The sequence below is a fragment of the Streptomyces sp. SID5469 genome (genome assembly GCF_009862865.1).
In the GTDB taxonomy this organism is placed as follows: domain Bacteria; phylum Actinomycetota; class Actinomycetes; order Streptomycetales; family Streptomycetaceae; genus Streptomyces; species Streptomyces avermitilis.
Map to the genome: position 1 here is coordinate 8,970,788 of NZ_WWIN01000001.1, position 54,821 is coordinate 9,025,608.

The following is a 54,821-nucleotide window of genomic DNA, read 5'->3' on the forward strand; positions in this document are numbered from 1 at the left end:
GGCTGTCCGGCTCCCCTGGACCGCGCACAGGCCGGCCCTCGCATGAAGCGGAGGGCCGGCCTGTGCGGGTCAGGCAACCGACAGAGGTGGCGGTGTCAGTTGAGGCAGGGTCAGCGCCGTTGCTGGCGCTGACCGTTGAGGTAGGCGTCCTGGAGCCGGGTGAACGACTCGTACAGGCGCTGTCCCGTGGGGCAGCGGCTCGTGTCCGTACAGGCGGTGCAGGTACGGGCGTGCTGCCGGTGCGTGGTGTGCGCGTCCTGGTAGCGCCGGTAGAGGTCGTCAGGCATGCGCGGCACCTAGCGCTTGGCGGCGCAGGCGGCGCACGTACCACCGGGCCAGTTGTCGAACCAGCCACTGCACTGATCGCACTGTCCCGCGTTGCGGCACACGTGCAGGCACCGGCGTAACCGGGCGAGCTGGCGCCTCACCGGGTGACCGCCTCACGGACCAGGTGGTCCGAGGCAGTCCACACACTGCCGATCGCGAACGGCTCGCCGTCCGGCCGCAGCACGTCACGGACGATCAGCGCCCACTGCGCGCAGCGGCGGTGGAGGAGACCGCGGGCCCGCTCGGGGTCACGGATGACGGCGAGAACCTCGAACGCCCCGTCCGTGTTCTGGTAGATCGCTCCCGCGCGGCGAGGGCCGATCTGGTCGTCGACCACGCGCCGCAGTGCTTCGACGATCACCGGGTCGCCGGTGGTCTGTGCGGTCCGCGGGTGCGGCCGGCCACCGGACGGGGTGGGCCGGTCCGGTGTCCGCTCGTGCGGGATCGGCCGCCGCGGCAACGGGGGCCGGGAGGTGCTCTCGGCAGGAGTGATCAGAGCTGTCATGCTGGGCATGCAGGTCAGTCCTTTCGCGAGGGACCTGCGACAAAGAACCCCCAGGGGTGCCTCCCTGGGGGTTCGTCGCATTTTGGCCCCGCCGGTAGGGCGGGGAGTGCGTCCTGCGCACTCCGCCGTACGCCGCTCCTGCCGCGAGGGCGGAGCGGTGTGCGACGCGCAGCGCAGGCTGTATCTCAGCTGCTCTGGTCGGTGAGGGTTGTCGTACGAGTAGCCACGGCCCCGGCCTCCCCTCTGTGAGATGGCCGGGGCCGTGGTCGTTCGTCCGGGGCGGTTCAGCGCTTGGGGTGGAGCGTGGTCAGCGGGACCGCGGGGCACTCCGTAGGGGCGTCGCCGGCGGGCGTCGCCCAGCGGTTCTTATCGGTGGCTGCCACGCGGGGCAACACCGCGTCCCAGTCGGCCACGCGCCCGGCCAGTGTGCGCTCCGCACGAGCCCGCAGGGTCCGATCGGTCTGCGGACTGAATGCTTTGGGCAGCACCGTAGTGCTCTGGCGGCTGGAGGCTTCCGTAACGGCGTCGGCCAAGGCCTGGCGCCATTCAGGGATCGTCATGTCCCACTCGATGCGGCGGTTGCTGCTGCGGCAGCGGATCGCATCGGCTTCCTCCGCCTTACCGATGTGGTGCGGGACCAGCTTCTGAACCTTGCTCTGCATGCCGGTGACGGGCACCCAGGTCTTGCAGTCCTCGCAGACGAGAACCGCCTTCAGCGGCTCGCGCAGGTCGATGTGCGAGGGCAGGAGCTGGGAGAGCTTGAGGGCAGGGCGGCTACTGGCCCGCTTCGTACGGGTCCGGCGGGGTCGTTCCTTGGCGGTGGGCATCGCGGACGTGATGGTCATGCGGGATCTCCTTGCGTGCGGAGGGGTTTGGGCTGCGTCGCGGTGCTCTCTCCGCCCGCCAGGCGCACGGGAAGCCCGGCGGCCTGGAGGACGGACAGCGCATCAGCGCTGCGACGTGCACGCAGATCAGTCGAGACACCCGGGGGATTTGGTGGAGCCATCAACCCCGGCCCCCTCTTGCGAGGCGGACGACTTCCTGCGGTCTTGCGGTGGTGCTGGTGCATTTGTTGGTCGCCCAAAACCTTGAGGTGCGGGGCCAACACACTGAACGGTAGTAGCACTACAAGTGCGAGTCAACAGTCTAAGTGCTACCTAGCACTAGGGCTTTGGATGTGAGAATGTGTCCATGACTACGCGACATGAAGATGGAGGGGCCCTGTGTCCACCGGATTTGCACTGACAGTGCGGTTCTCCTTGCGAGACACCGAGGCTGCCCAGCAGTTCGACGCCCTGGTGGCCAGGACCGCGGAAGGGATCCGTACGGAACCCGGCACCCTCGTCTACGTGGCGCACACGCCCGTAGACGAGCCACTCGTGCGCGTCTTCTACGAGCTCTACGCCGATCGTGATGCCTTCCAGGCCCATGAGGAGCAGGCCCACACGCGACACTTCCTTGAGACGCGCGAGCAGTTCCTGACCAGCACCGACGTGGTGTTCCTGAACGAGCTGGAGGAGCTCAGCAAGCGCCCTGGAACGGAGGGGCCATGAAGCCAACGGGCAAGGACGTCGATCCACAAGATCGAGTCTTTGGCCAGCGCGTCCAGAAGCTCCGCAAGGAACAACGGCGCACCCAGGCCGAGTTCGCGGCTGCTCTCGGAAAGACGAGCAGCTGGATGTCTCAAGTCGAGCGGGGTATCCAGCCCGTCCAGCGCATGGACCTGCTGCAACAGATCGCCGATGAACTGGGTGTGTCTGTACAGCAGTTGCGCCCGAGCGTCGCCGACGGAAGCGGACCATCACAGCACCCCGCCCCGCTGTCGCTGTCCAACGACTTGGACGAGACGCGGAGACTGATCTCCGGTCACCCGGCACTTCGCGCCTTGCTGGCCAGCCCCGGCACCGAGGGCGCAAGATCCGTCGAGGCGCTGCGCAAAGACGTTGACGACCTCTGGGAGCTGACACACGCGGCACGAATGGCGCAGGTCAGCGTCCTGGCTGTAGAGCTGCTCCCTGAGCTTGAACGGACCGCCCGCATGGCGCCGGACGAGACTCGATCGGAGCTGTTCCTGCTGCTCTCCCGGACGTACCAGGCCCTTTCGGCGGCGTTCGTTCGGCAGGATGAAGCAGACGCTGCATGGGTTGCCGCCGATCGTGCGATCTTCGCCGCCGAACGGTCCGGCGACCCGCTGCACGTCTGCGCTGGCGTTTTCCGGATGACGCAGGCGTTTGTACGGTTGCGCAGCCTCGGCCAGGCCGAACACGCGGCTCGGACCGCTATCGACGCCTTGGAAGAGCAGGGGGGCAGGTCGCCGCAGGCTCTGTCCGTCCTCGGTTCGCTCCATCTGGCCCTCGCGCTCGTTCACGCGCGAGCCAGCGCTCGGGCCGAAGCCAAGGAGGAGATCGCCAAGGCCCGCGCTATCGCGGCGCAGCTTGGCGAGAACCGGAACGACTTCAACCTGGAGTTCGGGCCGGTCAACGTAGAGATCCAGGCCGTCAGCACTGCTGTTGACCTCGGCGACGCAGGTGAGGCCCTCGATATCGGCCTCGCCATCGACGCTGAGGGTCTGTCGCCCGAACGGCAGGGACGGTTGCTGATGGACCTGGGGCGAGCTCACGCGCAGAGGCGGCACGGAGGCGAAGCCCTCGACTGCCTGCTGCGCGCTGAGGCCGTCGCGCCGGAAACTATCCAGACGCACCAGGCTGCTCGGGCAGCCATCCGCGAGCTGGTGCTGGTCGCCGGCGCGAACGCATCGCGTGATCTGCTGGAGCTCGCCGAACGGGCTGATGCACTTGACTAACCCGACGCTGCACCGACCTGCGCCCTGACGATCGATATCCACTGATCTGCCTCCCACCCGTTTCCTCGTGTGGGGGCCATCACACCGGCCGTAACAGCGGCACAGAATCACAGCGGCTTGTCGAAGCCTGTACACGGGCTCGTTCACACGTTTTCAACATCCGCGTACACATGGGATTTCGGGCTTCGGCCATAGGGTCCGGGATCATGGCGACTACGGAGGCAAGCGGCGTGGGGAAGCACCTGGGGTGGAGGCCCGAGCGGCTGCGGGAGCAGCGGGAGGCTCACGGGCTGACGCTTGAGCAGGCCGGCGAGCAGCTACGAGCTCTCGCGGAGCAGGCCAAGCTCAAGGGCATCCCGGCGGCGAATCCACAGACGCTGTGGCAGCACGAGCAGGGTGAGGTCTACCCGGGACCGCACTACCGCCGGGCGTACTGCCTGCTGTACCGGGCGACCGACCCCGAGCTGGGATTCCGCAACGCCCTGCCGGGCGAGGACACCCAGTTCAAGCTGACGCCGATGGACGACCAGCGCAACGGCTCGCACGTCTTGGCCGTGGAGCGCGCGCTGTTGCAGATAGGGGGCACCGCTGAGGCGGATCCTCTGAGGCTGCAGCAGCGGATCCTGGATGCCTGGAAGCGTCGCCACACCGGCGGTGACCCGCACCGCCCCTCGGTGGTGCTGGTCGGCGGGTTCGCCGGCAGTGGGAAAACCGAGTTCGCGAGGTTCCTTACCCAGCTCACCGGGTGGCCACTGCTGGACAAGGATCCGCTGACCCGGCCTCTCGTGGAGCAGCTGCTGGTCGCGCTCGGAGGCGATGCGAACGACCGGCATACCGATCTGTACCGCGAGCGCGTGCGGCCGGTGGAGTACGACTGCCTGATGCAGGCCGCCTACGCCAACATCAACTGCGGGATCAGCACGGTGCTGACTGCGCCGTTCATAGGGGAGATGACTTCCGAGGCGTGGATGAACCGGCTGATCAACAAGTGCAACGCCCTGGGCGTGGACGTGTCGCCGGTCTGGGTGCAGTGCGACGCGGAGTCCATGCGGGAGTACATCGGCTTCCGATCGGCCGCGCGCGATGCGTGGAAGCTCCAGCGCTGGGATGAGTACATGGCGACCGTCAACCTGGAGCTGCGCCCGGTCGTGCCACACCTGGTCGTCGACAACAGGCTGGGCACAGCGATTTCGCTGGCCGACCAGGCTCGGCACGCCCTCAGGGCGGTGCACGGATGAGCAGTAAGAAGCTGGGCGTCATCCTGTACGGGCCGCCGGCCTCAGGTAAGGACACCGTCGCGCAGGCCCTAAGCGAACTCGATGCAAGGTACGGCCAGTTCGCGCGTCTCAAGGTCGGCTCGGGCCGGACCACCAGGTACCGAATGGGCACGGCGGAGCAGCTGCACGACCTAGAGGCCGCAGGCGCCGCCATCTACACGAACAGCCGGTACGGCAACACGTACGTCATCGACCGACCGGGGATGGACTCCGCGTTCGAGGCCGGGGTGCCAGTGGTGCACCTGGGCCAGATCGACGGCATCCGCGCCCTGGTCGACGGCTACACGGCCGACTGGGCGGTGGTGCTGCTGTGGTGCTCGCAGGAGGTGACCGCGCAGCGGTCCGCTGGTCGCGGCGACAGTGACACCACGGCCCGGCTCGCAGCGTGGCAGGCGACCCGCGAAGACCTTGACGCGCACCCGGACATGCGATGGGACCTCACAGTGGACACCGAGGCCACGGCAGCGGAGGAGTCGGCACGGCTCATCGACCAGCTGCTGCACGCGCGGGCGGGAGTGACGACGGCATGACCTACGGCTGGGCGAGGCGGTTGAGGGCGTCCGTGAGCGTGAGCTCGCCGTCGTCCTTTGCGTCGTCCCACCGGGCCAGCGTGGCCGCGGCCGCGCGCAGCATCTCCGGAGGGAGGCCCGCGGCCTCGAGCATGTCGGCCGCTTCTTCCAGCTCTGGCCCCCACCGCCAGGCGCGTGCCGCCGTCTTGGCGATGTACTCAGTCTCAGCGAGGTATGAGTCGCTGCGCTGCGAGGCGATGGTGATGAGTTCCTGGTCGACTCCGTGCTGGCGGGCCAACCCGGTCGCGAGGGCCACGAGCACCCTCGACGTCTTCTGGAACGACGCGTACGCGAGTTTTAGCGCGGATGCCTGCCCGATCTCGCTGCCCAGCGTCTTCGTACGTACGGCCGTGCCGGTGAAGAGTGCTTCGACGCGCTCAATCGCGGCGGCCGGCCCCGACAGGTACAGCGTGGGCGACTTGCCGCCGACCGGCGGTGAGCCGACCACGCCGCCGTCGATGACGGCTTTGGCGGATGGGGTGAGCAGGGCCTTAATGCGCAGCATGCGTTCGGGGTTGATGGCGTTGGCGTCGACGTACCAGCCGCCGAAGCCGTGCGAGGCGACTTCCGCGGCGAGGTCTTCGGCGGCCGCGGGCGGGCAGAGGCTGATCACGGTGTCGGCCTGGTCCAGGAGCTCCGGCAGTGTGGCGACCGGCTGCAGCCCGTGCCGCTCTGCGCGGACGATGCTCGCCGGGCTCCGGCCTGCTGGGCACCACAGCACCGTCGCCGCGTTGGTCGCGGCGCACGCGGCGACGGCTGCGCCCATGCTGCCGGGGTGGAGGATGCCGACGGTGGGCTGGTCCACAGAGCTACTCCGGTGGGTGGGTGAGCAGGTAGTCGATTGCGTCGGTGACGTCGTCCACGCTGTGGTGAGGTACGGAGAGACTCTCGGGCCAGGGGCGGCCTCGTACCCAGACGGTCATCAGTCCGGCCTTGTGTCCGCCGACGATGTCGTTCTCCGGGTTGTCTCCAATCATCCAGTCGCCCCGCGATATCTGAGTCCCGCAGCGGGCGGCCGCGAGCTCGAAAAGCCGCGGATCGGGCTTGCGGACGTCGATGTCGCCCGAGGCTGCGATCCCGTCGATCAGGTCAGCAAGACCCGTCGCGCGGATCTTTGCGCGCTGGATGTCGGATGCGCCGTTCGTGGCGACGCCGATGCTCCAGGACGCCGCTTTGAGTCGGGCCAGGCTACCGAGGACGGCGGGCCGGCACGTGACCGCAGCGGCCATCCGGTCGACGTAGGCGCGCCAGAGCTCTCCGGCGGATTCATCGATGTTGAAGATCTCGCGCACACGGGCGAAGTCCTCGGCACTCGCGCGGTCGGCGAGTTCAGTGAGCAGCCAGTGCTCAACATCGGGTCCGAGGCCGTGGCTTCGGCTCAGGGCGGCTACGGCATCGCCGAACGCGGAGTGGCGGTCGACCAAGGTGCCGTCGAGGTCGAAGAGAGCCAGGCGCATGCCGGTGACCCTATCTCTCCTGGTCGGGATGGCATCTCCTGCGTGGACGGCTCCAAGCGGCGTGGAATCTGCGCTGTGATCGGGCGTCAGACTTATGTCCGACACGTCATCAGCGCTCGGCACTGCACAGCGCGTCGGCGGAGTAGGGTGTCGTCCGACTCGATCTATACAGAAAAAAGCCCCCAGGACCTTAGGCAAGTCCATAGGGGCTCTCGACCGGAGAAACTCCGGTCCGGCGAACCACCTTTGAGCAAGAAAGGCGGACGCGTTATGCAGGGTACCCGTACCCGCACGCAGACACACAGCACCCCGCCGTGGTGCCAGCAGCGCGTGAGCGCCCGCTGGCCCTTCGGCGGGGTGTTCGTGCTCTCTGCCGCGGCCCGCACCTCTGATGTTGAGGGGGCCGCGATGACGTAGGCCGTCAGGGGCGGCGCCTGCCAATGCAGGACTTCTAGCCGCCCTGGGCGCCTGACTCCGAGGTGATGCCAGTCGCCTCGATCAGCGCCCCACCTGCTCTCCGTTGGCCTGCCAGGGCTTGCCGGAGGAGCTGCCCGCCCCGGTTCCAGCCGGCTGCGAGCGGTTCGAACTTGGTTCTCCCAGAACCCGAAGCACCCCAAGGGGACTTCGTTGTGCCCACCTTCAGAGAAGGAGGTCGTCGCTATTCTGCACGACGTCTTGGGCTTTCGCCAGCCCACTTATGCCTGTTTCATGCACATTTGCGGACCTGTGATGTCCCGTCTCACGCAATCTCACAGCCCGATTCATTCGGTATGCCCCACTGTTCGGGGCGCTCTCCAGGCACTCCGTGTCATGTTGTGGCCACTGGATCCTGGAGTGGTCCGCGACGGCAGCATGCTGCCTCGGGTTCCGTGCCGGGTGATCCGGTGAGCGGGGTGGCGGCGGCCGCCGTGGTGATGCCTCGGGTGCCGGGGCCGCGGCATCGTGTGCTGCGGTCGGTGCCGGAGCAACCGGGTTTGGTGCCGGTGCGTGGTCCGGGTCGTCCGCTGGCTCTTGGCCGTGATGCCCGGGGCCGGCTGGGTGGTGCGGTGCGCGCGCTGCTGGAGGCGCCGGGGCTGGAGGGTGCGAAGGACCCGGTACGGCTAGCGGTGATCGTGCTGGCGGCGCGGACGCCGTCGGCGACGGGCGTGGTGGAGATCCGTACGGGTGAGCTGGGCCGGTGGCTCGGGCTGTCAACTTCCCACGTCGCCTCCGAGGTGCTCCCGGCGCTGCGCCAGTCCGGCGTGGTCTCCATCGACACGGCGGAGGGCGAGTACGGTCAGGACGACGGGCTGACCTGCCGTGTGCTGCCGATGTGGGATGCCCAGAACAAGGTTGGGCACCCGCTGTCATTGAAGAAGCCGGAGCTTGCCACCTTGCTGCGGCTGATGGAGGCCCTGATGGCGCCGGGCTGGGTGCACAGGGATGGACGGGTGACCCCGGCCGGACTGCTGGGTGCACGTGCGAGGCATGGTGCGGCGACGGACCGGTTGGCTCTGCTACTGCTAGTGCTGGAGGCGGCGGAGACCGGTCGGGTGCGGCTGTGCGGTGGCCGGGTCGAGAAGCGCTATGGGCGGCCGGTGGCGACTCTGGCACGGTTGCTGCGGTGCTCGCTGTCGCGGTCGGAGCGGGTGCTGGCGCGACTGGAGGGTTTTGGGCTGGTGGAGCGCCCGCGGCGGCAGACCGTGTCCGGGTTGCGGCAGGTGTCGCGGCTGGTAGTGCCTGCCGTGGCGGCCGCGCACGCTGAAGGACGCGCTGCATCCGGGAGCGGCGGCCGCCAGGGAAGCACTGATGCTACTAGTGCCGATGTTGCAGACCCCGCAGGTACGGCATGGCGTGGTAAGGACTCCCTGCTGCCGGAAAAGCAGCAAGTCAAGGGCTCACTCGAGTGCTGCGGCGCCGATGGGGGAGACCTCGCGCCTACGGCATCCCTTCACACTGATCACTCTTCTGTGTTTACTCCCGGTGGTTCTGCTGAGCTCTCTGGTGGGTTTTCCGGCGAAGGCCGTGGTGAGGACCCTGGTCGGCCGGATCACGTCTGCGCGCACGAGGACCGGGCCCCGGAAGCTGTCGTCGCTGATCAGCTGCAGCTGATCGACGGCAAAGGCGGCCCGCTGCACGGGGAAAAGCAGTCCAAGTCCCCGGATGGTGCAGGGTGGTCGGCGGCTCGCACTGCTGGCCCTTCTCGGCTGACGGTTGTGGACGATGGCCGCGGGCTGCAGCAGGGGCGGGGGGTAGCTGACCTCCCGGATCTTGGTCTGCGGGCCGGGCTGGCCCCGATCGCGGATCTGTGGGCCCGGCTTAGCCGCGGGCAGCAGGCCGTCACCCGCCGGGCTGCCCTGCAGTCGCTGGAGGCGTTGTCCGGGATCGTCGACGAACAGGTAGCGCCGCAGCTGCTGGCCGGCCGTCTCGCCGACCGGCTGGCGGAAGTCGGCGGCGAGGCCCTGGTGCGCGAGCCCATGGGCTGGCTGCTCGGCCGGGGCCTGGTCCAGCGCCCTGCCTGCCCGGACCTGAGGTGCGACGACGGCATCCGCCTGGACACCGGCGCTGACTGCCCGACCTGCGAGAATATCGTCCATATCCGGCGCACGCTGCGGACCCGAGTCTCGGCCCGGGTGGAGGCCGAGATGCCGCACAGCGACTCCGCCACGCGCCGGGCCGAGCTTGAGCGCCGCCTGCGCGAGGAGACCGCCATAGAGGAGCAGCGGGCGCAGATCCGTCGGGCCCGGGCCTCGCGTGAGGCCGAGCAGCGTCAGCAGGCGATCGAGCGGCGCCGCGCTCTCGAGGAGGAGGCGGATCTGGCTCGCAGGCAGGCCTCGTGCGCGGACTGCGGTCTGCCCGAGTGCGCAGGCCTGTGCCCGGCGTGCTCCTACCGGCGGCGTACCGAGGAACTGGTGCGGGAGGCCGTCGACCTGGCCGTCGCCGTGCGGGCCGATCTGTCGGACGCGGCCGCGGTCGCCGAGCTCACCCAGCGGTGCGAAACGGACACCCGCGCCCTGTTGGCGTCGGCGTGCGAGCGGGCCTGCGGTCCGGACGCCGATCCGGCTCTGGTCGCGTTCTACGCGCCGCAGGTGGCGCAACAGATCCGGGACGAACGGCGCGCGGCGGCGCTGCGCCGGCTGCTGGGGGCGGAGGATGTGGTGGTCGAGGCCGACGCCGCGTATGAGGCGTGCCTGCGGCACCGCGGCCGCGGTGCGGAAGAGGCTGCAGACGCGGCGGGCCGCCGTACCGTCGAGTTCCTCCTTCGCTGGCGCTTGGGCGAACTGCACGCTGTCCGCCTGCGGCCGGCCGCAGGCGGGGTGTCGGTTGACGCGGCGTAAGCGAGGTCGCTACGTCGATGTCCGACGCCACTAGAGGCATCAACTGCCTTGCAACTTGGGCAGATGAGCGCATGACCTTCGAGTGGAGGACACCGCCAGGCAGCGGCATGAGGACTGCCAGCCCGGCCGATGGCGTCCCTGGCGGAGCTGCCCCTGTGGGCGCGGGGACGACTTGCCGCGGATCTCTTCGGCGCCCTTGGCCATCGAACTACCCCCGCTCGCGCGGAGAGCACGCCCGCTTCCCGCCCTCGCTGATCGGGAAGCACGACCAACTTCCGCTTGCGCGGAGAGCACGGCCGGCCGAACGAAGAAGCCACGGCGCGGCGCGATCCACCTCCGCTCGCGCGGAGAGCACACCCTGAGTTCGGTGTCGACTGGCACGCACTACGACCCACCTCTGCTCGCGCGGAGAGCACGCGGCTCAGGGCGGGGCCTGGAGGCGGGACTACGACCCACCTCCGCTCGCGCGGAGAGCACGAAGTGAGCTTCCGGTTCGTGGTGGTGACGGCCGACCCACCTCCGCTCGCGCGGAGAGCACCATGGCGAAGTCGGCGCCTTCGGCTTCCTCGGCGACCCACCTCCGCTCGCGCGGAGAGAACAACGGGTCGCGCCGCAACTGCTGGCCGACCGTCGACCCACCTCCGCTCGCGCGGAGAGAACTGGACCTCACCGCGCTGGATCCAGGGGAACGGCGACCCACCTCCGCTCGCGCGGAGAGAACCTCATCCTCGGCATCGACGAGAGCATCACCCACGACCCACCTCCGCTCGCGCGGAGAGAACTTCGTCGCTGTCAGCTCTGCCCGCAGCTCCGTCGACCCACCTCCGCTCGCGCGGAGAGAACCTTCTCGTCTTGCAGGAACGCCAGCGCGCCGGCGACCCACCTCCGCTCGCGCGGAGAGAACTGCGGCACCGAGACCTCGAAGCCGTCGGCGAGCGACCCACCTCCGCTCGCGCGGAGAGAACTGGCCGTTGTCGTCCCTGGAGACGGAGCCCCACGACCCACCTCCGCTCGCGCGGAGAGAACGACCGCTTCCTCGTCGAGCAAGCCGTCCTGCACGACCCACCTCCGCTCGCGCGGAGAGAACGGGGTGTCCGGCCGCACGAGAAGCTGGTGCGTCGACCCACCTCCGCTCGCGCGGAGAGAACTACTGGCACCAGAGCCTCGGCCGGAACCCGAACGACCCACCTCCGCTCGCGCGGAGAGAACCCCTGGCACCTCCAGCGCATGGCCGCCCTCGACGACCCACCTCCGCTCGCGCGGAGAGAACTCCCGTTTCGGGCCCCGCCGTGTAGCTGCGAGCGACCCACCTCCGCTCGCGCGGAGAGAACACGAAGACCTCCGCACCGAAGCCGCCCGCCAACGACCCACCTCCGCTCGCGCGGAGAGAACAGCCAGTCCATGCCGAAGCCTCGCGGGTCGACCGACCCACCTCCGCTCGCGCGGAGAGAACATGGGCCGCTGCTCCGTCGAGGGCTCGCAGATCGACCCACCTCCGCTCGCGCGGAGAGAACGACAGTGAGGGCTGGCTAGACAAGAACGGGGACGACCCACCTCCGCTCGCGCGGAGAGAACAGCCAGTCCATGCCGAAGCCTCGCGGGTCGACCGACCCACCTCCGCTCGCGCGGAGAGAACGTCTCGGTAACGGGCGGAACCAATTTCATCGACGACCCACCTCCGCTCGCGCGGAGAGAACGCCAGCCGCCACGCAAAGAAGGTCCGTGACGACGACCCACCTCCGCTCGCGCGGAGAGAACCCCGCTTCAGCTCGCGAGGGGCTCGGACAGTGCGACCCACCTCCGCTCGCGCGGAGAGAACACCGACAGTGTGGTCTGGCCGAGACCTGAAGCCGACCCACCTCCGCTCGCGCGGAGAGAACGGTCGACAGGCGGTAGGTGTCGACGCCGAAGCCGACCCACCTCCGCTCGCGCGGAGAGAACGCCAAGCTGGCCAGCGCCAAGGGCTTCGGTGGCGACCCACCTCCGCTCGCGCGGAGAGAACCCGACGACGGCCGAGCTCAACGCGGGCAGCGACGACCCACCTCCGCTCGCGCGGAGAGAACCATCCATCCCGTGCACGGTCCTGCCGGTGGACCGACCCACCTCCGCTCGCGCGGAGAGAACCTGTACCGGACCTAGAGCAGCAGATCGCCCAGCGACCCACCTCCGCTCGCGCGGAGAGAACTCGATCTGCGACTGCCAGTTGGAGATGTTCAGCGACCCACCTCCGCTCGCGCGGAGAGAACGAGACGGTGACCCAGATCAGGGTGATGGCCGTCGACCCACCTCCGCTCGCGCGGAGAGAACGTTCGCGATGCCGTGGACGTTGGTGGTGTCCGCGACCCACCTCCGCTCGCGCGGAGAGAACAGGTGCTAAAGCGGTAGCATTCACGGGAGCTCCGACCCACCTCCGCTCGCGCGGAGAGAACCGATGCCCGCATTCCAGCCTGCGTAGTACAGGCGACCCACCTCCGCTCGCGCGGAGAGAACCACCGAGCAACGCTTCTGCCAGTTACGGACCGCGACCCACCTCCGCTCGCGCGGAGAGAACGCTCACGGCCCGCTCGGCTGCTGCTGCCGCCGCGACCCACCTCCGCTCGCGCGGAGAGAACCCTTCCTGACCTGCGTTTCTACAGGGGGTTTGCCTTTTCTTTATCTTCTCGATTGAAGGCGATCAGGGTGAGGCCGTCGAATTCGACGGGGTGGCGGCGGCGGGATCCTGCAGTGCGGAGCTCGAAGCCTTGCTCGTTGTCGCTGGGGTAGGCAAGGACCGACATGCCGTCACCAGTGCATGCGGCGACCGCAGTCCATAATTCGTCGCGGACACGGGCGGACACGGTTCCGATGTACAGCTCTGGGGTGGCTTCCAACAACCAGCGTGTGAGTGCTCCGCGGAGGTGGTCGGGGACGGCGGTGGCGGAGAGCACGATCATTGAGGCCACTGAGTGTGTTCCCTCTTCTGTGTGGTCATGTATCCGTCCCGTGGTTCATGCCACCGGGGACTGGTCCGGAAATGGGGTCCCATAGATCGACGAGCTGTTCTTCCGGATCGGGGATGTCGTAGGCGGAGCCGAGGCCGAGGAGCTCCTGGATGTCGCCGACGATGCGCGGGAGGAGTTTGAACAGACGTAGTCCGTCGCGAAAGGAGCGCCGGGCTTCGGCTTCGGGGTTCGTGGAGGCGTGGAGGGAAAACGCGAGGGGGATTGTCAGGTCGGCCTTGTACAGGTCGGCGATGTCGTAGACAAAAGCCTGTTGGTTGCCGTTGTGGACGAAGCCAAGGGCGGCGGAGCAGCCGAGGGCAAGGATGGCGGCGTGCACGATGCCGTAGAGGCATGTGTTGGCGGCGGAGAGGGCGAGATTGACTGGGTCTTGGGTGTCCCAGGAGGCCGGGTCGTAGGCGCGACGGAAGCGGCCGATCTTGTACTGCTGCGCGAGCACGCGGTAATGCGCTTTGACGTGTTGGCCTTCGAACCCGCGCAGTTGGGCGAGTGTAGTGCCGGGCGGGACGGTGGCCTCGCCGAAGCGTTTCTCGTACATGGCGGTGGCGACGGCGAGTCGTCGGGTGTCGTCTGCCCAGGCACGGGTTTGGCGTTCGAGCCACGTCGTGGTGAGGGAGTCGGGAAGGGCGGCTGCGTAGCAGCGGACTCCGCCGGCACCGGTGATCAGGACGGTCGTGCCGTGGCGGGCGAAGGTGGCCAGGGCGCGGGCGGTGATGGATGTACCCGGGCCGAGCAGGACGCAGCCGAGCGCGGCGGTGGGCACATAGACCTTCTCAGTGCCCCGGCGCTCGCTGGTTACTTCCGCGCAGACTCCGGTGTCGTCCTGGTGGATACGGACGATGTCCAGGTAGAGGAAGGACAGCGAATCGGCGATGCGCGGCAGCATGGCGACGGTAGGGGAGGCGAGTTTGCGCCGGGCGCGGGTGGGGTTGGGCTGTGCTCCTGGTGTGGCTGCAGTGTTCACTGGGCCTCGCGTGTGGGGGCGATGCTGAGGAGACCGCAGCCGTAGGCCTTTCCGCGGCCGATGCCTTCGGTGATCTTCTGGCGGAGCAGGTCGGGGTCGGTGATGGTGGCGGAGCCGTCGAAGCGGATGCGGTTGTGGCGGATGCGCTGTTTGTCGCCGTTGCCGGCTCGTACGCCTTGGGCGGCGTCGAGGGGGTGGGGGTGGAGGGCGAGGGGTTTGAGTCCGGCGGCGTCGGCTTGGCGGGTCCACCATTCGTCGGCGGCGGCGCCGTTGAGGGGGACGACGGCGGGGAGGTTGTAGAGGGCGCGGGTGTTGGCGCCGGGTTTGCGGACGGGGCTTGCGGTGCAGCGGTAGCGGATGGTCAGGCCGGGTTTGAGGGCGTCCAGGAGGGGGTCCAGGGGGCGGGTGATGGCTTGGCCGTAGCCGTCGGGGAGGCGGGTGAGGTCGGGTTCGTGGGCGCTCTGCAGCAGGATGTGCGCCCCGGCTGGGGTGTCCTCGATGCGGAAGAGCACGCCGAAGCGGGCGCGCGGGTCGGGTCCGGCGTCGCAGGGGTAGAGCGACATGAGGCGGCGGTGCAGTCCCATGGCTGAGTCGTTGCCGCCGAGGTCACGTCGGGCGTCTCGGGAGCGCGGGTCGGGGACGATGCGGGTCAGCCAGACGCTCAACGGTGGCTCCCTTCTGGGTGGTTGAGATGCTCGTGCAGGTAGGTGGCGAGGCTGGTGAGGTGGTCTGTGCCCAGCCCGGTGAACTGGTCGGCGGGCAGGTGGAGGGTGCGTCGGTACAGCGGGCGGGCTCGGTAGGCGCGCTGGCGTGGGTGGAAGTTCAGGGGCTGGTCGTTGACCTCGCCGGAGGGGTGGCTGCCGGTCTCCGCGTCCGGTGGGCAGGTGTCCTCTGGCGTGGGCAGGTGGTCCAGGGGGTGGTCGGAGAGGAACTCGATGCCGTGTGGGCCGTGTTGGGGCGGTGGTGCGGCGATCGGCAGGTGGACGAGGTGGTGGAGGGCGTCGTCGAAGCGGCCGAGCAGGAGGGGGCCTTCGGGTGGGCAGGAGCGTCGGCCCAGGTAGGGCGGCCACTGCGGAGAGCTGAGGGCTGTGGCGGTGCGGGTGAGCAGGCCGGTGTTGTCGGGGATGGCGGTGAGGGCGATGGTGAAGACGGCGTCGGCGAGGTAGGTGCGGTGGGTGAGGAGGGTGGTGGTGTCGCCGCTGCGTTTCTTGCCCTCGGCGGTGGTGACGGTGGCTTTTGGGGGCAGGCCGCCGCCGACGGTGTGCAGGTCGCGCAGGAGCACGCCGGGACGGTCGGCGCGGACGGTGAGTGACAGCCGGGCCAGGTCGTCGATGTTCTCCCCGCGGCGGCGCCCGAGCGCGGCGGCGAGCAGGCCGATGACGCCGGAACGGGTGGGGAAGCGGGCGGTGTCGCGTTCGTTGAAGTGGCTGCGCTCGCCCCAGGACTGCAGTGGCCCGCTCAGCCGCAGCAGCAGTCCGGCCTTGGTGGTGTCGCTCACGCGTTCGCCTCGGCGGTGTGGGTGAGGGCGGTGTCCAGGGCGGTGGTGATCAGGTCGTCGAAGGAGTCGCGGCGCTCGCCGAGTCCGGTGAGGTCCTTGGTCTCCAGGCTGGCCCAGCCGGAGGTGAGGATGCCGGTTGTGCCCAGGAGCGTGTTGGCGGCCTGGGCGTAGGCGGCGAGCTGGGTGCGGGAGACGTCGGCGAAGCCGCCCTGGGGGCTGGCCTGGACGGGCTTTTCGAAGGCGGCTGCGTAGGAGAGGGGCCGGTCGGTGCGGACGGAAAGGTGGACCAGGTCGGGGATGGTGTGCGGGGCGGTGGAGTTCTTCTTGGCCTGGGGGAGCGAGGTGATGAAGGAGGCCAGGAATACGGTGGTCAGCTCCCGTGCGGCCTGCGGGTCGTCGCCGATGTTGGCGACCAGGTTGCGCAGGTCGAGGGTGGCGTAGCGGTAGAAGGTGCCGGCGCTGAACTCGGCGTGGCCCATGTGGCCGCTGCCGGTGGCGTCGTTCCAGACGGCGGTGACGTCGTCCACGGCGGAGAAGTAGTCGAGTTCGACGTCGGTCTCGTGAGTGGTCAGGGCGTGTGCGACCTGGACGGCGCCGTCCACGCCCGCGTCGTTGATTTCGGCGAGCATCCGCCCGAAGAGGTTGATGACGCCGTTGCGGGAGCGCAGCACGGCCTCCACCGTGCTGACAGGGAGGATGCTCTTGTCCGCGGGCTTCTTGATGTCCTTGGCCTGCTGAAGTTCTTCACGGTGCTGTTCGGCGAGGTCGGCCAGCTCGGCGACTGCGGCCTCCGGCACGTACACCATGGCGTTGGTGAGCACCTTGTTGGGGACGGTCTGCTTGGCGTCGCCGGAGGATTTGGCGAGTTCGAACTTGATGCCGCTGGCCGCCGCGGTGTGGCCGCCGGCGCGCTGGGCTAGCTCGGCGGGCCAGCCGCGCTGTTCCAGTTCGCGGGTGACGCGTTCGCCGATGCGGCGGGTTCGCAGCGCGGCCTGTCCGATGCGGTCTTCGAAGACGGATCGGATGGCACGTTTCCAGGACTGGCTGCTGACACGGGTGCGCAGGGTGTTGCCGTACTGGACGGTCTTCACGGAGTTGGTGTCGTCCCGGTTGAGGTTGGCGAAGGGGACGGACTGCAGGACGTGGATGTCGATGAAGCGGGCCGGAGTGAGCACAGGGGTGCCTCTTTCCTTTGGTGGGTGGATGTACGGATGCGGGCTGACGTGATCGCCGGGTGCCGTCAGGCGCTGGTGCTGGGGTGTTCGGTCTCGTCCTGGTCGGCGCGGTCGGCCTGCTCGTGGAGGGTCTGGCTGCGCTGGCGGTAGTAGTCCTGCAGCCAGCGCCGGGAGATCCGCCCGGAGTGGAGGGGCCAGGCGATCAGGTCGGCCAGCAGCTGGGCCCAGTCGATGGGAACGCCCAGCTCGCGCAGGTAGCCGACGGCGGCGGGCAGGTGGCGGTGCAGGCCGTTGGCGCTCTGCCGGGTCAGCAGATTCAGCCGGGACTCGGCGGTGGACTCCCGCATCTCCCGCTCCCGGCCGGGGCTTGCGGTCACGGCGAGTGCGAAGGCCAGGCCGAGGCTGGTGCCGTAGGGGGGAGCGGGTGCCGGCTGCGGACTCTGCGAGGCCCCGTCCGCTTCCAGTGCGGCCTCGGGGCTGGTGTGGGTGGTGCGGGGCTGCGCGGCGATCATCGCCGCGACGGCGTAGTAGGCCCGCTGCTCGGACTCAGGTGCCTGCCTGTCATGGGGGAGCCAGGGGGCGACGAAGCGGTGCATGCGGGGCACGTCGTCGAGGGTGCGGCGCAGTCCGCTGCGCAGTGCGGTGCGGGCGCCGGGATCGTCCCGGCAGATCTGCTCGATCCAGCAGGTGTAGGCGACGAGGCGCTGGCGCCGGGCGGTAGTTGGATTCTCGGTGACGCTCTGGGTGGTCATTCATAACCTTCCTCGGACAGGTGGTGGGCGGGTCGGGACGGGTCATGCGGCCGGTGTGCTCGTGGCCTTTTTGCGTACGCCGCCGTACAGGTCGATCCGTGCGTGGGCCACCGCCTTTGCGCCGCGCTGGGTGCGGGTGACGGAGGCGGTGACGGTGTCGTATGCGTCGGTGGCCAGACGCAGGAATGCGGTGCGGGCGGCGGCCGGGTCGAATCCGGCGCCGAGGGTGTGGCCGGTGTTGTCCAGGTGGCGGAAGCGGTCCCAGAACTCGGCCTCGGCGCCAGGCCAGTAGCGGGCGGCGGCCTCGGCCGCCCAGGTGTCGCCGTTCGCCTTCGGGTCGTTCATGTACTCGGCCCAGGCCCGCTTGACCGCGCGTTCCAGGCGGCGCCCGTACATCTCGCCGAGCTGCCGCATTCGCCCCACCGCGGGCGCGGTCGCGGGGGCCTTCTGCTCTGTGAAACCCATGACCGGGGGTGTGTCGGCGTCGACGAACTGGGTGTCCTTGGCCTGGCCTTCCTGCTCGAAACCGAGTGCCCGCACGCGCAGGTCCTCGGAGACCTCGCTCGCGTAGTCGAACACCTTCGGGCGCTGGGGCTGTGCGGTGCCGGGCGGTTCGTGCAGGAGCAGAGCGTCCAGGTCGCGCCACAGCGCGCGCCGGGAGTCGGCCGGGCGCGGGTAGCGGTTGCCCTGCTGGCTGATCTGCCAGATCAGATAGTTGTCGTCGCGGGGGATGCGTCCGGTGCGGTACGCCCAGGTGATGTAGGCATCCCGCACCAGGCCCGGACTGTTTTCGTCGGGGACGAGGAGCAGGGCGTGCTGGGAGCAAGCGGTCAGCCGTGAGCAGGGGCCGCAGGGCAGGGGCGGGGCGGCCTCCGGGTCGGGCAGTTCCTCCCGCTCCCAGGGGCACAGATCGAAGGAGCGTCGTACCGTCACTTCCGGCGGGACCAGGCCTGCCAGGAGCGTCTCGAAGAGGGTGTCACCCTCGGGGTGGTAGGACAGCGCGGTGCGCAGGGGGCCGGCGGTGGCGCTGGCGGTCTTGACCCCGTTGACCTCGCGGGCCGAGCAGCGGCCCGACGGCCCGTAGTAGTGCCACACCAGCAGGCTCAGCACCGCCTCCGCGGCGCTCGGCAGGTCGGGGCGGGCGTCGCTGCCGTGCCGAAACCACGCGTGGGCGTTGCCTGCCGGGCGCGTCACGATCAGTTTGTTCACCCCGGCGGTGTTGCCGCCGTCGCACTGGCCGGTCAGCCGGGCGTCCTGCATCCACGGGCGGCCCCCGTCACGGTCGTAGAGGAAGAACCGCTGCCGGTAGCGGCCGGCGTAGGCGGTGATCCCCTCTGGGGGGAGCTGTCCGGCATCCAGGATGTTCAGGCGCCGCTCCCCCCAGTCGCCGGGCCCCGACTCGTCCAGACCCGTCACCCGGGCGGTGAGCGCGTACAGGATGCGCAGCAGTGCGGAGTGCGCGGGGGGATCGGCAATCGTGAGGGTGGCGATGTCGCCGCTGCGCAGCAGCAGGTCCCGTAGCCCCACCCGTTCGGGATGGGGGAGGGGCGCGGCATGGGTCCAGCGGACGGGGATCCACGGTTCGTCGAACAAGTTGTACGTACTGGCGGGCATCGGACTCCTATCGCCGGGTCGCCGGTCACAATGAGGTGGGGTCTCCGCAGGCGCGGAGGTGAGCCGTGTGTTGCCCGCAGAGCGACGCGAGCCTCTCCCCGTGCCTGCGCAAGCAGGCTGAGCTGGCCCCCACCAGCACCAAGGCCGAACAACTTCCCCTGGAAGACGGCTGATTGAGGACGCTAGCCAAGTGTGTTGCCCGTAGAAGCGGTTCTTCGTGAAGTGACTGGTAATGATCAGCTGGTTTCGAGTCCGACACCGGAGATCCGGATCGTCCGGGTGCCGTGGCGGCAGCTCCAGACCGCTGCTGCGCCATCCTGGCCCGCGGGCTGCATCCGCAGCAGGACCAGATCACGCAGCACCGGATGCTTGCCCCAGCCCGGCGGCGCCGGGTGTCCCTCGGCGCCGCGCAGCCAGGCGCCCGGCACCGGCGCCATGTGTGCCATCACCTGCCGCAACTCGGCATGAAGCAGACCGTTTTGGTTTCCTGTGGGCAAGGGGAGGGTGCCGCCCTCATCAAGGGTGAGGGTGTTGTCCTGCTGCTCGTACAGGCACAGAACGCGCCCGCTGTCAGCCCCCAGCCGAGTGGTCAGCAGTTCCTCGGTGACCCCTGCCTCCCGGCGGCTGAGCCGCTGCAGGTCACCGGCCACGTCGGCGGGCGCGCAGATGGCAACCATGTCGGCCAGGTGCGCCTCGGCCGCCTCGTCCGCCTGCCGCGCGGAGTCCATCCGCGCCAGTTCCCGCTGTACGGCCCCCTCGAGTCGGTCCACGAAGTCCTCCGCGTACACGGCATCGATAAGCTCCTGCACGTCCCCCGGGACCGCGATCCCGGACGCGGCCCGCTCGCGCAGCAGGTGCGCTGTGCGCTGCAGCAGCCCGGCGTCGTACACGCTTCCCCAGGTGCGCGGCACCTGGGTGGCCCCGCTCTCGCCGACCGGTTCCAGGACGACCAGGCGCGGCGCGTCCTCCGGCAGCGCCCAGGGCGGGCGCCCAGAAGCGCCGCGCGCGTGGCGGCGTCCCCGGCCGGCCCGCTGCAGCAGCTGGGCCAGCGGCGCAAGATCCGTGACAATCAGGTCGAAGTCGAGGTCGAGCGACTGCTCCACGACCTGGGTAGCGACCAGGACGGATGCCGGCCGGGGCAGAGCGACATCCTGCGGCGAGCGGGGTTTGCCGTAGGCCCTTTCGCACGCGGACGTGATGTGCTGCCGGGTGTTGGCCGGGTAGCGCGAGTGCAGCAGCCGCAACCCGCCTTCACCGGTGCTGAGTTCCGGGAACGCGGCGCGCAGGTCACGGAAGGTCTGCTGGGCTTCGGCCACCGTGGTGCAGCAAACCAGCGCGGTCCCGCTCTGCGCGACGACGGGCTCAAGTGCCTCGCGCAGGGCCTGGCGGCGACCTCCGGCGCATACGGGACTGCCGGCAGCGGGCGCCGTGTCCCAGACGACAGGCAGCATCCGCACGTCCAGGGTGCGACGGCGCTCACTGTCCGTCTCCCGTGGCACGCAGACTTCGCCGGTCGCGGCGCCGGTGAACATCCAGCCCGGGTAGCACGGTTCGACGGCGGACGGTTCGAGGAATCCGGCCCCGCGGCGGTAGGCATCCACCAAAGACGAGGCTGTGCGGCCGGACAGGGTTGCGGACAGCAGGACCACCGGGGCACCGAACGCGCCGAGCCACTCCAGGAGCCGGGACAGCAGCTGATGCATCCACGGCCCGTAGGCATGCGCCTCGTCGACCACGAGCACCTTGTCGGACAGCCCGAACAGCCGCAGCGCGTTGTGCGTGAGCGGCAGCACGGCGCTCAGCGCCTGATCAATGGTCCCCGCCCCCAACGGGGCCAGCAGCCCACGCCGATGTCCGCGCAGCCACACCCCGGCCTCGGTCACGGTGGCCGGGTCCGCGCTCACGTCGCCCGCTGCCGGCGGCGGGCCGGCGGACTGCCCGGCCCCTGCGTAAGCGGGGCTGAGCCAGGCCATGGAATGCAGCAACGTCAAGGCCCGCTCACCGCTCAGGGCACGCTCCGTGAAGGCGCTCACCCGCGGATACATGGCGTCGGCGGTGGCCATGGTCGGAAGCGCAAAAAACAGCCCCCGAGCCCCAGCCGCATGACCCAACACCGACGCCGCGTACAGGGCCGCCTCGGTCTTTCCGTCACCCGTCGGCGCCGTGACCAGCAGCAGTCCCGGCCCCTTCTCCTCGACCATCCGCGGCAGACGGGCGACAAGGTCGGCCTGGAGAGCGTTGGGTGCGAACGAGAACATCTCCTCGAACCCTTCAGCGTCGAACCGCGCCCGCCCCAGCTGGGCTCCCGCCACCAGCCCCGGAGCCGCCTTCTGCGTACGCTCCCAGTGCATATCGACCTCTTCCGGCGTCGCACGCCACCCCTTCGGCGGCAGCAGCGGGATGATCGCCTCCTCCTGGCTGGCCAGCCAGTCCGCGACGACCACCAGCCCGGCGACGATCACCGCCAGCTCGGCCGGTAGCCCCCGCTCCGGCACCGCCCACCCCCCGGTGACGCGCCGCAACTCCCCGAAATGCGCCCGGCGTTGCACCGCCCAGCCGTCCCCGCCCAGCCCGGGCTGATAGGCACTGGCGTGCGCCACTTCTTTGGCTTTGAGGACCACGCCGAAACATCCGTGATGGCCACCGAGCAATTGCGCCACCTGATGACTCACCGCAGACCGCATCACCCGGCCGCCACCGGGATACCCCGCTTCGCCGAGCAACTGCACCAGCGCCCAGTGGGTGGCCATCTCATGACGAAACGCACGCTCCCGTTCCGCCCCCGGAGCGAACACATAGGCCGGATCGTTCCGTACGGCCGCGAACGCCTCCGGAACCTGGGCCTGAAACGGAGGAGTGATCTTCCCCAGATCGTGCAACCCCGCCCAGAACGCCAGCACCCGCCGAGCCTCGGCCACCGTCAGCCCCAGCGCCCGTGCGACCTTCTCACGCATTTGATCACTCAGCAGCACATCCCACAGGGCACCGAACACTCCCGCGGTGTCCAGCAGATGGCAGAGCACTGGGTACGGGCGCGGAAGACCATGCTCCTTGCCCCAAAACCGGGTGTCGACCGGGACATGTCCCGGCGAGACGGACTCACGCTTCATCATGACAGCCATGCATAACAGCCCCCACTGACAACGCATCCTCACCTGCACGGATACCAGAACAGATCCCAAGCAGGGCCGTAGAATCCAAGCCGTGGAACCTCAGCCGACGCGCGGGCAGACCAATTCAAGGCGAGTCCATTCGGATACCGTAAAGAACTCGCAAAGCACCTGAAGGAGGCCAGGTCAGGAAGGGTGCTCTCCGCGCGAGCGGAGGTGAACCGACACGGCTGTTGAGCCGGACGGCGCCGAGACCGTGCTCTCCGCGCGAGCGGAGGTGAACCGGCCCGATCGAGGGCGGTGTGAGCATGAGTATCGTGCTCTCCGCGCGAGCGGAGGTGAACCGACGTCGTGGGACTGGTTGGCCGCCGCGTTGAAGTGCTCTCCGCGCGAGCGGAGGTGAACCGCAGGTCGCCAGCCGCTGCCCGGTGTCGCAGTCGTGCTCTCCGCGCGAGCGGAGGTGAACCGCCCCATGATGATTTGGCCAGGCACCCGAACCAGTGCTCTCCGCGCGAGCGGAGGTGAACCCCACTAACTCAAGACGCAATGATCACAATCGGAGTGCTCTCCGCGCGAGCGGAGGTGAACCGGCGATGATGCCGGCGTCGACGGCGATGGGGAAGTGCTCTCCGCGCGAGCGGAGGTGAACCGTCGTTGAAGCTCATGCCGGTGCGCTTCTCCAGGTGCTCTCCGCGCGAGCGGAGGTGAACCGCCGCCCGCGCCGCACTCATCCCCGACCAGGCGGTGCTCTCCGCGCGAGCGGAGGTGAACCGCCCGTGAGCAGCCGACGTTCGGTGACCGGGGGGTGCTCTCCGCGCGAGCGGAGGTGAACCGCCGTCGATGAGCGCCTAGCCTTGCTGGAACGAGTGCTCTCCGCGCGAGCGGAGGTGAACCGTCCATGCAGCACCGCGGCGACCGCCACCCCCCGTGCTCTCCGCGCGAGCGGAGGTGAACCGTTGGGGCAGTAGGTCAGCGAGGATGCCGAGCCGTGCTCTCCGCGCGAGCGGAGGTGAACCGGAGAACTACGACGAGATGGCCAAGAAGACCGTGTGCTCTCCGCGCGAGCGGAGGTGAACCGAACGACACGGCCGCCTTCAGCCCGCCCCAGACGTGCTCTCCGCGCGAGCGGAGGTGAACCGCCGCCCGCACCACTGACGTGCGACGAGTGCGGGTGCTCTCCGCGCGAGCGGAGGTGAACCGGCGCGCGGGTCCAACGTCCAGGTCGTCCTCACGTGCTCTCCGCGCGAGCGGAGGTGAACCGTCCACCACGCGCTCCAGGAAGCTGGTCCCCTCGTGCTCTCCGCGCGAGCGGAGGTGAACCTGGGTGTTCGTCGGCATCCCGGTGCTCGTCGTCGTGCTCTCCGCGCGAGCGGAGGTGAACCGCTCGGCAAGTCCGGCGCCGACGCCCTCTACGAGTGCTCTCCGCGCGAGCGGAGGTGAACCGCGCAGCGTCGGGTGCTGCCGCTTCATCAGGACGTGCTCTCCGCGCGAGCGGAGGTGAACCGCAAGCGCGGTGTACACGATGTGGGGGTGGATCGTGCTCTCCGCGCGAGCGGAGGTGAACCGGTCCGCGCGGACCCGGGCGTCGGTGTCGACGCGTGCTCTCCGCGCGAGCGGAGGTGAACCGCAGTTCGGCAGCCTCCTCGGCGACATCTTCGGGTGCTCTCCGCGCGAGCGGAGGTGAACCGTGTGACGCCTGCCCCATCGCCAACGCGACGCCGTGCTCTCCGCGCGAGCGGAGGTGAACCTTCTTCGCCCCGGCCGTCCCCGCCGCCGCCTTCGTGCTCTCCGCGCGAGCGGAGGTGAACCGGCCCGCACCTGCAGACGTACGTCCAGTCCAACGTGCTCTCCGCGCGAGCGGAGGTGAACCGTCCTGGGACGCCCTCAAGGTCCCGAACGTCTGGTGCTCTCCGCGCGAGCGGAGGTGAACCGGTGGGGGAGGCTGCGGAGGCGCAGACCACGTTGTGCTCTCCGCGCGAGCGGAGGTGAACCGTACGCGTGGGGCGGCATCCTGGTGCGCACCTCGTGCTCTCCGCGCGAGCGGAGGTGAACCGGCTGCCATCGAGTCATCCCCTGCGACCCCGGGGTTCTCTCCGCGCGAGCGGAGGTGAACCGGTTTCGTACCCGAGGGCCGGGCCGATGATGGTGTGCTCTCCGCGCGAGCGGAGGTGAACCGGACATGATCGCAGCCCGATTCCTGCGGCAGGAGTGCTCTCCGCGCGAGCGGAGGTGAACCGTCCACGGACGGCAACTGATCCCCGGCATGAACGTGCTCTCCGCGCGAGCGGAGGTGAACCGGTCAACCGCGCGTTCGGCCGCAGCCGGCTGGTGTGCTCTCCGCGCGAGCGGAGGTGAACCGCCTGACCGGCTGGCGTTCCAGGCGACGTCGACGTGCTCTCCGCGCGAGCGGAGGTGAACCGTACGCCATCGCCTGGCGTAACGCGCTCCTCACGTGCTCTCCGCGCGAGCGGAGGTGAACCGACCGTCACGTTCGACACGCGGGTCGGGTTGTAGTGCTCTCCGCGTGAACGGAGGTGAACCGGACATCCACGGCAACCCGCTGAAGCTGACCCGGTGCTCTCCGCGCGAGCGGAGGTGAACCGAAAACCGGGCGCGCCGTGCAACCTGACGGCCCGTGCTCTCCGCGCGAGCGGAGGTGAACCGATCAGCAGCATCGCCAAGGCCATCGTGGCGGGGTGCTCTCCGCGCGAGCGGAGGTGAACCGGAGCCGGAGGCCCGGCAGACCGCCGTCGCCGAGTGCTCTCCGCGCGAGCGGAGGTGAACCGTCCGCCCGAAGAAGGACCGCAGTACCGCCCCGTAGTGCTCTCCGCGCGAGCGGAGGTGAACCGGCCCTCAACAGGCCGTCAACCGAGCACGCCAAGTGCTCTCCGCGCGAGCGGAGGTGAACCGACGGACAAGGGCATCACCGTCCTTTTCACCTCGTGCTCTCCGCGCGAGCGGAGGTGAACCGGAGACCCTTGCGAAGACCAGGCGTGCCAGTGCGTGCTCTCCGCGCGAGCGGAGGTGAACCGTCGCGGTGCCGCCACAGCGACGGTCGGGCGCCGTGCTCTCCGCGTGAGCGGAGGTGAACCGCTGATGCTCGACATCGCGAAGGGCATGCAGGCGTGCTCTCCGCGCGAGCGGAGGTGAACCGGCCGAGAACGAGCGGCTGAAGGCGGCGAAGCCGTGCTCTCCGCGCGAGCGGAGGTGAACCGGCCATGGAGTAGCCCTGCTTGAAGGCGTCGTAGTGCTCTCCGCGCGAGCGGAGGTGAACCGTCGGACACCGAGGTCAGCGCGTGGCTGCTGTCGTGCTCTCCGCGCGAGCGGAGGTGAACCGCCACCGGGGACGTAGCCGACGTCCGCCGCCCCGTGCTCTCCGCGTGAGCGGAGGTGAACCGTCGGAGCTGGCCAGGGAGCTGACCACCCGGGTGTGCTCTCCGTGCGAGCGGAGGTGAACCGCTTCCAGGTCAGCGGGAACTGGCCAAGGCTGAGTGCTCTCCGCACGAGCGGTGGTGAACCGAAGCCGGAGACCGAGCAGCAGGACCAGCCTCAGTGCTCTCCGCGCCAGCGGAGGTGAACCGTACTGGATCTTCCCCGTCCGTGACGAGCACGGGGTGCTCCCCGCGCGAGCGGAGGTGAACCGCCATGGTGATCTACCACAGCGAACTTGCGGGCGTGCTCTCCGCGCGAGCGGAGGTGAACCGGTCCGCCTCGACGGTCTGCACCGGGCGAAGATGTGTTCTCCGCGCGAGCGGAGGTGAACCGTACCCGGTTCAGTGAAGGTCAGCTGGGGCCGTGTGCTCTCCGCGCGAGCGGAGGCGAACCGACGAAGACGCTTGTCGGCGACGCTTGAAATGTGGCTCAGTCAAGATTTCCGTGAAGCCGATCGTGCGCCTGTGCGCCGGTGACGCTCCGTCACAGGCCGCGTGATACTCGCCGAGTGTGGGGAGCTGCTGAAGACCATGTTTCCGCACCTCGAAGGGGTGCTGGTGGAAGAAGTGAGCCCCGAGGGTGGGGTGTTGCACATTGTGGCAAGAACCGTGGAGTCGGTTCCGGTGCCGTGCCCGGACTGCGCAACGCCCTCGGTGCGACGGCACAGCGGATACCAGCGCCGTCTCGCCGACGGTGCGGTCGGCGGCCGTCAGGTGTCCATCGAGCTGACCGTCCGCCGCCTGTTCTGCGACGACCAGAGATGTGCACGGGTGACCTTTGCCGAGCAGGTCGACGGGCTGACCGTGCGGTATGGGCGTCGGACGCCGCAGCTGCGGTGCTTGTTGAGCGCGATCGCGGTGGCCCTGGCCGGCCGGGCCGGAGAGCGCCTCGCGGCCCGGCTGCCGGTGCCTGTCAGCCGCACTACCCTGCTGGCCCTGGTCATGGCCCTGCCCGATCCGTACGCCGAGACGCCCCGGGTGCTAGGGGTCGATGAGTTCGCCACCCGCAAAGGCCACAAGTACGGCACCGTGCTGGTCGACTGCGAGACCCATGCTCCCATCGACCTGCTGCCCGACCGGGAGTCGGCGACGTTCGCAGCGTGGCTGACCGACCACCCCGGAGTGGAGATCATCTGCCGTGACCGGGGCGGCGCCTTCGCAGACGGTGCCCGCACCGGGGCCCCAGATGCCGTCCAGGTCGCAGATCTCTGGCACCTCTGGCACAACCTCGCCGAGACCGTGAAGTCCCTGGTCAGCAAGCACAGTTCCTGCCTTCGTGAACCCGCCCTCGCCTCGGAGTCACCCCCTGAAGTCCTGCACCCGCCGCTCTCCCACGCAGGCCGGCTGGCCGAGCGGGCCCGGCGGCACCACGCCGCCGTGCACGATCTCCTCGGCCAGGGCCTCACCATCCGGGCCGTCGCCCGCCGCCTGGAGCTGTCCCGCAACACCGTCCGCCGCTATGCCCGCGCCGTCACCTGGGAGGAACTGGCCACCGGCCGCTGGCAGAACCTCCCCAGCACTCTGGACCCCTACAAGTCCTATCTGCACCAGCGGTGGCACGAGGGCCACACCAGCGGTGCCAAGCTCCACGCCGAACTCCGTGAGCGCGGCTTCACGGGGTCCTACTCCGTCGTCCGCGACTACCTCCGGCGCTTCCGCCGAACGTCGGGCGACCGTCCGCCCCCAGCGCGGCCGCCCGGGGTCCGCAAGGTGACCGGCTGGATCACCCGGAACCCCGACCGCATGAACGACGACGACCAGCAGAAACTCAAGGCCATCCTGGCCCGCTGCCCCGAACTCGAAGCGGCCACCGGACATGTCCGGTCCTTCGCCGCGATGATGGCCATCCGCAGCGCGAGCCGACTGCCCGAATGGATCGCCACCGCCCGCGCCGACGAGCACCACGGCCTGCGCGGCTTCGCCGATGGCCTGCTGGCCGACCTCGACGCCGTCATCCTCGGACTGAGCACGGAATGGAGCTCGGGCTGCGTCGAGGGCAGAGTCACGGACATCAAGCTGCTCAAGCGGCAGATGGCAGGCCGAGCCGGACTCCCCCTGCTCCGCAAGCGCGTCCTTCTCGTCGCCGCCGACCGCCGACAACACAGAGTTACGAACCAGACGGCTCACTGATCGGCTTCACGGAAATCTTGACTGAGCCTGAAATGTGAGCCGATTCCGGCGGGTGAAAAATGACCCCCCGCTGCGTCAGTTGATGTTGGTCATTCCCCGGTGTTGGCGGCGGGAACCCGTCCGAGGTCGCGGCCGCGCATGCGATAGCTGTCGCCCTTCAGCGAGATGACCTCGGCATGATGGACGAGTCGGTCGATCATCGCGGCGGCGACGGTGTCGTCGCCGAAGACCTCGCCCCAGCGCCCGAAGGGCTTGTTGCTGGTCACGATCACCGAGGCACGTTCGTAGCGGCCCGAGATGAACTGGAAGAACAGGTTCGCGGCCTCGGGCTCGAAAGGGATGTAACCCACTTCGTCGACCACGATCAGCGGAATCCGTCCCAGCCGGGTCAACTCGTCGCTCAGACGCCCTGCTTGATGGGCCTCGGCGAGACGGGCGACCCACTGGGCGGCGGTGCCGAAGGCGACCCGGTGGCCGGCCTGGCAGGCCCGGATGCCCAGGCCAGTGGCGAGGTGGGTCTTGCCGGTGCCGGGTGGCCCCAGGAAGATCACATTCTCCTTTCCGGCGACGAAGTCCAGCGTCCCAAGATGGGCAATGACCTCGCGTTTCACGGACCGCTGGTGGTCGAAGTCGAAGTCCTCCAGCGACTTGCGAGAGGGAAAACGGGCCGCCCGGATGCGTCCCTCGGCGCCGTGGGAGTCGCGGGCGGCGACCTCCCTCTGCAGGCATGCGGCCAGATACTCCTCGTGGCTCCAGCCCTCGTCGCGAGCCCGCTCGGCGAGCCTGGCAGCAGCGTCCCGCAGGGCCGGGGCCTTCAACGCCTTGGTCAGATAGATCAGTTCGGAGCCGACGTCGCGGCTGGTCCTGGCCTGGTTCGTGCCGTTCTTCGTGCTCATCACGCTGCCCCTTCACCCGTGCTCAGCCCGCCGTCGATGACGCCGAAGATCCGGTCGTAGGTGTCCAGCGACCGTTCCTCGACCTCTGTCACGTCCACTGGCGCCGGTTTCGTGCCGGCGGCCGCCTTGCGGGCGACCGCGGCAGCGGCCGCGTGGTCCGGGTCGGTGATGGTCTGGTGGCGGGCCCAGCTGCGGGCATGGCGGGCGACCTCGACGCCGTCGCAGGTCACCAGGACCTGGTCCAGGCCGGCGGCGACCTCGATGCGGCGGCCGACGGCCAGCGGGTGAACTGAGTAGTCGCAGGTGTCCAGGCGGACGTAGTGGTCCCGGGGCAGTCGCAGAGATGCCTTCCACCAGCCCGGCGGGGCGATCGGCGGCAGGGCCAGCATCCGGGACCGGTCCGCTTCCAGCCGGTCCGCCGGGCGGGCCTGCAAGGTGCGGTGGATGCGCCGGTTCGCCCTGGTCAGCCAGTCTGCGAGCTGGATGTTGAAGTCGGCCGGCGAGGTGAACACCCGGCCGGGAAGGAACGACGTCTCGAGATAGCCGTTGGCCCGCTCGACCAGGCCCTTGGACTCAGGATCCCGTGGCTTGCAGAGCAGGAACTTGATGCCGAGCAGTCCGGCGAACGCAGCAAATTCGTCTGTGAGTTGGGGTCCGCCGGACCGCCAGGAGCCGACGGCTCCCTCGTTGTCCCAGACCAGCACCCGGGGGACGGCGCCCAGCTCTGTCAGCAGCCGCCAGTGCCCGGCGATCAGGTCGGCCGCAGACCTGGAAGGCAGCATTCGGGCGGTGATCCACCGCGAGTAGCCCGCGACCATGACCAGCACCGGCGGCCGCCCGACCTGACCGAAGCCGAGCGGGATGTCTGCCGGCGGGAACCACAGGTCGCACTGGCCGATCTCGCCCGGCTCATAGACCGTCCGCGAGGCCGGATCCGCAGGCCGATAGGCCGGCCGCAGGTCCCTGACCCGGTCCTTGAGCACCGTCAGACCCCGGTCCCAGCCGATCCGTTCCGCGATCACCGTCGCCGGCATCTCAGGCCATTGCTCGAGCAGTTCACGAATCTGCGGCTCGACCGCGTCCACGATCGAGCCTTTCGGCGCCCGCTGATACTTCGGCGGCGCGTCGTCCGCGATCGCCCTGCGGACAGTGTTCCTCGCGATCCCCAGCTTCCTCGCGATCGCCCGAACCGGCATCTGCTCGGCCCGGTGAAGCCGACGGATCTCCGCCCAGTCCTCCACGCTGATCACCACTCCTCCCGGCCTGACTCAACGAGCCAGACCCTTGGAGGGGGTCAACTTTCAAGCGCCGCCCCTGGTCCACTTTTCAGGCTCAGTCAAGATTTCCGTGAAGCCGATCAGTGAGCCGTCTGGTTCGTAACTCTGTGTTGTCGGCGGTCGGCGGCGACGAGAAGGACGCGCTTGCGGAGCAGGGGGAGTCCGGCTCGGCCTGCCATCTGCCGCTTGAGCAGCTTGATGTCCGTGACTCTGCCCTCGACGCAGCCCGAGCTCCATTCCGTGCTCAGTCCGAGGATGACGGCGTCGAGGTCGGCCAGCAGGCCATCGGCGAAGCCGCGCAGGCCGTGGTGCTCGTCGGCGCGGGCGGTGGCGATCCATTCGGGCAGTCGGCTCGCGCTGCGGATGGCCATCATCGCGGCGAAGGACCGGACATGTCCGGTGGCCGCTTCGAGTTCGGGGCAGCGGGCCAGGATGGCCTTGAGTTTCTGCTGGTCGTCGTCGTTCATGCGGTCGGGGTTCCGGGTGATCCAGCCGGTCACCTTGCGGACCCCGGGCGGCCGCGCTGGGGGCGGACGGTCGCCCGACGTTCGGCGGAAGCGCCGGAGGTAGTCGCGGACGACGGAGTAGGACCCCGTGAAGCCGCGCTCACGGAGTTCGGCGTGGAGCTTGGCACCGCTGGTGTGGCCCTCGTGCCACCGCTGGTGCAGATAGGACTTGTAGGGGTCCAGAGTGCTGGGGAGGTTCTGCCAGCGGCCGGTGGCCAGTTCCTCCCAGGTGACGGCGCGGGCATAGCGGCGGACGGTGTTGCGGGACAGCTCCAGGCGGCGGGCGACGGCCCGGATGGTGAGGCCCTGGCCGAGGAGATCGTGCACGGCGGCGTGGTGCCGCCGGGCCCGCTCGGCCAGCCGGCCTGCGTGGGAGAGCGGCGGGTGCAGGACTTCAGGGGGTGACTCCGAGGCGAGGGCGGGTTCACGAAGGCAGGAACTGTGCTTGCTGACCAGGGACTTCACGGTCTCGGCGAGGTTGTGCCAGAGGTGCCAGAGATCTGCGACCTGGACGGCATCTGGGGCCCCGGTGCGGGCACCGTCTGCGAAGGCGCCGCCCCGGTCACGGCAGATGATCTCCACTCCGGGGTGGTCGGTCAGCCACGCTGCGAACGTCGCCGACTCCCGGTCGGGCAGCAGGTCGATGGGAGCATGGGTCTCGCAGTCGACCAGCACGGTGCCGTACTTGTGGCCTTTGCGGGTGGCGAACTCATCGACCCCTAGCACCCGGGGCGTCTCGGCGTACGGATCGGGCAGGGCCATGACCAGGGCCAGCAGGGTAGTGCGGCTGACAGGCACCGGCAGCCGGGCCGCGAGGCGCTCTCCGGCCCGGCCGGCCAGGGCCACCGCGATCGCGCTCAACAAGCACCGCAGCTGCGGCGTCCGACGCCCATACCGCACGGTCAGCCCGTCGACCTGCTCGGCAAAGGTCACCCGTGCACATCTCTGGTCGTCGCAGAACAGGCGGCGGACGGTCAGCTCGATGGACACCTGACGGCCGCCGACCGCACCGTCGGCGAGACGGCGCTGGTATCCGCTGTGCCGTCGCACCGAGGGCGTTGCGCAGTCCGGGCACGGCACCGGAACCGACTCCACGGTTCTTGCCACAATGTGCAACACCCCACCCTCGGGGCTCACTTCTTCCACCAGCACCCCTTCGAGGTGCGGAAACATGGTCTTCAGCAGCTCCCCACACTCGGCGAGTATCACGCGGCCTGTGACGGAGCGTCACCGGCGCACAGGCGCACGATCGGCTTCACGGAAATCTTGACTGAGCCACTTTTCAGCCGTCGCCGACAGACGCTGGCACTCGGGACTGAGACGGGGTGCTCTCCGCGCGAGCGGAGGTGAACCGGACGCCGACCGAACCGTCATGCTGACCGTGGAGTGCTCTCCGCGCGAGCGGAGGTGAACCGGCCACCGTGGATATCAAGCTGGCCGAGCGGAAGTGCTCTCCGCGCGAGCGGAGGTGAACCGTGGCGCCAGCCGATGGCCGTGCGCTCACCGTCGTGCTCTCCGCGCGAGCGGAGGTGAACCGGACGGGGACACGCTTCGCGTGATGCTGGACCAGTGCTCTCCGCGCGAGCGGAGGTGAACCGGCGGACAACGAGGTGCGGGACGGGATCCGGTCGTGCTCTCCGCGCGAGCGGAGATGAACCGACCGGCCAGGAAGCAGAGGGTGATGACATTCGGTTCGGTCCTCGCCACCATGGCCGTGCTCGCGGTGGCCGCCGCACCGAACCTGTACGCGACCAGCACAACGAGCCACGCCGCCTTGGCCCAGGCGTAGGGCGTCTCGAAGACGACCATGGGCCGCGCGATCCGGCGCGAGAACTGGAAGCACGTGGACTGATCCGCTCATGGCCAAGTCGTCTTTCGTGGGCGCTGGTAGTCCACGGAGTACACCCGGGACGGACGCGAGAGCCGGCCTGGGTTGACGGTGGTCAGGAACAGGTCGGCCAGGGGCAGGCCGGTGAGGCCGGAGCTGTAGAGCAGGGTTGGGTCCGGCATCTCCATCTCGACGCCCTGAGGTCGGACGGCACCTGCGGGAACTGCGCGAGGACGTGCGCCGGGCGGGCGGGGCGCGTGCGGCGGCCGACGCGGTGGAGCGTCTGCTGACGCGCCGGCAGGCCGGGGAGGCTCAGCCGCTGGGCGGAGTCCAGGATCCTCCCACGGCCTGACGCCGGGTGATCCACCGTACGGGGAGAGTATTCGGCATGACGATTACACCGAAGCAACGGGCAGCCCTGACAGACGCCGTCAGGGGCGGCACCGAAAGTCTTTTCCGGCGGGCTGCCACGGCCGCTTTCTTATGGGCCCTCGTGTTCACGGCTTTTCATTTCTACTGGTTCGCGGGAGGTCGCTTCGGTCTCGGCGACGGCCCGAAAATGATTCCGGAGACGGGAACCACTAAGGATCTCATCTGGGCTTTCGTGATCACCTCGATGTTCGTGGTCGGAATTTTCCTTCCGGTGGCTCTGACGCGTCCGTGGGGGCGCCGGATTCCGCGCTGGATCACCGTTTGCTGTCTGTGGATCGGTTCGGCGTTGCTCGTGGTGCGGGGAGGCGCGGGACTGCTCGACACCGCGCTGCGTGAGACGGGTCTGGCGGATCGGGGACTGACGGGCCTGACGTACCAGCAGATCACCGGGGACGCGCATCCCTCGCTGAACACGAAGGTGTCGGGCATCTGCATCGACGCCTACTTCATCCTGGGCGGCCTGCTGTACGGACGTACGGTGCTGCTGCACCGGCGCCTGGTCCGCGGCGCCGACGAGGGATGACCCACCGGCTCCCGGCGCCCTAAGACGGTGTCCTATGTGGTGATCGCTCGTTGGTCTGTTCATGGGGCGGGGTACGTGGAGTTGGATTGTTCCGGACGGGCTGTGGGAGATCGCCAAGCCGTTGATCCCACCGTCGAAGGTGCGGCCGCAGGGCGGCGGCACGCAGGACACGCCTGATGAGACGCTGTTTGCGGCGATCATCTACGTGCTGGTGAGTGGGTGCGCCTGGCGGGCTCTGCCACCGTGCTTCGGCATATCGAAGTCGACGGCCCACCGCCGGTTCCTGATCTGGTCCAGGGCCGGGGTCTGGGGCCGGCTGCACGAAGCGGTCCTGCACCGACTCGACGACGCCGGTCTCATCGATGTCTCCCGCGTCGTCCTCGACTCCGCGCACGTGAGGGCTAAAAAGGGGGCGAACACACAGGTCCGAGCCCCGTGGACCGAGGTAAGCCGGGTTCCAAGATGCACGTCCTGTCGGACGCGAACGGACTGCCCCTGGTCGTCGGCGTCTCCGCCGCCAACGTCCACGACAGCGAGGGCCTGAAGCCGATGGTGGCCGGTCACCAAACGAGACACGACCCCCACCGCGGCCGCTGCTTCAAGCCCCAGCGCCTCCATGCGGACAAGGCGTACGACATTCCTCACCTGCGGAAATGGTTACGCGGCAAGCGCATCGGCGTGCGCATCGCCCGCAAAGGCATCGAGTCCAGCGAACGGTTGGGCCGCCGCCGTTGGGTCATCGAGCGGACCATCTCCTGGCTGTCCGGCTACCGCCGAATCAGCCCCCGCTACGAACGCAATCCCCGGAACTACCTGGCCTTTCTCGGCCTCGCCGCTGCACTGTGCTGCTACAAGCGACTGGTCCGCCTCACCACATAGGACACCGTCTAAGAGCTCGTAACACGATCTTGGCGAGGAGCTTCGGACTGGCTCGGTATGTCTGCTCTCACTGGCGGCCTGATCGTCTCTGGGTGATGCGGCGTGTGCTTCCGGTACGGTCGCGGCATGACTGGCGTGTTCGACGTGGCCCAGGCTCTAGACGGCGGAATCACCGACATGGAGCGGGCGTGGGCATTCGTCCGCGGCTTCGCCGCTGCTTGGGACGAGCCGTTGACCGAGGACGACGGCACGCCTGCATCGGAACTGGCGCGGGCCGAGGCGACGCTCGGCTGCTCCCTGCCGGCCGTGCTGCGCGAGTTCTACACGCTCCTGGGTACGCGGTCCGGCCTGCTCGCCAACCAGGATCCGCTGCTGCCGCCCGCCGAGATGTTCGTGCATGACGAGTGCGGCGGTGTCCTTGTCTTCCGCAGCGAAAACCAGGGCTGCGCCTTCTGGGGCGTGCGCCTGCGCGACCTTGATCAGGACGATCCGCCGGTGCTCGTCCAGGCGCGGCACGGCTGGGTGCCGTTCTTGGACCGGGTGTCTCTGGCCTGCGTCGAGCTTGTACTGAGCGAGGCACTGTTCGGCGGTGGCGGTCAGCTGTACAACGCGTGCGAGCTGCCGGCGGACCTGCTTGGGGCGGTGCCCGCACGCTTCCAGCGGGTCGCGCTGCCCGACTATCCGATGTGGACGGGTCCGGAGGACTTTCCAGTGCGTTGGTTCTCCGCCCCGGGACAGTTGCTACGCCAGGACGGCTTGGGCGCCCACAGCTGGCTGCACGTTCGGGGCCGGACCCGGGCCGACCTGGAGGCGATCTGCGAGACCGTTCCCGGACGGTGGGCCCTGGGATACACCGAGTCACTGGACGCCGAGCCGCTGCCCTTCTGAACCGTCATGATTCGGGCCTGTTGAGACGTCGCCAGCAGATGAGGCTGCAGGCCAGGGATACGAAGGCGTCGTGGAGTTCGGTGCGTCGTTCCCAGCGGACGGCGAGTCTTTTGAAGTGGTGGAGCAGGGCGAAGGTCTGCTCGACGACGTAGCGGAGCTTGCCCAGGCCCTGGATGTTCGGGGCCCCCTTGCGGGAGATGACCGGCAGGATCCGGCGTTTGCGCAGCTCGTCGCGGTTGGCAATTGGAGTCTTAGCCCTTGTCGCCGAGCAGGGCCTCGGGTCGTTTGCGGGGACGGCCGGGGCGGCCCGCGACGGGCGGGATGCCGTCGACCAGGGCGAGGGTCTGGGTGACGTCGTTGACGTTTGCCGCGGTCGTGATGACCTTGAGCGGAGTGCCGCGTCCGTCGCAGATCAAGTGGTGTTTGCTGCCCGTCTTCCGCCGGTCGACCGGCGACGGACCAGTCTCGGAGCCCCCTTTTTCGCGCGGATGTGAGAGCCGTCCACGCAGGCCCTCGACCAGTCGAGGCGGCCGGCCGCGTTCAGTTCGGCCAGCAGGATCCGGTGTAGCTGGTCGAAGACCCCTGCCTGCTGCCAACGTTCCAGGCGTCGCCAGCAGGTCTGCCCGGAACCGAACCCCAGCTCCAGCGGCAGGAGTTGCCAGGCTATGTCGTTGTAGAGGACGTACAGGATGCCCTGCAAGCAGTGTCGGTCAGCCACCGGCCGTGGCCCTGGTGACTTCTCGGGCCAGGGTGGCAGCAGCGGCTCGATCAGTGCCCACAAGTCGTCGTCCACGATCCACGGCCGAGTACTCACAGCATCACGAACGGCCGAATCGTCACACCGGTCACGCCCGACCAGGACATCTCACCAAGATCCTGTTACGAGCTCTATGGGACTGTCGGACGTGGCAATCAACGACATTGATTACCTGGATCTCGACTACTAATTCCGGAGCCCTTTATGGCGAGCATCAGTTACTGTGATGAGCCGAAGCGCGATAGTTGTCACATAGGCGGGATGTTGTCACCGCCCGCGGGGGCTGTGCACATCGTGCCCGGCTTCAAGCACAGCTCGCCGGTGGCCTCGTCGACACTGAAATACGTGTCGCACACACAAGCGCGCGCCAAAGGGCTCACCCCATCAGGACGATGCGAGCCCGGCCCAAAACCAGTGGCTATCAGTGAGCGTTTTCAGCGGGGCCACTGATCGTGTGACGGCAATGAGGCTTTTCCAACCTGGTTGCGTGGCACGTCGGTTGGCTGAGGGCGGCGTTGAGGAAAAGGTGAAGCTCCTGGTAGATGGGTTGTCGACCAAGATCAACCTGCCCGCCCGGAGCTTCACATGCTTGTCTACCCATCGGGGATCGATCTGTCCACCTCGACCCTGCGCTACCTGTCCGACCTGCTGAGAGCCCGGCGGCGTGAGCGCGGCACGCGCTGGCGCCGCCTGACCACGGACCGACAGGCTCTGCTCGCGCTGGCCCATCTGCGCTGCGGGCACACGTACGCCCAGCTCGCGGCCGGCTTCGGGATCGGGCTGGCCACCGTCTACCGGTACATCGTCGAGGCGGTTGAGGTCCTGGCCGCCCTTGCCCCCACCCTCCAGCAGGCCATGACTTTCGCCGCCAACAAGGCATTCGTGATCCTGGACGGCACCCTGCTGCACATCGACCGCATTGCCGCCGACCGCCCCTACTACTCTGGCAAGCACAAGCGCCACGGTATGAACGTCCAGGTCATCGCCGACGCGTTCGGACGCCTGCTCTGGGCCTCACCTGCCCTGCCAGGTGCCGTCCACGACATCAAGGCCGCACGCATCCACGGCATCATCGAAGCGCTCACCCAAGCTGGCATCCGGACGTGGGCCGACAAGGGATATCAGGGAGCTCAGGGGACGATCCGGGTGCCTTACCGGGGCCGCTGGAGCACGCTCCCAGCCGGGAAGCGGGCGGTGAACTCCTCCCACGCCAAGATCCGAGCCGTCGGAGAGCAGGCCAACGCCACCCTGAAGAGCTGGCGGCTCCTGCGCAAACTCCGTTGCAGCACCACCCGCATCACCGACATCGTCAAGGCCGTCCTGGCCTTGCACCTCGCCACGGCAGCCTGAGATCGCTGCGGCCGGAGGCGTGGACAAGGACAGCGCCACCATCAACGACAGCAAGGGAGACCGCTCACCATGACAGACGTCAGAGTCACCTACGACAAGACCGTCAACGCAGCGTACGTATACCTCACCGAACCGCAGGCTCGCGTGAAGTCCGCGCGCATGTATCCCTGCGATCCAGTGGACGTCGACGGCATGATCAACCTCGACTTCGACGAGCAGGGCCGCCTCATCGGCATCGAGGTATTGGCGGCTAGTTCGAAACTGCCCGAGTACCTGCTCCAGTCCGCGGAGCGACTTGACACCGAAGGTGCATGACCAGCCGAGCACCACGCTCGCGGCGAACAGGTTGGAAGAAGCTCACTGACTGACACTCCCACCGGAAGGAGATCACCACATGTCCGTCTCCACGGCCACTCGGCGCACGTACCGTGGCGGTACGACCTGCCGCCGGGAGGACTCAGCTGATGAGCGCGCAGCCCGACCACGCACCCGTCACGCCCTACGCCCCCCCCGGGGCTCCGGCCGAACTCCTCGCCCAGCTGCGCGCCGACCGGCGCGCCGCACAGTGGGTGCCGGTCTTCGAGCGGGAGTGGGCGGCGGCGCTGGAAGAGTCCCGCCGGACGTTCTCCCTCGCCGGGCTGTACGAGGTCGTCCAGGTCTGGCAGGCCCGCGTCGTCTCCGCCCCAGCGGTCGACGAGTTCCTCGCCTCCGGCCGTGACGAGACCGGGGTCGTGGACCTGGAGGAGATCCGGAGCAGGCGCCGGTGAGAGGTCGGCCGTACGCGGTCCGGCTGTCGCCGCCCGCCGCGAAGGTACTCGCCGCACTGCCCGAGCACGCGGAGCAGATGGTCTGGGACGTCCTGGACGCCGCGGCCGGGAACCCGTGGGGCTTCCCGCAGTGGGACCCCGGCGACCCCGAGGGCGAGGACGTGCGCATCGCGTCCGTCGGCCAGCTGTCCGTCATCTTCTTCGCGAACCACGCACTCGGGCACATGTCCGTCCTGGACATCGTCTCGGCTGAGTATCCCAACGAGGTTCCGTCCCATTCGGAGCGATGGTTCATTCCTGATGGCAGGATTTGGCCACTCGAGGGTGTTGGCCAGCGGTCACCATGGATCCACCCCGTGCGGGACCTTCTGCTTGGCCTCTCCCTTCTGAGCGCAGAACTGTCAGGCACTGAAGATCACGAAGACACCCTCCCGCGGCTGGAAGCGATTGGCTGCGCCGGGCGGCCGCGACCGAAGCCACAACAAACAACCGCTCTAAATCCCCTCAGAAGCCGCTGGTCGAGCCGGTCCCTGAGGACGGCGCCGGGTGCTCAGCGACCAGTCGTCGTATCCGCTCCCGCACCTCGCGCGGAACGTTGTCGAGGCCGCGCAGCACCCGGGCGCGCACGGTGTCCTCTTCGCCGGGCGGCAGGTCTGCTCCGCCGAGCAACAGCTTCAGCACATCGTGAGCCAGAGAAGTGGCCGGACCTCCTGCTGATGTGAGGAACGTGGTGACGGACGGTCCGAGCCATGTGAAGACCGGGTCCATGACATGCCGTACGACACCGTCGTTCGTGCCGCCGGACACGTCCAACTTGTGCTGCACTTCCTCCCAATACGTACGCGACCAGCCCGGGCCGTCGTTGCCCCGGGGGTAGCGGTACAGCCAGTTCATGTCCAGCGGGTCCGGCGATTCCACTGCGCCGGACTGCAGGATGATTTCCAGTTCCCTGCCCTGATCGGACCAGGTGCGGCGGGCCGAGAGGGACACGGCGAAGTCGGTCCACTGCTCCTCGTCGAACGAGGCCCGCCACAGCAGAACATGGCGGTGCCAGGCACTGGCATGGTCGTTCCAGGACGGGAACAGCTCGCCCGCGCTGACACGGCCCTTCAAGAGCAGGATCACCAGGACCAGGTTGGCGCCGTAGATGCCGTGACGGGCCGAAGTCCGCAGTCCCGGGGAAGCGGGAAAGCGGGTGGGCCGGTAGGCAGGATGGGGCTCGTGCGTGCGTTGGCCGTGCTGCTCGAGTACGCCGATGAGGAGACGTGCTAGCTGGTCGCGCTCGGCAGCGGGGATCCGGCGCACCATCGATCCGGCGAATCGCAGCATCTGGCGGGAGGACAGTGGCGCGTACGAGAGCAGGGTGTAGGCGAGGTCGTCGTCGACGCTGCTCTTAGCTGCGGACAGGGAAGGGCGGTGCGTCAGAAGGCTGGTGAGCACGTGCAGGGCGAGCCGTACGACCAAGTACTCACCGAAAGTGGCGTGCAGAAACTCGTACGTGGCCAGTGCGCGCCCGTCGCGCACAGACTGGGCACGCTGCACGAAGAAGAAGCGGCCGAGAGCCACTTCGGCGGCACCGAGCGGCGTTCGAAACCCGGAGGCCTCCGCGGATGCCCTGCCCAGGAGCGCCGTCAGGTCCTCGTCGAGTTCGGCGGCCGACACCCACTGGCGGCGGCGGTTGTGCAGAGCGAAGGCGACCAGGGACAGCCGTTGCAGTTCTCGTTCGCCGCGGGCCCGCGTCTCGTCGTCCGGTGCGGCAGGGGCGGGGCCGTCCTTGTCGATTTCGCGGCGGGCGAAGGCGGTGAGCAGTTCCTCGTACAGCTCGGCCTGGTCAAAAGGGCCGTCGCTGTCGCGGCGCAGAGCGTTGTCGGCGGCGTCGTATAGTGCCAGCATCGTCAGCAGCAGTGGTTGCTCAGCGAGCGCTAAGTGTCGCTCGACGGCCTCCCAGCTCAGCGGGCGCAGCCCGCGGGCTGCGAAGCTGTCGGCATTGGCCTCGTTCCACACTGCGAGCCAGCTGCGGATCTGCTCGGGTCGGAACGGCTCCAGGCGCAGGGCGACGAGGCCCTCTGGGTAGCGGGCCCGGTCGGCGACGGCGATGCGGCTGGTGACGAGGGCACGGATGGGCCGGCCCTGTTCCGCCTCGCGTTGCTGGAAGCGGGCGACGCGGGTAAGGAAGTCACTGTGGTGGACCCCGGTGGTCTGCAGCAATTCGTCGAACCCGTCGAGGAGCAGGACGGGAACGGCAGTGCCGGCCGAGCGGACCAGCTCCGGCCACGACGCCCGCTCTCCGGTCGCAGTGCGCACCGCCTGCTCGATTTGGGTCTGGAGGTCGTCCTCGGCATGTACGTCCCGCAGCGGCACGCGCACGGGCAGGAAGCCGGCAGAGGGCAGTCGGGCGGCAAGGACTCGCGTCAGGACAGACTTTCCCGCGCCTGGCTGCCCGAGCACGAGGAGGGGCGCATCGGCCGGCCCAGCGAACGTCAGCGTTCCGGCGAGGTAGCCAGTGAGGTCCCGGCGGACTTGGGCCTCCTCCCACCAGGACTCGGTAGCCGGCCCGTTCGATCCGGACACCTCACGGACCCGGAAGTCCGGGTCGAGGTACATCTCCCGCAGCGTCGGTACACGGATGCCTTCCGGGCCGGACGAGGCGTCCAGGACGGTGCGGGTCAGCATGGCCTCGGACGAGCGGGCCAGAGCCGCCGCGACGTCCACGGGGGGACGGACTGTGCGGGCCAGGCCGGCAAGCAGCTCGCTGATCCCCCCGAGGGAGCGGCGCACCTCGGCCCGGGTCGCCCGGTGCTCGATCTGGGTCGTCCAGAACCCGAACTCCGGTGCCTCTTGGGCCAGCTGGGCATACAGGGACTCGTACTGCCGGACTGCCTCGCGGGGCAGCTCGGTACGGATAATCCGCCGGGCCTCGCCCCGGGATGTCTCCGTCTGCGTGTTCCAGACGCGGAGTCCCTCGACGAAGTCTAGAAACCTCGTCGACAGGCCCTCGTACCAGCGCTGCAGCTCGTCCGTGACCACCTCGAAGGGCCGGTGGGGCGCGGGGCTCGGCGCGTCGGAGGCGGCGAGCGAGCGGGCGAACGCGGCGCCGCGCTCCGCCACGTGCGGCGCGCCCGCGAGGGCGAGCTGTTCGTGGCGGGTCAGCTCCAAGTCCTCGAGGTGAACGGGCAGATGCTGTGCCTCCAGGGCCTGGAACCAGGCGAGGACGACGATCACGGTGTGGGCGGCGTGCAGCAGCTCGGTGCGCTCGGCACGGCCGTCCGCCAGGCCCAGGCGCCGCCCGATACCCCGCACGGCGCCACGGCCGAGCGTCAGCACGCTGCCCCGGGCGTCGGCGATCCGCACGAGCCCGTCAGCGACTCCGCCCGTCGCGATGTTTAGCACTCCACCGAGCGCCCGGTCCAGCGCGGCAACGGCGGGCGGGTCGCTACCCAGCAGCGCCAACGCGTCCGAAAACGACAGCAGCCTACGTGCCCCCACCACGCCCCCATGGTCCGCGCGTCGGTTGCGATGGTCTTTCAACACACTTTGGCACGTCGGCCCGGTGGGACGCTGATGTTCAGCTGCGGCGAGCGGGGCAGTTTGGCGAATTGCCGCTGGAGCTCCTCCACCCGGTCGGGGCGCTCTTCGAGACAGACCAGGTTGAGCCGGCCGAAGTTCCGGTATGCGGTGTGCTCGAGGAAGGTCTTGGCGACCACGATGGGGGAGCCGGGCGGGCCGTCGGTGTAGATGCCCGGGCCGGCGAAGGCGTCCACGATGGTGGCCTCGGGGAACTTCTGGAGGATCTTGCCCATCCAGCACTGCAGGTAGTGCCGGTACACGAGGTGCTTGACCTGCGTGTGCGGATCGCTCTCCCTCCCCCTGACACCACAACGATCGGGCACCCAGCGTCACCGCTGTGGGACTCGTTGTCTATAACACCAACTCGGCCATCTTCATCAGGCACGGCTGACCCACGCGTCACACGGCTTCCGGCCGTGCGGCAGGAGAGACAAGGGAGAGTGATCCTGGTTCCGGCCCTACTCCGTTCGAGTGGCCCTCAATCCGCCCCGTTGCCAGACCCGCAAGTCGCTGTCCGCTCGTGTGGGAGGGGCCCCGACACGGCCGGGGCCCCTCCCACACGAGCGGACAGCGCCGCCGACCGTCAGTACCAGTGCTGGTACTTGCTGTCGTTGCACTTCACCAGCCGAACCCCCCGGGAGCTGCCATCCAGGCAGGTACCCAGCACCGCGTTGTGCAGCTCATCTCCGCGCCACACCCACGCCTGGTACCGGCTGCCGTTGCACTTCACCAGGCGCAGCCCCCGGGAGCTGCCGTCCAGGCACGTGAGGGTGGCCACGTTCCGGAAGGAGTAGTCCTCGGGCGAGGCCTGCCACCTCTGGTACTTGCTGTCGTTGCACTTCAGCAGGCGGATGCCCCGCGAGCTGCCATCCAGACACTTGAGCGTCGCCTCGTTCTGCAGATCGCCCGGCGACAGCCAGTCGTCGGTCGCTGTTGCCGGGCTTGCCGCGATGCCGAGCGTGGCGGCGGCTGCGGCCGCCGCCACGAGGAGCCGGGCGCCGCGGGTGACGGAGCGGAACATGGAGCACTTCCTCCAGGGGTGTGGCAGGTAGGCCAACGTCGAGACGGCGGCCCTTTCCCCAGCGTCCTCCCCGTGTCCCTGCCCGCCGAAGTGTCCCCGGGGGAGCCGCCGGTTGCACGGGCACCGCCCGCACGCCCCTGCGCGTACATAGCGCCCCCCACCGCAGAGGCCATCGGCACCATCACCATCACTGCGCGTCTCCCCTTTGGAACCCGCAAGCAACTGCAGGACCTCACGCCGTTCTTCGCGTCCGAGCGGGCGCGGGCCAAGACGCTTTCCATGGCCTCAACCGCAGGATTGAACCAAAGGGAGGCCGCCGCCCGCCGATCCTTGTGGCACCGGGAAAAACAACAACTGCGCCGTGCAGGCCGGCTGACGGACAGCATCCAAGCCCTCGTCACCGGAGCTGTCACCCAGGAGGTCATCAAGCGTGGGTGGAAGCGCACCTGGCCCGACATCCCGCACCAGGCATACGGGCGGTGGCCCGGTTCCCCGGAGGGAGCATGGCCCGAGGCGCTGACGGTCGACCTGCCCGCCGACCTCGTGCAGGCAGTCCGCGCCGCATGCTGGCACACTTGCAGGAAGGAGATCGGCCTGCTGTACGGATGGCGCGAACGGCACCCCGACGCCAGGCCCCGCTGCCCCACGCGACCCGGATGCGACGCCGCCGCCCTCGCCGAATACCAGGAACTCGCAGCGAAGGTCATCACACCCGGCGAGGTCTGGCGCGCCGCCGTTGCACGCGGCATCCACGATGCGAGCCCCAGGGATTCGCCTGCCCGTGAACGCCGCCGCAGGCATCGTCATTGATCACTTAGCCGACGCTTCCGAGATCGGAAGGCGGCGGTCTCGGGCGCGGTCAACGGCCGCGCCCGCTCCACCCCCACAACTCGGTCCGCAGCGGGGCGGCGCCGCCAGCTGCCCTCGGAGGTGCACTCGTTGGCGTACAGCACGGTGCCGTCGCGCCGTACGACGGTGACCCGGTCGGAGCTGCTCGGACTCGATCACGGGCAGCGTGGACACCAGGCCCTGCGCGCAGGTGCCGTGGTTCTCTCCCACGACACGTACCGGCCCCCCGCCGCCGGCGGCTTGGGTGAGGAAGCGGTCCGCGATGCCGAGCTGTCTCAGGGCTTCCGCGGTGACCAGCCGACTACCTCGATCCGGTGGCCGGCCGCGCGGTAGGCGTGGGAGGAGGCGCGGAAGTCGTCGGGGTCGGCGAGCGCGGACTCCACCACGGCGTCGAAGCGCCGGTCGCGGACGTGGGCTTCGACGGCGGCCTTCAACGCGCGGTGTCGGGGCGGACCAGGGTTCCGGCCGTACGGACGTTGGCGGCCAGGAGGCTCGGGTAGTGCCGGTGCGCGGGCTTGTACAGGTCGCGGCCGACCCGCACGCAGCCGCCGCGGCGGTCCAGGACGGCCTGCACGAGGTCGGCGACCTGCGTCTTTCCGGCACTGGGCGACGGCGCTCTGTGTCGCGGTCGGGAGGATCACCCGGTGCAGCACGTCGGAGCTCTCTTGTTCAGACAGCATGATGAAGCCGGTGTTCCTTTCTGCCACCGTTCGGCCGCGTGGGCGGACATGCTCTCCAGCAGACGGTCGGCTTGAGGGCTGCATCCCAGGAGGCAGCTCACGATCCAGCGGGGGCACCCGTGGTGCCCCCGCCTCGCATTGGGTCTACAGCTCAGGAAGTGGGACTACTGCGGGTTGCGTGACTCGAGTTCACGGCGCAGGACATCGAGCGTGCGTCCGTCCTCCACGTGCCACAGCGTCCATCCGTTGATCACGTTGCCGGTCACAGCTTCTGCCGCCTTGGACGGCGAGGGGTACGGAGTGGCATGGCCATCGACAACCAACTGGCCGTCAGGCGTCACCACCGCGCGCCCAGACCGGTTGGCTCGGCGCTGGTGAAAGGTCAGGACCGTGCCCGCCTTCAGCAGGTCCGCTTGCATGAGATCGGCCAGCGGACCGTGGGGGACCACCTGCCTCGGCGATGACGGCTTGCCCCCGGTGCCGAGGGTGAGAGTCACCTGCACGGTGTCGTCGCCGCTCGCTTTCATCAAGTGCGCGATGACGGCCGGGTCGAAATTGATGCTGAGCGTAGGCATGCGGCCTCCCTTGTAGCAGTCCGGCCGACCCGGACCACTCGTATACCTCTGATCGTATGGCATCCAGGAGACTTTTTCTAACTTCTGTCACCAGTGATCCAGGAGAAAAAAATGCTGAGGTCGCTTTTTCGATTAGTACGCGATGTGTACGGCAAACGTACGCACTTCGTACGCTCCGTGGGGTAGGGTGTTGGTCAGGAGGTGTTCCATGTCCGAGTTGTTTGACGCGGTCGACGCGCTGGTCGCGTCCCGCGCCACGCTGCCGCCACCGGCGGAGCGCAAGCGGCTGCGTGCCGCGCACGGTCTGACGATTGACGAGGTGGCAGGCGCGCTGAAGGTGCGGCGGGCCACGGTGTCCGGCTGGGAGTCGGGCAAGACCGAGCCTCGCCCGCCGGAGCGCGACGCCTACGCTCGGCTGCTGGACCAGCTCGCGGAGCTCTACCCGGCGCCCTCAGCACTGGAGGAGCCGGACGCCCCGGCGGTGCCGACCACCTTCACCGCCGCGCCCGCCCCGGCTGAGGCCCGGACTCTGTCTACAGGCCCGGCGCCCGAGGCTGCGGACATGACTGCAACCGAGAACACTCAGACCAGCCCCGCCCCCGTCGCCGCTGCTCTGGAGGCCGCGCCGCGTCCGGCGGGCACCAGCAGGAGCACGTCGACGTCGCGCCGCCCGGCCGTGCGGAAGGCTGCCCCGGCAGGCACCCCGGCTGGCGGCACCGACCCGCGGTTCGAGAACGGTCCGTTGGCGGTCATCGACGTCGAGGATGGGCAGGTCCTCGCGTACTGCACTGGCGGTCTGGTCCTGGACGTGCCCGCCAAGTCGATCCCGGCCCTGGTGGACTGGACGCTGCGCGAGGCGAAGCTCGGCCAGCCGAAGCTGTCCGGGCCGGGCAAGGACGCCGACCCGCTGATCGTCCTCACCGAGGCCGCGCTGGAGCGCTACGGCCTGCCGGTCGCCCTCACGGATGAGGAGCGGCTCGCTGGGCGGATTCCGGAGGGCCACAAGGTCATCAAGCAGCTGGTCCGCGCGGAGTGGAAGCTGACGAAGCGCGGGTTTGGGCCGTGGGCGCGGATCTACCGTCCCGCACAGGGTTCGGAGCGGGCCTGCGTGCAGCTGTGCATTCCGTCCTGGAACGCGCTGGACACCCGGCACTGGGGCGAGGCCGGGCAGCTCCCGCCGGCGGAACTCGCCCGTGTGCTGGGCGTGTACGCGTCCCGGGTGATGACGCCGCGCGGATCGACGGCGGTGACCGGCCTGGAGCTGATGACCGCGCTGCACCCGCCGACCCGCGCCTCCGAGCCCGATGAGAGCGGGAAGCGGCACTCCGAGCACAACCCCGGCTCGCTGGGGAAGGACCCGGTGGACTGCGCCCCGTGCGAGGCCCCCGACGGGCACCCGCTGCTCAAGGACCTGCCGCGGTTCCACGTGCGCGGCCCGGCGGAGAAGCTGTTCGAGGAGGCGTACGACTGGGCGCGGCCGATGACGGATGCCGAGTGCACCCTGCGGCACCTGGTCGGCATCGACGTGAACATGGCCTTCGCCGCCGGCGCCAACGGCCTGGCCGTCGGCCTCGGCGCGCCCACGCACGTCACGGCGCCGGTGTTCGACGCGAAGCTGCCCGGATCGTGGCTGGTGGACCTCTCGCACGTCGACCTGTCGAGGGTGAAGGTCGGCAAGGACAAGTGGGTAGACCTGGACGCGAGTCTGCTGCCCAGCCCGTTCACGCCGAAGGGCGACCGGCCCGAGGGCCCGGCCTGGTACGCGACGCCCACCGTCGCCTACGCGGCGGAACTCGGCTACGACGTCACGCCGGTCGAGGCCTATGTGCGGTACGAGAACGGCCGCTACCTGGACGGCTGGTACAACCGGCTGCGTGACGCCTACCTCGCCACGATGGCCGACCTCGGCGTCCACGCCGACCTCTCCCCGGCCGACTTCCTCGCGGCGATGGACGGCTACAAGGAGCGTGATCCGGAGCTGGCGATCGTCGTCTCGGCCATCAAGGCGACGGTGAAGGGCGGGCTGGGCAAGCTGCGCGAGCGGCCCCGGGGTGAGGGCTGGCGGCCGGGCGAGCCGTGGCGGGCACTGTCGCGTCCGACGTGGCGGCCGGACATCCGCGCGGCGGTCATCTCCCGCACCCGGATCAACCTGCACCGCAAGATCGTCAAGCACGCGGCGTTCACCGGCCAGTACCCGGTCGCGATCCTGTCCGACTGCGTCGTCTACGCGGCTGGCGGTGAGGGCCCGTTGGACTTCCTGCCCTACCGGGACGGCAAGCCGCTGCCCGGCGGTTTTAAGCTCGGCATCAACCCCGGCCTGGTCAAGCACGAGGGCACCCAGTCCGTCCTATGGGGTGAAGAGGTCCGCGAGCGGTTCGACGCGCCGGAGCTCAACCTCGCCCGGTACATCAAGGACGGCACCGTCACCGACGCCGACAACGGCGAATAGGAGAAGGCGACGATGAGCATGTTCGGGGACGGCCTGGAAGCCGCAGTGCACAAGGCGTTCACCCGGCCGGCGCCCAAGAGCGCGGGCACGCAGATGCGGTACCTGGTCAAGCAGTACAAGGGCACCAAGGCGGTCGCCCAGCTGCTGCGGATCTCCCAGCGCACCGTAGAGCGGTACGTGAAGGACCAGATCAAAAAGCCCCGCCCGGACCTCGCCGCCCGCCTGGAGCGCGAGGTGAAGAAGCGGTGGCAGCCACAGATCCGCGCCAAGGCACGGCAGCAGGCGGCGACCACCGGCGGCATCGTCATCGACACCCGCGCCCGCCTTGGCTACACCGCCCCCATCGGCTCCACGGACCAGGACCGCATCCGGCACCTGACCATCGCCCTGCCGCCCCGCTACGCCGCCCAACTCTTCGAAGCCCAGGAACAGGGTGCCAGCGACCAGCAGCTCCAGGAGATCGCCGCCGAAGCGCTCAAGGAGGTGTACTTCCAGGACGGCGGCCGCCGCGCTGGAAGCCTGGAAGAGGTCCGGTTCACGGACATCGAGCACCTCGAGTTCGACCTGTAAGCGCGCCCCAAACACGCTGCGGGCCCCGGGCTGCGCTCCGGGGCCGTACACGACCGGAGCCTCGAGTGCGGGATGCGGCGCATTAGGGAGTGCCTCTGAATCCACCACCTTGTCTGTAAGTCTGCGGCACGATGACTCGATGACAGATGGATGGGGGGCGGTCACTGCAGCCGTGGTGACCATCATTGGAACGATTGTGGTGGGCATCCTCGCGTACCGAGCTGGTCGTGCCCAAGTGAGTGATCAAGCACGAGTTGAGCACGGTCAGTGGCTGCGCGGTCAACGCCAGGAGGCGTACGTGACGTTCCTGACCGCGTGGGATCGAGTCGTGAAGTCGCTCAAAGACGAGATGAAGACCATTGGGGAGAGCCAGCAGGCGACGCCGCCCACCGAACGTGAACGCTTTATGGAGGCTGCTGGAGAACGTGTTCTGTATGCACCTGCACCAGTCCGGGGACCAGCGGAGCAAGTGCTGCTGCTCGGCCCAGACGACGTTGCTGACGCCGCAGGCCGCATGGTAGATCACCTCGATGGAATGCAAACCGCAGCCTTGAACCGAATCCTAGGTGCGGCCGAACCGACGTCGACAGCGTTCTATGCGGCTCAGCAGGTGGCACTAAGGCATCGCCGGGAGTTTCTTGCCCTGGTGAGGGCTGTGCTGCGTACTCCGCCGACCCCGCACTAGAAGATAACCGCTCGGCGTTTTCAAGATGCGCCAACAGTCTCAGACGGCTGAAGTGGCGAGCCAAGCGCCGATCCGCGCGAGGTTGATACTGGCTGCGGTAAAACCGATGCCGAAGATGCGCGGCGCCGCGCAGGAAGCAGCCGAACGCGAGGCTCAGCGTCCGGTGTGCGGGGTGCGGGCAGAAGCGCCCACAGGGGGCAGGAAGTTCTTCCTCACCGCCTCGTGCCAGCCGTCGGGCGGGGCCCACGGACGCGGCCTCGCGCTGGGTCAGCGAGGGGCGACTGGTGCTCATGGCCCCGTATCCTCCGCCTCCGCACTCGACACCCCGACCCGCAGTGCCGCCCGCGCTGACCTGCCGGGGTCGGGCTCATGGTCGGGCCTGTGGCCGGCGCCCTGGTGCCCGTGGTCGGGGGCCCGCGCGGGCTGGGCAAGCCTCGGCACAGGGCTTGGGCAAGCCTCCGGCCGGGCTTGCCCAACCTCACGAGGCAATACAGCTAGGGCGCGTCCGCGGGCGGCCGTCGTCGACAGCTTCCATGGTGGGGCCCACAGAGGGCTGGAGGGTCGACCCCACCGTTGCACCGATGGGCGCAGCACCCCCGTCGTGCAGGCGCCCACCGTGGGCCCACACACCCGTCGCAGTTACTGACCTTTTCGGATTGGCTTCGGGGGATCTGGGGTGAGGGTCAGTCCGGTTTCGGTGAGGTAGCCGTCAATGAGCTCGGGGTGACGCTGGATGTGGGCGAGCCCTCGGCGGAGGGTGCGGGTGAGGTGGTCGGGGTCGGTGAATGCGGTGTTGGCCATCGGCCCGTGCCGTAACCACGACCAGATGCCTTCCACGGGATTCAAGTCCGGGCTGTAGGAGGGCAGCTGGATGATGGTGAGCCATTCGTGGCTGCCTGCGTACTCCCGCAATCCGGCAGCACGGTGGGTGTTCAAATTGTCCCAGACGACAATGATCGGGGCGCCGAGCTGCAGGTGCGCGCGGACCAGGAGGTCGCGGTAGTCCTGCCAGGCGAAGCTCTTGCGTGCTCCTTTGAGGAGCAGGTGGAAGCGGGGCCGGTAGATCAGCCGGGACCTTTCGCCGGGCCGGTAGCAGCACAGTGCGGCGACCGAGATGCGTCGCCGGGACCGTCCGCGCACTCTGACTACGGGAGTCTGTCCGCGCCGGCCCCAGGTGCGGGCGTGTGGCGGCGTCATCGCGAACCCGGCCTCGTCCTCGAAGACGATGTAGGCCCCGAGCGCCGCCGCGGCACTTCCACCTGCGGCCACACGTCCTTCTTCCAGAGCTCGACCGCATGCTCGTCGCGTTCCAGCGCGCGACGGGCCGGGCTCTGCCAGGACCAGCCGTGGCGGTGCAGCAGCCGCCACACTCCCGCGATCGAGCAACTGACCTGGAACTGGCGGCCGATCAGCGTTCTGACGCGTTCCAATGTCCACCGCTGGTCTTCCCAGCCATGCGCGGCCGGCCCTTTGGCCAGCTCCTTTTCCAGCAGGGCGAACCGTTCGTCCGACAGCTTCGGCAGTTTCGCAGGTCCCTTCGACTTCAGACCCTCGATACCGCCTTCACGCCAGTTGCGGCGCCATTGCTCCACCGAACGCTCGCTCACCCGCAGGTCTTTGGCGATGTCCGAAGTCCTGTCACCTCGTGCGAACCTCACCCCGGCCTCCAGCCGGATCCCTTCACGCGCAGCCCGCCGCTCAGCGGTCAGGCCCCCACCATCCGCGTACCGCATAGCACCGGCATACCGCAGGGATCACCCAACGTCACCACCCGAAGGCAACCCGAAAAGGTCAGTAGTGACCTGGACGGTTTCACCGAGCACCGCCTCCAGCCGGACGGCAGACTGCTCACCACCTACCGCCAGTCTGACTACTTCGTCTCCCGCACCCTGATCTTTCAAGGCAGCAACGCGCTAAAGACGGCCCGCCACCGCGCAAAGCAGTACCTGGCCGGTATGGCAGGCCATCAGTAGAGGCCTACGTCCAGCGCATTCCGATGGCGGACAGCTTCTCCATCCGCTCGGGCGTCAGCGTCGCGGCCCTGCTGCGCTGATTCCCGATCCAGGCCCCCAGCTTGTGCTCTCGCTCCTCCTGGTCTTCGCCGACGGTCCGCTCTATGTGCTTCCTCGGGACCTGAAGGTGGCCTTCGCGTTCGTAGAACTGTTTGGCGGCCTCGTAGTTCATCGCCCACTTGTCGGCCTGTGTGCGGCGCGGTTTCGGCTTTTCGTCCTCGGTGGCGGGTGTGATGCCGAGGACGTGCTCGCACATCCACTGCTGCACGGTCGTGAGCTTGTCCCAGCCGAGCCGCACCGACCGCACCCACCGCCCCAGATCCTCGCCCTGGCCCAGGACCTCGCCCGCCGTGGTGGGCAGCGCCTCGCCCGCGTCCAGGTGCATCCGGACCAGGTGGAAGCACCTCTGCCACGTCACCGGCCAGCTCGGGCACCACGACGCGTCGATCTCCTCCAGCTGCTCGCGCCGCTCGTCCGACAGTGCCCCGGCCGACGACTCCACCGGCAGGCCCTCGGCACGCCGCCGTTCGATCTCGGCAGCCTTCCGGGCGGCGGTCCGCGCGTTCTTCAACCAGATGCCCACCTTCGCGCCCTGGTAGGTGGCGTCCAGCGGGGCTAGAAGGTGCCCGTGTTCGGCGGCCCACCCGCGCGCGGCGGCCAGTCCCTCCTCCCACGCGACGTCGAAGTGCGACCACACCATGCCGAGTTTTTCCAGCTGCTCGACGCGGTCGGCGTCCATGTCCCCGCGGGCGTAGAACCTTCTGGCGTCGGCGATCCACTGCCCCAGTGGAAACGCGGCGAGCGAGGCCGGCCAGCCCTTGGCCTGCGTCTCCTGGCCGGTGTGGCCGGGCACGTGGAACGTGAACGGGACCTTCAGGTCGCCGTGTTCGCGGGCGTAGATGACGGCGGCTTCGATGCCGCGGCGCCAGTGTTGGTGTTCGGGGTTGAGGACGCGCAGGTTGATGAACGCCGCGAGGGCGGCCGGGTCGCGCGGCGTGGAGAACTTCAGCAGCGCCTTCGCGGAGACCGAGACGCTGGAGCCGTCCCCGCTGCCTCCCTGCTCCTTGCTGATTTCCCGCGTCTGCACGCCTTTGGAGCGGCTGGGGGCCTGCTGTTCGGCCAGCTGCTCCACGACGCGGGCGTCGTGTGCCCTGAGGGCCTCAAGCAGTTTCGCCAGTCCGCCGAACGCCCGGGAAGTGAGCATGTTGTCCGCTGTCTCCCCAGGCCCGAGCAGTACCGGCACCACGAGGGAGGCCGTCTTCCCCTCGCCCGGCTGCATCCGCAGTGCCCGGCCGACGGCCTGGACGAGGTCGGGCATGGAGCCGCGTACGTCGGCGAAGTAGACGGAGTCGCAGTTCTTGGTGTCGACGCCTTCGCCCAGGACCTTCACGGACCCCAGGTAGCTCTTCTCCACGACTGTGCCGTCGGTGGCGATGCCGTCGGCGAATTCCGTGAGGACGCGCCGGCGGTGGAGTGGCTTGTGCTCGCCGCACAGCCAGTTGACCCAGACGGCACGCGGGTACAGCTCGGGATCGGCGGCGTGCAACTGCGCGGCGATGTCCGGGAGACCGGCCGCGAACGCCTCGGCCTCCTTCACGACGTGGTGGAAGACGAGCGTACGCCTGAAGCCTTCCTCGGCCGACGCCTTGACCAGCGCCGTCTGCAGCGCGGCGAGCCGCGCACCACGTACCTGCTCGGACCGCGCTTCGGCGCCCAGGAGCTGCGCGGCCTGGAGCTGGGTGTCGGTGATGTCCACGCACACCACCTGGTAGGGGGCACAGATCCGCCGGTCGATGGCCTCCGACAGCGTCAGGGTGAAGCACCTGCTGCCGAACGGCCCGTCCGGATCGTCCTCCATGCTCGCGACCAGCTCGCCCGGCGCGCCCGGCTCGAAGTCCTCGTCCAGCTGCCACAGCCGGGGCGTGGCGGTCATGTAGAGGCGACGCAGGGCGGGGATGCGAGTGTTGTCGTGGACGACCGCCCATGGCTTGCCGATCCGGCCCGAAACCCTGTGCGCCTCGTCCACGACGATCAGGTCCCAGCCCGGAAGGCCGGCGGCGTGCGCGCGTTCCAGCGTGCCCAGCCCGAGCGAGGCGTACGTGGCGAACACCGTGACCTTGTCGAACGGCCGCACCCAGTCGACCAGCTCCTGCACGTCCGTGGTGTTGGGGAAGCCCGCTTCCTCCCCGCGCAGGGACGAGACTCCGATCATCGGGCCCCTACGGCCTCCCTCGCGCCAGGCGGTCTCGGTCTGGGCGAGCAGATCCAGCGAAGGGACGAGGACGAGCACACGGCCCGCACGGAGCTCCTCTGCACTCCGGGTGGCCACGAGGGTCTTCCCGGCCCCGGTCGCCATGACCACCTGAGTCCGCAGACCCCGCTCCGGCACAGTGGATCTTGCAGGCAATTCGAGCGCCCGGAGTACCGCGTCCACGGCTTCTCGCTGATGAGGACGGAGTTCCTTCACAGCCATCTGGATCTACCCTCTTCTACGAGCCGGACGAAAGGCCCCACACGCCAAACGCGGGAAACCAGCAAGCAACGACGTGCGATGGGCCACGACACCCCCACCGAAGCCACCGGGTTCACGCCCTCATCCGGGACCCAGATGACCACCTTGCAGCGGATCACAGACCCCACAGCACTGGAGTCATCTAAATCCAGAGTCTATCGCACCTTAAAAAAGAAGCAGGCGTTCTAGGGAATCAACACGCAAACCACGGGTACTCCACATCCATCACTGTCCACCCAGTCCCGGAGAGTCATGACACACAAGACTGAAAACGAGAAGGGCAACCGGTTCTGCAAGGCGTGCGGCACGCCCGCCGAAGACGGAAAGCTGTGCAACCACTGCAGCACCGTCCTGGACCTCCCCGACGATGCAGGGCTGACCGAAGACCAAGGTGCAGCAGTACGACGCAACTTCGAAGGACGCACCGAGCAGCAAAAGCAAAAGTGAGCGAAACGGCAGGGACAAACCCAACCCACTGAACAGCATGCACGGGGGTACACGGGCCAGCATGGCAACCAAGACCGATCGCATCATGTCCCTGCGCGCCGTGCGGCAACTGCGCCATGTCCGCGCCTTCTATGCGGCAGGAGTCCTGTTGTGGGCCGCCGCAGCAATCTGGACGGGATGGACCCATCCCGCAAGCCGGCAGATGTGGGTCTCCGTACTTCTCCTGGCGGTCTTCACAAGCCTGCTGTTCACGACTTCCCTGTGGCTGTGGCGCCTCCAAGCCGGCACAGCAGGCAGGCCGGCGCATCACGCTGCACCGCGACAGGTGGTCGCCCGACGCCGCGCGAACGCCTGAGCCCGACAGTCGCGTAGCCCCCTTCGAAACCAGGCCCTGCCCGCCTCAAGCGGGCCCATGCTCCTGGAGGCGCAGCCGGAAGGACCGCGGGGCACCAGAGAAGTGCAGCGGGGCCGCCGAGGGGGCGTCGCCCGTTACCTGAGGCGGTGTCAGGGCATTCGGAGATACATGAATCGAGATGCGGTAATGCAGGCCGCCTCCGACGGCGGCAGTCCAGTTTTCATCCCGATCTTGTGCGCCTTGCTGATCATGGGGCTGGTTCAAGTCGTACGTCCGCAACTGCTCTGGAAGATGAATAGGAACCTGCAGCGGGGATGGGTGAAGAACCCGGACGCGACCGAGCCCACCAGCAAGGGATATGCCATGCAGCGAGTGACGGGGCTGCTCTTCCTGGCGGTCGCCACATGGATGCTGGTGCAGCAGATCTGACTGGAAGCCAGACGAGCCGCAGGCTGCAACCCGGGGGAGTGGACGCTCTGGCGGCAGTTGAGGGCAAGGCGACTGAGGAAGGGAGGTGCGCATGGAGCAACGCCCGGATTCTCGTGTTCCGCCGTCATGGACGAGACCAGGTAACCGGTGGGGGCCGCGGGTTTACTGGCCGATGCTCTGTCTGAGCATCGGCCAGCTGGTGTGGCGGGTGATCGACGGTGACAGTGCTGTGCGCATCGTTGTGGCGGCCGGCCTGGTCCTCATATGGATCTGCCTCATAGCTGCCAACCGGGCTGCACGGCGCAAGGAGGCCAGCCGAGAGCCGCCCCTGTAGCCAGCCTGGCCCGCGCCAGCGGGCCTTAACGGCCTGGAGGCGCAGCCGAAGGGCCGTCAGGGTGGGGAGCGCAGCGGACTCACCCGGAGTCTGAAGCGAAGCGGAAGACCTCCTGCGGTGGACATAGTCCACCGCAGCTCCGGGAGCGCAGCGGACGGAGCGTCACCACCATTGCGCAGCAATGGTGGTGAGCGGGGATGCGCAGCATCCCCGCCAGCGTTCCCGCGGAGCGGGAACGCAACACCCGTGCGCAGCACGGGTGTTCGCTTGCACATCGCGCAGCGATGTGGTACCCGCTCCGCGGG

45 protein-coding genes, 1 pseudogene and 3 CRISPR repeat arrays are annotated in these 54,821 nt (G+C 68.8%); of the genes and pseudogenes, 19 read left to right on the plus strand and 27 right to left on the minus strand.

Going from position 1 to position 54,821, the window contains the following annotated elements; all coding sequences use genetic code 11:
• Window positions 1–110 precede the first annotated feature (110 nt).
• The 3 genes from GTY58_RS39950 to GTY58_RS39060 all read right to left on the minus strand — a co-directional run bounded on the left by GTY58_RS39950 (window position 111) and on the right by GTY58_RS39060 (window position 1,677).
• Entirely contained in the window at window positions 111–287 is a 177-nt protein-coding gene (locus tag GTY58_RS39950; RefSeq protein WP_010988922.1) for a hypothetical protein, read from the minus strand.
• Between the two features lie 137 nt (window positions 288–424).
• Window positions 425–841 (minus strand): hypothetical protein, encoded by a 417-nt coding sequence (locus tag GTY58_RS41165; RefSeq protein WP_237528953.1) that lies wholly within the window; start codon window positions 839–841, stop codon window positions 425–427.
• Window positions 842–1,116: 275 nt separating this feature from the next.
• Entirely contained in the window at window positions 1,117–1,677 is a 561-nt protein-coding gene (locus GTY58_RS39060; RefSeq protein ID WP_010988924.1) for a hypothetical protein, read from the minus strand.
• A gap of 378 nt (window positions 1,678–2,055) precedes the next feature.
• Here GTY58_RS39060 and GTY58_RS39065 point away from each other — a divergent pair, with 378 nt between their 5' ends.
• The 4 genes from GTY58_RS39065 (at window position 2,056) to GTY58_RS39080 (ending at window position 5,442) form a co-directional block, all read left to right on the plus strand.
• Window positions 2,056–2,385: an antibiotic biosynthesis monooxygenase gene (locus GTY58_RS39065; protein WP_010988925.1), complete on the plus strand. Its 330-nt coding sequence runs from the start codon at window positions 2,056–2,058 to the stop codon at window positions 2,383–2,385.
• Window positions 2,382–3,635 carry a helix-turn-helix transcriptional regulator gene (locus GTY58_RS39070; protein WP_010988926.1) on the plus strand — a complete coding sequence of 418 codons (1,254 nt, stop codon included), beginning with the start codon at window positions 2,382–2,384 and terminating at the stop codon, window positions 3,633–3,635. The genes GTY58_RS39065 and GTY58_RS39070 overlap by 4 nt, the downstream gene beginning before the upstream one ends.
• Window positions 3,636–3,841: 206 nt before the next feature.
• The gene (locus GTY58_RS39075; protein ID WP_037652624.1) at window positions 3,842–4,873 is read left to right on the plus strand and encodes an AAA family ATPase; all 1,032 of its coding nucleotides are present in this window, start codon (window positions 3,842–3,844) and stop codon (window positions 4,871–4,873) included.
• The gene (locus GTY58_RS39080; protein WP_010988928.1) at window positions 4,870–5,442 is read left to right on the plus strand and encodes an AAA family ATPase; all 573 of its coding nucleotides are present in this window, start codon (window positions 4,870–4,872) and stop codon (window positions 5,440–5,442) included. The genes GTY58_RS39075 and GTY58_RS39080 overlap by 4 nt, the downstream gene beginning before the upstream one ends.
• Before the next feature lies 1 nt (window position 5,443).
• Here GTY58_RS39080 and GTY58_RS39085 read toward each other — a convergent pair whose 3' ends face one another.
• Window positions 5,444–6,286 (minus strand): NAD(P)-dependent oxidoreductase, encoded by an 843-nt coding sequence (locus tag GTY58_RS39085; RefSeq protein WP_010988929.1) that lies wholly within the window; start codon window positions 6,284–6,286, stop codon window positions 5,444–5,446.
• Between the two features lie 4 nt (window positions 6,287–6,290).
• On the minus strand, window positions 6,291–6,938 hold the full coding sequence (locus tag GTY58_RS39090; protein ID WP_010988930.1) for an HAD family hydrolase: 648 nt from the start codon (window positions 6,936–6,938) through the stop codon (window positions 6,291–6,293).
• Window positions 6,939–7,984: 1,046 nt separating this feature from the next.
• Here GTY58_RS39090 and GTY58_RS41170 point away from each other — a divergent pair.
• Complete coding sequence (locus GTY58_RS41170) at window positions 7,985–10,255, plus strand: hypothetical protein (RefSeq protein WP_052082485.1); 2,271 nt, start codon at window positions 7,985–7,987, stop codon at window positions 10,253–10,255.
• A 204-nt stretch (window positions 10,256–10,459) separates the two neighbouring features.
• Window positions 10,460–12,867: a CRISPR direct-repeat array (repeat unit 29 nt; unit sequence CGACCCACCTCCGCTCGCGCGGAGAGAAC).
• A gap of 18 nt (window positions 12,868–12,885) precedes the next feature.
• Here the strand turns inward: GTY58_RS41170 and cas2e are convergent.
• The 8 genes from cas2e to GTY58_RS39135 all read right to left on the minus strand — a co-directional run bounded on the left by cas2e (window position 12,886) and on the right by GTY58_RS39135 (window position 22,370).
• Window positions 12,886–13,197, minus strand: a complete 312-nt coding sequence (cas2e, locus tag GTY58_RS39100; RefSeq protein ID WP_037652957.1) for a type I-E CRISPR-associated endoribonuclease Cas2e — start codon at window positions 13,195–13,197, stop codon at window positions 12,886–12,888.
• A gap of 25 nt (window positions 13,198–13,222) precedes the next feature.
• Window positions 13,223–14,140 carry a type I-E CRISPR-associated endonuclease Cas1e gene (gene cas1e, locus GTY58_RS39105; protein ID WP_063773990.1) on the minus strand — a complete coding sequence of 306 codons (918 nt, stop codon included), beginning with the start codon at window positions 14,138–14,140 and terminating at the stop codon, window positions 13,223–13,225.
• Between the two features lie 74 nt (window positions 14,141–14,214).
• Window positions 14,215–14,883 (minus strand): type I-E CRISPR-associated protein Cas6/Cse3/CasE, encoded by a 669-nt coding sequence (gene cas6e, locus GTY58_RS39110; protein ID WP_010988933.1) that lies wholly within the window; start codon window positions 14,881–14,883, stop codon window positions 14,215–14,217.
• On the minus strand, window positions 14,880–15,716 hold the full coding sequence (gene cas5e, locus GTY58_RS39115) for a type I-E CRISPR-associated protein Cas5/CasD (RefSeq protein WP_010988934.1): 837 nt from the start codon (window positions 15,714–15,716) through the stop codon (window positions 14,880–14,882). The genes cas6e and cas5e overlap by 4 nt, the downstream gene beginning before the upstream one ends.
• Window positions 15,713–16,891, minus strand: a complete 1,179-nt coding sequence (gene cas7e, locus GTY58_RS39120; protein ID WP_010988935.1) for a type I-E CRISPR-associated protein Cas7/Cse4/CasC — start codon at window positions 16,889–16,891, stop codon at window positions 15,713–15,715. Before cas7e ends, cas5e begins: the two co-directional genes overlap by 4 nt.
• Before the next feature lie 65 nt (window positions 16,892–16,956).
• Complete coding sequence (gene casB, locus GTY58_RS39125) at window positions 16,957–17,643, minus strand: type I-E CRISPR-associated protein Cse2/CasB (protein ID WP_010988936.1); 687 nt, start codon at window positions 17,641–17,643, stop codon at window positions 16,957–16,959.
• 42 nt (window positions 17,644–17,685) lie between these two features.
• A complete protein-coding gene (casA, locus tag GTY58_RS39130; RefSeq protein WP_010988937.1) occupies window positions 17,686–19,257 on the minus strand; it encodes a type I-E CRISPR-associated protein Cse1/CasA in 1,572 nt (523 codons plus the stop codon).
• 236 nt (window positions 19,258–19,493) lie between these two features.
• Window positions 19,494–22,370, minus strand: a complete 2,877-nt coding sequence (locus GTY58_RS39135; RefSeq protein WP_037652954.1) for a CRISPR-associated endonuclease Cas3'' — start codon at window positions 22,368–22,370, stop codon at window positions 19,494–19,496.
• Window positions 22,371–22,562: 192 nt separating this feature from the next.
• Window positions 22,563–26,193: a CRISPR direct-repeat array (repeat unit 29 nt; unit sequence GTGCTCTCCGCGCGAGCGGAGGTGAACCG).
• A gap of 136 nt (window positions 26,194–26,329) precedes the next feature.
• On the opposite strand from GTY58_RS39135, the gene GTY58_RS39140 reads away from it, so the two are divergent.
• Entirely contained in the window at window positions 26,330–27,928 is a 1,599-nt protein-coding gene (locus tag GTY58_RS39140; RefSeq protein WP_042494152.1) for an ISL3 family transposase, read from the plus strand.
• 89 nt (window positions 27,929–28,017) lie between these two features.
• On the opposite strand, the gene istB is transcribed toward GTY58_RS39140, so the two are convergent.
• The 4 genes from istB to GTY58_RS39160 form a co-directional block, all read right to left on the minus strand.
• Window positions 28,018–28,824 (minus strand): IS21-like element helper ATPase IstB, encoded by an 807-nt coding sequence (gene istB / locus GTY58_RS39145; protein WP_037653202.1) that lies wholly within the window; start codon window positions 28,822–28,824, stop codon window positions 28,018–28,020.
• Entirely contained in the window at window positions 28,824–30,074 is a 1,251-nt protein-coding gene (gene istA, locus GTY58_RS39150; RefSeq protein WP_037653204.1) for an IS21 family transposase, read from the minus strand. The genes istB and istA overlap by 1 nt, the downstream gene beginning before the upstream one ends.
• 107 nt (window positions 30,075–30,181) lie before the next feature.
• Window positions 30,182–31,780 carry an ISL3 family transposase gene (locus GTY58_RS39155; protein WP_042494152.1) on the minus strand — a complete coding sequence of 533 codons (1,599 nt, stop codon included), beginning with the start codon at window positions 31,778–31,780 and terminating at the stop codon, window positions 30,182–30,184.
• A gap of 152 nt (window positions 31,781–31,932) precedes the next feature.
• Window positions 31,933–32,266: direct repeats of the CRISPR family, unit length 29 nt; unit sequence GTGCTCTCCGCGCGAGCGGAGGTGAACCG.
• A 198-nt stretch (window positions 32,267–32,464) separates the two neighbouring features.
• Window positions 32,465–32,617 (minus strand): hypothetical protein, encoded by a 153-nt coding sequence (locus GTY58_RS39160; RefSeq protein ID WP_174514631.1) that lies wholly within the window; start codon window positions 32,615–32,617, stop codon window positions 32,465–32,467.
• Between the two features lie 206 nt (window positions 32,618–32,823).
• Here GTY58_RS39160 and GTY58_RS39165 point away from each other — a divergent pair, with 206 nt between their 5' ends.
• From GTY58_RS39165 to GTY58_RS39175, 3 genes are all read left to right on the plus strand, one after another.
• Window positions 32,824–33,390, plus strand: a complete 567-nt coding sequence (locus tag GTY58_RS39165; protein WP_078936597.1) for a DUF3995 domain-containing protein — start codon at window positions 32,824–32,826, stop codon at window positions 33,388–33,390.
• Between the two features lie 61 nt (window positions 33,391–33,451).
• Window positions 33,452–34,269 (plus strand): IS5 family transposase gene (locus tag GTY58_RS39170; protein ID WP_107277520.1). Its coding sequence is split into 2 segments (ribosomal slippage): window positions 33,452–33,794 and window positions 33,794–34,269, totalling 819 coding nucleotides; the frame shifts between segments, so codons are not numbered across the junction.
• A 126-nt stretch (window positions 34,270–34,395) separates the two neighbouring features.
• Window positions 34,396–35,157, plus strand: a complete 762-nt coding sequence (locus GTY58_RS39175) for an SMI1/KNR4 family protein (RefSeq protein WP_037653110.1) — start codon at window positions 34,396–34,398, stop codon at window positions 35,155–35,157.
• A 4-nt stretch (window positions 35,158–35,161) separates the two neighbouring features.
• Here GTY58_RS39175 and GTY58_RS39180 read toward each other — a convergent pair.
• Window positions 35,162–35,971: pseudogene (locus GTY58_RS39180) on the minus strand (IS5 family transposase).
• Between the two features lie 528 nt (window positions 35,972–36,499).
• On the opposite strand from GTY58_RS39180, the gene GTY58_RS39185 reads away from it, so the two are divergent.
• From GTY58_RS39185 to GTY58_RS39195, 3 genes are all read left to right on the plus strand, one after another.
• Window positions 36,500–37,264, plus strand: coding sequence for an IS5-like element ISSav6 family transposase (locus tag GTY58_RS39185; protein ID WP_010988951.1), 765 nt, complete (start codon window positions 36,500–36,502; stop codon window positions 37,262–37,264).
• A gap of 69 nt (window positions 37,265–37,333) precedes the next feature.
• On the plus strand, window positions 37,334–37,579 hold the full coding sequence (locus GTY58_RS39190) for a DUF2283 domain-containing protein (RefSeq protein ID WP_010988952.1): 246 nt from the start codon (window positions 37,334–37,336) through the stop codon (window positions 37,577–37,579).
• A gap of 149 nt (window positions 37,580–37,728) precedes the next feature.
• Window positions 37,729–38,031 carry a DUF6247 family protein gene (locus GTY58_RS39195; RefSeq protein ID WP_037653107.1) on the plus strand — a complete coding sequence of 101 codons (303 nt, stop codon included), beginning with the start codon at window positions 37,729–37,731 and terminating at the stop codon, window positions 38,029–38,031.
• 504 nt (window positions 38,032–38,535) lie between these two features.
• On the opposite strand, the gene GTY58_RS39200 is transcribed toward GTY58_RS39195, so the two are convergent.
• The 3 genes from GTY58_RS39200 to GTY58_RS39210 all read right to left on the minus strand — a co-directional run bounded on the left by GTY58_RS39200 (window position 38,536) and on the right by GTY58_RS39210 (window position 42,619).
• Window positions 38,536–41,520, minus strand: a complete 2,985-nt coding sequence (locus tag GTY58_RS39200) for a hypothetical protein (protein ID WP_137951611.1) — start codon at window positions 41,518–41,520, stop codon at window positions 38,536–38,538.
• A gap of 35 nt (window positions 41,521–41,555) precedes the next feature.
• A complete protein-coding gene (tcmP, locus tag GTY58_RS39205) occupies window positions 41,556–41,921 on the minus strand; it encodes a three-Cys-motif partner protein TcmP (protein ID WP_010988955.1) in 366 nt (121 codons plus the stop codon).
• A 260-nt stretch (window positions 41,922–42,181) separates the two neighbouring features.
• Window positions 42,182–42,619, minus strand: a complete 438-nt coding sequence (locus GTY58_RS39210; RefSeq protein WP_048894137.1) for a ricin-type beta-trefoil lectin domain protein — start codon at window positions 42,617–42,619, stop codon at window positions 42,182–42,184.
• 72 nt (window positions 42,620–42,691) lie between these two features.
• On the opposite strand from GTY58_RS39210, the gene GTY58_RS39215 reads away from it, so the two are divergent.
• Window positions 42,692–43,429, plus strand: coding sequence for a hypothetical protein (locus GTY58_RS39215; protein WP_137951612.1), 738 nt, complete (start codon window positions 42,692–42,694; stop codon window positions 43,427–43,429).
• Between the two features lie 314 nt (window positions 43,430–43,743).
• Here the strand turns inward: GTY58_RS39215 and GTY58_RS41175 are convergent, their stop codons facing one another.
• The 3 genes from GTY58_RS41175 to GTY58_RS39225 all read right to left on the minus strand — a co-directional run bounded on the left by GTY58_RS41175 (window position 43,744) and on the right by GTY58_RS39225 (window position 44,723).
• The gene (locus tag GTY58_RS41175) at window positions 43,744–43,902 is read right to left on the minus strand and encodes a zeta toxin family protein (RefSeq protein WP_237528963.1); all 159 of its coding nucleotides are present in this window, start codon (window positions 43,900–43,902) and stop codon (window positions 43,744–43,746) included.
• On the minus strand, window positions 43,899–44,042 hold the full coding sequence (locus GTY58_RS41180; RefSeq protein ID WP_010988958.1) for a zeta toxin family protein: 144 nt from the start codon (window positions 44,040–44,042) through the stop codon (window positions 43,899–43,901). The genes GTY58_RS41175 and GTY58_RS41180 overlap by 4 nt, the downstream gene beginning before the upstream one ends.
• A 270-nt stretch (window positions 44,043–44,312) precedes the next feature.
• Complete coding sequence (locus GTY58_RS39225) at window positions 44,313–44,723, minus strand: DUF4357 domain-containing protein (protein WP_010988959.1); 411 nt, start codon at window positions 44,721–44,723, stop codon at window positions 44,313–44,315.
• A gap of 208 nt (window positions 44,724–44,931) precedes the next feature.
• On the opposite strand from GTY58_RS39225, the gene GTY58_RS39230 reads away from it, so the two are divergent.
• The 3 genes from GTY58_RS39230 (at window position 44,932) to GTY58_RS39240 (ending at window position 48,427) form a co-directional block, all read left to right on the plus strand.
• On the plus strand, window positions 44,932–47,172 hold the full coding sequence (locus tag GTY58_RS39230; protein WP_010988960.1) for a helix-turn-helix transcriptional regulator: 2,241 nt from the start codon (window positions 44,932–44,934) through the stop codon (window positions 47,170–47,172).
• 12 nt (window positions 47,173–47,184) lie between these two features.
• Window positions 47,185–47,742, plus strand: a complete 558-nt coding sequence (locus tag GTY58_RS39235; protein WP_010988961.1) for a hypothetical protein — start codon at window positions 47,185–47,187, stop codon at window positions 47,740–47,742.
• 139 nt (window positions 47,743–47,881) lie between these two features.
• Window positions 47,882–48,427 (plus strand): hypothetical protein, encoded by a 546-nt coding sequence (locus tag GTY58_RS39240; RefSeq protein ID WP_141666374.1) that lies wholly within the window; start codon window positions 47,882–47,884, stop codon window positions 48,425–48,427.
• 639 nt (window positions 48,428–49,066) lie between these two features.
• On the opposite strand, the gene GTY58_RS39245 is transcribed toward GTY58_RS39240, so the two are convergent.
• The 3 genes from GTY58_RS39245 to GTY58_RS39255 form a co-directional block, all read right to left on the minus strand.
• Window positions 49,067–49,624 carry a transposase gene (locus GTY58_RS39245; RefSeq protein WP_010982182.1) on the minus strand — a complete coding sequence of 186 codons (558 nt, stop codon included), beginning with the start codon at window positions 49,622–49,624 and terminating at the stop codon, window positions 49,067–49,069.
• Window positions 49,621–50,160, minus strand: coding sequence for a winged helix-turn-helix domain-containing protein (locus GTY58_RS39250; RefSeq protein WP_010988962.1), 540 nt, complete (start codon window positions 50,158–50,160; stop codon window positions 49,621–49,623). The genes GTY58_RS39245 and GTY58_RS39250 overlap by 4 nt, the downstream gene beginning before the upstream one ends.
• Window positions 50,161–50,404: 244 nt before the next feature.
• The gene (locus tag GTY58_RS39255; RefSeq protein ID WP_010988963.1) at window positions 50,405–52,912 is read right to left on the minus strand and encodes a DEAD/DEAH box helicase; all 2,508 of its coding nucleotides are present in this window, start codon (window positions 52,910–52,912) and stop codon (window positions 50,405–50,407) included.
• Between the two features lie 291 nt (window positions 52,913–53,203).
• On the opposite strand from GTY58_RS39255, the gene GTY58_RS39260 reads away from it, so the two are divergent.
• The 3 genes from GTY58_RS39260 (at window position 53,204) to GTY58_RS39270 (ending at window position 54,182) form a co-directional block, all read left to right on the plus strand.
• Window positions 53,204–53,398, plus strand: a complete 195-nt coding sequence (locus tag GTY58_RS39260; RefSeq protein WP_010988964.1) for a hypothetical protein — start codon at window positions 53,204–53,206, stop codon at window positions 53,396–53,398.
• A 61-nt stretch (window positions 53,399–53,459) separates the two neighbouring features.
• A complete protein-coding gene (locus GTY58_RS39265) occupies window positions 53,460–53,753 on the plus strand; it encodes a hypothetical protein (RefSeq protein WP_078936827.1) in 294 nt (97 codons plus the stop codon).
• Window positions 53,754–53,921: 168 nt separating this feature from the next.
• On the plus strand, window positions 53,922–54,182 hold the full coding sequence (locus GTY58_RS39270) for a DUF6199 family natural product biosynthesis protein (RefSeq protein ID WP_237528965.1): 261 nt from the start codon (window positions 53,922–53,924) through the stop codon (window positions 54,180–54,182).
• Window positions 54,183–54,821: the final 639 nt, after the last annotated feature.

What these genes read in the sequence shown, in the direction of transcription:
- GTY58_RS39950 (WP_010988922.1), bottom strand. Translation starts at nt 287, where the DNA reads ATGCCTGACGACCTCTACCGGCGCTACCAGGACGCGCACACCACGCAC.
- GTY58_RS41165 (WP_237528953.1), bottom strand. Translation starts at nt 841, where the DNA reads ATGCCCAGCATGACAGCTCTGATCACTCCTGCCGAGAGCACCTCCCGG.
- GTY58_RS39060 (WP_010988924.1), bottom strand. Translation starts at nt 1,677, where the DNA reads ATGACCATCACGTCCGCGATGCCCACCGCCAAGGAACGACCCCGCCGG.
- GTY58_RS39070 (WP_010988926.1), top strand. Translation starts at nt 2,382, where the DNA reads ATGAAGCCAACGGGCAAGGACGTCGATCCACAAGATCGAGTCTTTGGC.
- GTY58_RS39075 (WP_037652624.1), top strand. Translation starts at nt 3,842, where the DNA reads ATGGCGACTACGGAGGCAAGCGGCGTGGGGAAGCACCTGGGGTGGAGG.
- GTY58_RS39080 (WP_010988928.1), top strand. Translation starts at nt 4,870, where the DNA reads ATGAGCAGTAAGAAGCTGGGCGTCATCCTGTACGGGCCGCCGGCCTCA.
- GTY58_RS39090 (WP_010988930.1), bottom strand. Translation starts at nt 6,938, where the DNA reads ATGCGCCTGGCTCTCTTCGACCTCGACGGCACCTTGGTCGACCGCCAC.
- cas1e (WP_063773990.1), bottom strand. Translation starts at nt 14,140, where the DNA reads ATGCTGCCGCGCATCGCCGATTCGCTGTCCTTCCTCTACCTGGACATC.
- casB (WP_010988936.1), bottom strand. Translation starts at nt 17,643, where the DNA reads ATGACCACCCAGAGCGTCACCGAGAATCCAACTACCGCCCGGCGCCAG.
- casA (WP_010988937.1), bottom strand. Translation starts at nt 19,257, where the DNA reads ATGCCCGCCAGTACGTACAACTTGTTCGACGAACCGTGGATCCCCGTC.
- GTY58_RS39135 (WP_037652954.1), bottom strand. Translation starts at nt 22,370, where the DNA reads ATGATGAAGCGTGAGTCCGTCTCGCCGGGACATGTCCCGGTCGACACC.
- GTY58_RS39140 (WP_042494152.1), top strand. Translation starts at nt 26,330, where the DNA reads ATGTTTCCGCACCTCGAAGGGGTGCTGGTGGAAGAAGTGAGCCCCGAG.
- istB (WP_037653202.1), bottom strand. Translation starts at nt 28,824, where the DNA reads ATGAGCACGAAGAACGGCACGAACCAGGCCAGGACCAGCCGCGACGTC.
- GTY58_RS39155 (WP_042494152.1), bottom strand. Translation starts at nt 31,780, where the DNA reads ATGTTTCCGCACCTCGAAGGGGTGCTGGTGGAAGAAGTGAGCCCCGAG.
- GTY58_RS39160 (WP_174514631.1), bottom strand. Translation starts at nt 32,617, where the DNA reads ATGCCGGACCCAACCCTGCTCTACAGCTCCGGCCTCACCGGCCTGCCC.
- GTY58_RS39165 (WP_078936597.1), top strand. Translation starts at nt 32,824, where the DNA reads ATGACGATTACACCGAAGCAACGGGCAGCCCTGACAGACGCCGTCAGG.
- GTY58_RS39175 (WP_037653110.1), top strand. Translation starts at nt 34,396, where the DNA reads ATGACTGGCGTGTTCGACGTGGCCCAGGCTCTAGACGGCGGAATCACC.
- GTY58_RS39185 (WP_010988951.1), top strand. Translation starts at nt 36,500, where the DNA reads ATGCTTGTCTACCCATCGGGGATCGATCTGTCCACCTCGACCCTGCGC.
- GTY58_RS39190 (WP_010988952.1), top strand. Translation starts at nt 37,334, where the DNA reads ATGACAGACGTCAGAGTCACCTACGACAAGACCGTCAACGCAGCGTAC.
- GTY58_RS39195 (WP_037653107.1), top strand. Translation starts at nt 37,729, where the DNA reads ATGAGCGCGCAGCCCGACCACGCACCCGTCACGCCCTACGCCCCCCCC.
- GTY58_RS39210 (WP_048894137.1), bottom strand. Translation starts at nt 42,619, where the DNA reads ATGTTCCGCTCCGTCACCCGCGGCGCCCGGCTCCTCGTGGCGGCGGCC.
- GTY58_RS39225 (WP_010988959.1), bottom strand. Translation starts at nt 44,723, where the DNA reads ATGCCTACGCTCAGCATCAATTTCGACCCGGCCGTCATCGCGCACTTG.
- GTY58_RS39230 (WP_010988960.1), top strand. Translation starts at nt 44,932, where the DNA reads ATGTCCGAGTTGTTTGACGCGGTCGACGCGCTGGTCGCGTCCCGCGCC.
- GTY58_RS39235 (WP_010988961.1), top strand. Translation starts at nt 47,185, where the DNA reads ATGAGCATGTTCGGGGACGGCCTGGAAGCCGCAGTGCACAAGGCGTTC.
- GTY58_RS39240 (WP_141666374.1), top strand. Translation starts at nt 47,882, where the DNA reads ATGACAGATGGATGGGGGGCGGTCACTGCAGCCGTGGTGACCATCATT.
- GTY58_RS39245 (WP_010982182.1), bottom strand. Translation starts at nt 49,624, where the DNA reads ATGACGCCGCCACACGCCCGCACCTGGGGCCGGCGCGGACAGACTCCC.
- GTY58_RS39250 (WP_010988962.1), bottom strand. Translation starts at nt 50,160, where the DNA reads ATGCGGTACGCGGATGGTGGGGGCCTGACCGCTGAGCGGCGGGCTGCG.
- GTY58_RS39255 (WP_010988963.1), bottom strand. Translation starts at nt 52,912, where the DNA reads ATGGCTGTGAAGGAACTCCGTCCTCATCAGCGAGAAGCCGTGGACGCG.
- GTY58_RS39260 (WP_010988964.1), top strand. Translation starts at nt 53,204, where the DNA reads ATGACACACAAGACTGAAAACGAGAAGGGCAACCGGTTCTGCAAGGCG.
- GTY58_RS39265 (WP_078936827.1), top strand. Translation starts at nt 53,460, where the DNA reads ATGGCAACCAAGACCGATCGCATCATGTCCCTGCGCGCCGTGCGGCAA.
- GTY58_RS39270 (WP_237528965.1), top strand. Translation starts at nt 53,922, where the DNA reads ATGAATCGAGATGCGGTAATGCAGGCCGCCTCCGACGGCGGCAGTCCA.